Origin of the sequence: Marivirga sericea (genome assembly GCF_900177665.1) — a bacterium.
GTDB lineage: Bacteria > Bacteroidota > Bacteroidia > Cytophagales > Cyclobacteriaceae > Marivirga > Marivirga sericea.
Genome location: NZ_FXAW01000001.1, coordinates 1 through 57,671 on the forward strand (window position 1 = coordinate 1; position 57,671 = coordinate 57,671).

The following is a 57,671-nucleotide window of genomic DNA, read 5'->3' on the forward strand; positions in this document are numbered from 1 at the left end:
TTCCACTTCGTAAATCCCACTTTCATTTACATTTTTGGTAGAATTAGTGGAGCCATCAGACCAAAGATAAGTTGAGTTGGGATATTCCACATCAAGAGTGATTGATTCTTCGTTGCAGACTAGAATTTCGTTTTCAAGATTTGCTGTTGGAAGAGGACAACCAGGAAATTGGGTTAAACCAACAAAGTTCCTTTCAGAATTAATTTCTTCTGTATTAATTTCAACTACTTTTTGAATTGAATTAGTGAAAGTATAAAGGCTTTTTTCTGCTATAAAGTGCAATTGACTCTCATAAAAACAAAAGTCGGCTAGAGGGATATAGCTAGCAGAGTAAATCTTCTGGGGATAAGAAGATGTATTTAAATTATCCAAGTCTAGTTCATAAAACTCAAGGAAATTTTGATTTGGTGGGGCTCCATCAAAAATAAAAATTCCATCATCAGTTACGTTCAAAACATCAATGTCGGGATATGGCTTTTCGGTATTGATTTCAGTTAAAAATTCTAATTCACTCTCTTTGTTGATTTTTAATAAGCTTTCAGAGTAGAAATCGTTATCGTTTCTCCCTCCATTTAAACTTGCTGAAAAATATATTTCATCGTTATATAGACTAATTGCTTCAACCGTGAAAATGGTTGCAAATTCAGCTTCTAAAGGTTCTGACGCTTCAAATTCACCTGTTAGTGAAATCTTACCTAAATATGGATTGTTACTTGGGTTAGCAATTGTGTAAAACTCTTGTTTTGAATTTTGATAAACTAAATCTCTTAAATCAGTGCCATTGGGTAGGTTCCTGATTTCTAGTAAAAGTGTTGTTTTTCCTGTTTTCGGATCTATTTTTAAAATTTTATTGTCAATCAAACCCACTAATTCATAATTTTGAGAAAGAACGGAATGACAGCAAAGAGTTAAAAGTAAGAATAGAATAGATTTGGTTTTCATTGAAAAGATTATTTCGAGATATGAGTATGCAATAATAACTGATTCTTTATTTCAAACCAAAATCATTTACCTTTAAGCTAAGTGTTTTATTTGCTTATAAGTTTGTGAGGCCTTTCAATAGAAATTCATATCTTGAGAATAGTTTAAATGATATTTACAATCCTAATTTTTAATCATGAAACCACTTTTCCTAATTCCAATTTTTATTTTCAGTTTAATTTCATGTCAAGCCCAAATTCCCGATAAAGAAGGACAAATTGCTGCAGCTGTGCAGGCTGCCCCTCCGGAAAAGCAGGATGGAGCTACCGTTTACGGTTATGATGAAAATGGTAAAAAGGTTCTTCTACGGCAAGGCACTAACGAACAAATTTGCTTAGCGGATGATCCGAATAAGGAAGGCTTTAGCGTAGCTTGTTATCACAAGGATTTACAACCTTTTATGAAAAGGGGAGATGAATTGCGAGCGGAAGGAAAAAGACCAGATGCTATCTTTGAAATTAGAGAAGAAGAAGCAAAATCAGGTAAATTAAAGATGCCAGTAAATCCGACTACTTTACATGTTCTTTCAGGTCCGGAGGGGAGATATAATCCTGAAACAGGAAAGGTTGAAAAAGCCAGCTTGAGATATGTGGTTTATATTCCGTTTGCAACAGCTGAATCTACTGGTTTACCCATAAGACCTTTAGTGCCAGGTGGAGCGTGGATCATGAATCCTGGTACGCACAGAGCACATATAATGATTACGCCACCGAATGATTGATTTTTTTCATCCTCTCCTAAACCTGTCCGTTATAGCTCTTTGAATTTGAAATCTGTCAGGTTTTTGTTGGAACCTAAAAATAGATCACAAAAAAAGGTTGAGCCAATAAGCTCAACCTTTTTCCTTTATTGCATTAATAGTATTTATCCTTTGTAAGTGACCTTATAGATAAATCCTGCTAGATCATCGGAAATTAGCATTTCACCTTTATCGTTAAGTAAAACATCGACTGGTCTTCCCCAAGCATCCTGCTCTTCATCATTCAACCAACCGTCAATAAAAGTCTCGTAGGTAGGTTCTCCGTCTGTTGTATTGCTTACCATCTGGATTCTATACCCTATTTTCTTAGAACGATTCCAGCTGCCGTGCTCAGCTATGAATATTTGGTTTTTATACTGTGCAGGAAATAAATCCGCAGTATAGAATTTGATTCCTAATGGAGCTACATGAGGCCCAAGGTTTCGATACGGTTTTTTAAATTCATCACAATTTCTTAAATCACCGAATTCTGGATCTTGGATAGTTCCACCATGACAAAACGGATAGCCAAAATGCTGTCCTTTTTCAGTGGCTACGTTCAGTTCACAAGGCGGAATATTGTCACCTAGCATATCACGGCCATTATCCGTGAAATATAAATCTTGTGTTTCTGGGTGCCATGTAAAACCTACACTATTTCTTACACCGTTTGCAAAAACTTCCATTCCAGTTCCGTCCGGATTGATGCGCGTAATACTAGCATAAATGGGTTTATCAGGATTATTACAAATGTTGCAAGGTGCCCCAACTGGTACATATAATTTACCATCGGGACCAAAAGCAATATATTTCCATCCGTGGTGCTTATCGGTTGGGTATTCATCAAAAATCACGTCATATTCAGGATTTTCTAAATTATTTTCAATATCTGAAAATTTAAGAATACGACTAACTTCAGCAACATAAAGATCACCATCTTTGAAAGCTACTCCATTGGGCAAAGTTAAACCTTCAGCTAAAATATACTTTTTATCAGCAGTACCATCACCATCGGTATCTTGTACTGCATAAACCTTATCTTCACTTCTGTTGCCGACAAACAAAGTCCCGCTTTCAGATAATGCCATTGAACGGGCATTTTCTACTTCTGCATAAATAGAAATTTCAAATCCATCTGGCAGATTCAAGGTGGAAAGTAAACTGTCTCTAGCAATTTTAGTTGAATCAGAAGTTTCAGTTTTCGCTTTCGTTTCAGTTTTATTTCCCTCTGTATTACCTCCACAGGCAACGATTATTGCTATTACAATAATGGGGAAAAGGAGTTTTAGGTGTTTCATATATGTAATTTTAGTAAACTAGTTAGTGTTTGAAAAAATAATATCATTCTAAATCATCAACTTGAAATGGAATCGTTTGTTAAAGATTTTAACTAATCTCCTCATCCTCCCTCATCAACTTTTCCAATATTTGGGTAGCAGCTTTTGCTATATTCGTTCCAGGACCAAATACAGCACTTACTCCAGCTTTATACAAGAAATCATAATCTTTTGGCGGAATAACACCTCCTGCAATGACCATGATATCTTCTCTTCCGATCCTTTTCAATTCGTTGATTAATTTAGGAATTAACATTTTATGACCAGCTGCAAGGCTAGATGCCCCAACAATATGTACGTCATTTTCTGCAGCTTGCATAGCTGATTCTTCTGGGGTTTGAAAAAGCGGTCCAATGTCTACATCAAAGCCTAAATCCGCAAAGCTGGTAGCAATTACTTTAGCACCTCTATCATGTCCGTCTTGACCCATTTTTGCGATTAGAATTCTAGGTCTTCTACCTTCTAATGCAGCAAAATCATTTGCTAATTTCTGAGCTTTTTTAAAGTCATCGCTATTGCCTGCTTCTCCGGAGTATACACCTTGAATGGAGCGAATAGTGGCTTTATGTCTTCCAAATGATTTTTCCATGGCATCTGAGATTTCACCTAATGTGGCTCTTTTTCTTGCTGCTTCCACTGCCAATTCCAGTAAATTTCCTTTTCCAGTTTTGGCGCATTCAGCTAAATCGTCTAGAGCTTTTTGCGTTTCTTGGGTATTTCTATCTTTTTTAAGTCTTTCAAGTCTTTTTACTTGAGATTTTAAAACGGCCGTATTATCTACTTCCCTTAACTCAATATCGCTTTCTTCATCAGTTCTGTAGCGATTGATACCCACAATAACTTCCCTTCCAGAATCGATTCCAGCCTGCTTCCTAGCGGAAGCTTCTTCAATTCGCATTTTCGGAAGACCAGATTCTATTGCTTTGGTCATACCGCCCATTTCTTCTACTTCTTCAATCAATTCCCAAGCTTTTTCTACTAATTGGTCAGTAAGATATTCTATATAGTATGAACCTCCCCATGGGTCGACTGTCTTTGTTATGTTCGTTTCATTTTGCAGAAATAGTTGGGTGTTGCGTGCTATTCTAGCTGAAAAATCTGTTGGTAGGGCAATAGCTTCATCTAATGCATTGGTATGTAATGATTGCGTATGCCCAAGTACAGCTGCTTTAGCCTCAATATAAGTTCTTGCTACATTATTGTAAGGGTCTTGTTCTGTTAAACTATAACCTGAAGTTTGGCTGTGGGTTCTTAGGGCCAAAGATTTTGGACTCTCAGGATTAAATTGTTTAACAATTTTTGCCCAAAGTAATCTACCTGCTCTCATTTTGGCAATTTCCATAAAATGGTTCATGCCAATGGCCCAGAAAAAGGATAGACGAGGGGCAAATTCATCGATTTTCAAACCTGATTTCAAACCTGCTCTGATATACTCCAACCCATCAGCCAAGGTATAAGCCAGCTCCAAATCAGCTGTAGCTCCTGCTTCATGCATATGATACCCACTGATACTGATGGAGTTGAATTTCGGCATTTTTTTACTAGTGTACTCGAAAATATCAGAGATGATTTTCATGGAAGGCTCTGGCGGATAGATGTAAGTATTCCTCACCATGAACTCCTTTAGGATATCGTTTTGAATAGTTCCTGAGAGTTGTTCTGGTTTTACGCCCTGTTCCTCAGCTGCTACAATATAAAACGCCATGACGGGAATAACAGCACCATTCATGGTCATGGAAACCGACATTTTATCTAATGGAATTTGGTCAAATAGCACTTTCATATCCAAAATGCTGTCAATAGCCACCCCAGCTTTTCCAACATCTCCCTCAACCCTCGGATGATCAGAATCATAGCCTCTGTGAGTAGCCAAATCAAACGCAACGGAAAGCCCTTTTTGACCTGCTGCTAAATTTTTTCTGTAGAATTCATTGGATTCCTCTGCAGTGGAAAAACCGGCATATTGGCGAATAGTCCATGGTCTTTGTACATACATGGTGCTATAAGGGCCTCTTAAATAAGGAGCTTTTCCAGCGATAAATCCTATGTGCTCTGCATCTTTTATAGTGGATGCGTCAATTACGGGTGGTACCGAAATGCTCTCAGCAGTTTTCCAATCTTGTCTGCTGCTAGACTTACTTTCTGAATTATTACTCTTTAATGATTGTATTTTCGAAAAATCAGGTTTCATGCGTCTTTGATTTCTTATTAGTTGTCACAAGTTGTCCCGTATTTATCGGGATGGAATTCACTACAAATTTTAACCCTCTTAACTTGATAAACTAAGATTGATAAAATTTAAGCTCATTTCATACTAATGCTATTCGTAAGTCTTTTAATAATTGGTCTAAAAATTTCTTTGCATCAACATTTCTATTAATACAAGCATACAAACCAGATTTTTGTAAATCGGCTTCATTTGGCTCCTGTCCAGCTATTAAAACTAACCCCTCATGTTCTGTTATATACTGATCCAAATTTTCAGGAGTTTCAGCATAACATAAAACAGTCATTTTAGCATTTTTATCAGCTTCTATTTCTTCATCTAAATCTTTAATAAAATTTTCAGATGAGATACCGATACCCGCTATACCTAAAAAGCTGTAGGCAAAATCTGATTTTGCTTTGCTTATTGGATCGGTTCCCAACAAAAGAATTTGAGCCATAGGTCTTGCAGTCTCACCTTTTTCCTCCACTAGTTTTTCTATTCTATACCGCATATGTTCGATGGTAGAGGTGAGTCTTTTTGCTTCCAGACTCTTGCCGCTTTCTTCAGTATCTAAGTAAGCACTGATTTTTTCTCCAATGAGCTGGTAGGTGTTGGTGCCTATAATCAAATGCTTTCTAGCCCACAGATTTTGTTCAGCTTTGCCGGCATCAGTATCAATGATTTGATGAATGTTTCCATTCTCAAAATGATGGTTGTATGAGCCATCTTCCTCAAATTCAACAAATAGTTTCCAAGAAGAAGTTGAAATTTCTTTAATTAGATTTTCAATATAGTAGCTGCCTTTGGTTGGATCTGTTATTTTATCTAAATGAGACTCTTCTTTTAGAATGTTGGAGATGTTTAAAGCAATTCTTTTAAATGTTTTGCTTGACGGCTTCCCTGCAGATTCATCATGCGGCTGAACCCATAAACTATTGCAGCCGCCAAGTACGGAAGCCATGGCTTCATTGGTATTACGTAAGAGATTTACATTAAAATCAAGCGCTGATTTAGTTCTAAAACTTGTATTACAATGAATGAAGATATCATCTGCTTTAAGATTACTGTCATAAGCATGCGCAATTTTTAAGAGATTGTACTTAAGTGCTTTCAATTTGGCAATCTCAAAAAAGTAATTACTGCCAACCCCTACAGAAAAAAGCGTAGATTTAATGATTTGACTGAGTTCTAGCTTTAAATCCGTTAATTTATCGAAAAACTCTACCGATTTGGAAAGTAATAATCCTAGCTCATGTGTGATATTCGCCCCTGAATTATGAAATAAATTACTACTGATGCATAAAGGTTTGAAGTGCGGGTAATCATCAGCGTGTTTAATTAACTCCGCAATATTTTCGAAATCTTGCGCATTGATACCGATAATTCCGGCATCTCTGCATTCTATGATATCGCAATGATAAAAACCGCTAATTCTTTTGCTATCAATACCGCGAGCACTGATGAAATTCAAATATTGAGAAATTAGGGGATAAAAAGGTTCATTAGATTCAAATGAAACCATGCAATACTCTGGCTGGATTTCTTTTAATAATGACTCGAGATCAATCTCAGCTTTTTCAATCACAAAAATAATCCCTTCGGCCCCACCGTTTAAAGCTTCTAAAGCCAATTGGTTGGCATCTTTTTCAGATTTCACCACAATTTTCGACTGGTTTGCCCAGTAGCGCGGAGGTAAAGCTTCATTTAATTGTTGACTAGGGTTTTGTATATTAAAATCTGAGCCCTCCGAATTATCTTTATGATAGAAAGGTTTTATAGAAATACCTTCCGGAGTTTTGGTTGCCAAACTTTCAAAGGGCTTGTCTTTTAATTCCTTTAAAATTTGATTCTGCCAATCTATGGCAGAACTCTTTTCAAAATCTTCAAATAATTTAGTTTTGCTCATTTCCAATTTTGTCGTTTCAATTCTTAAAGTTAGTATATTTCCTGCTATCCTTAAACGTAAAAGTTATAAATGGTGGGTGTATTCGAAAAACTAGTCGTTTTGACTATATTTAATCGATTGATCTAAAAGACTTTAATAATTAAAATGTAATTTTTTAAAGAATTTTCAGTTGAATTGTAAACATAAATTGACTGAATTGTATTTAACGGCTTGTCAAGTAAAATTGCATTTTTTTGTTCCCTATTTTTTTATCATTTTTGTCAGCCCTGAAACAAAATCCAGGGTTCAAATATACAATCCGTCAAGTATTAGTGTGAATGGTTAAAGACTGTCAATCAGTATGGAATAATTGTCTTCACTCCATAAAGGAGGGGGTGGGAGAGCAGAGTTTTAATACTTGGTTTTCTCCAATTGAGCCGATCAGGCTTGAAAATAGAGTGCTGACTATTCAAGTACCGAGCCAATTCTTTTATGAGTGGTTAGAAGAACACTATGTCCATATTTTAAGAAAAGTTATCCATCAAGAACTTGGGCCTGAAGGAAGATTGGAATACTCCGTAATTGTAGACAAAGGAAATGAAAAGTATAAGCCGTTCACTATAAATTTACCTAATAATAATAAATCCAATAAACCACCTAAAGAACAAAATCGGGAAGAGCCTCTAAACCCATTTGCTTTAAATGGTGTTGATTTAAGTCAGCAAAATTCGCAACTTAATCCTAATTACACTTTTGACACTTTTATAGAAGGTGATTGTAATCGTCTAGCGAGATCTGCCGGCTATGCAGTAGCCAAAAAGCCAGGAATTACCTCTTTTAATCCTTTAATGATCTATGGCGGTGTAGGATTGGGAAAAACTCATTTGGTCCAAGCTATTGGAAATGAAATTAAGGATACTTTGAATGGTAAATTCGTTTTATACGTTTCCTCTGAGAAATTTACAAACCAGTTCATCGATGCTTTAAGAAATAATAAAATTCAAGATTTCTCTAACTATTACTTGCACATCGATGCTTTAATCATTGATGATGTACAGTTCTTGGGTGGTAAGGAACGAACTCAGGAAATTTTCTTCCATATTTTCAACCACTTACATCAGAATGGCAAGCAAATTATCATGACTTCTGACCGTCCGCCAAGAGATTTGAAGGGTTTAGAAGATCGATTACTTTCTCGCTTTAAATGGGGACTTACTGCTGATTTGCAACAACCAGATTTAGAGACAAGAATTGCTATTATTCAAAATAAAATGGAAAGTGATGGTATTCACATTCCTGAAGATGTAATTGAATACCTTGCTTATTCAGTTGATACTAATATTAGAGAACTAGAGGGCGTTTTGATTTCTTTGATTGCTCATGCTTCTTTAAATAGAAAGGAAATTGATCTAGAATTAGCGAAGCAAACCTTGAAAAATATTGTTCATGATATTGAATCTGAGGTTGGAATCGATTTTATCCAAAAAACGATTGCAGAACATTTTGCTGTTAAAATAGATGATTTAAAGGCCAAAACAAGAAAAAAAGAGATTGTAATTGCTCGACAAGTGTCTATGTATTTTTGCAAAGAGCACACAAACCATTCGTTAAAATCTATTGGTTATCACTTTGGTGGTAGAGATCATTCTACTGTTATCCATGCGGTACAGTCAGTAAATGACATGATGCAGGTTGACAAGCGTTTCAAAGAAGAAATGGAAGAGCTGAAGAAAAGGTTTAAAATGAAGAAGGTTTAAGCCCCCTAGCCCCCAAAGGTAGAATTATGCACTGAAACCATTTTGAAAATAATAGCAAGTGATTTTATTATTGTATCATATAGGAATTAGTCCTCAAGATTTTAATCACCACAAGACAATGAATTTCAACAATATAGTAGTAAAAGATTAAATCGACCACTTCCGAGGAACTCGAAAAAGCGGGAGTTAGGAAAGTTTAGCAAGCCAGCGAGGCATTGAGGGCAGAAGCATTAAACTTTTCTGATTTTTTGTATCTTTTTATCAAGAAAAAAGTTTGAGCGAAAATGAAAGTAAATAATAATGCATTTATTGGTATTGAATTGATATTCTATGTGTGTTTTGGTGAATTCTAAACCGACTCTTTCCTCTTCAAAAAAGCCTCTTTCTTAACTTTTCTATAGTTTTTTGTTGCATGCTCGCTACTTAAAATCTTATAAATTTCAGGATGGTCAGGATATTGGATTAGGTAATTTCTAAAGTCTTCCCATTGTTCAATTGATTCTTCTTGATTGTAAAACCCAAAGCCTCTATAAAAACCTTCTTCAACCATGATAAAGGCTTTTTCATCATGAGTTCTGCCTTCCCCCATGAGTAGATAATCACTTTTTTCAGCTTTGCAATAATCGATGAAAGCTTCGATTTTTTCATTATGTTTAGCTATTGATTCTTTACCAGCGCAAGCTCCCTCACATAAATTCAAACTATAATCAAAACATGCTCCTGGACTCGATTGAATTCCTGCAAATTTTGGGCAGATCTTAAGTTTTTTACTAACCTCATTTAGAAAGCTAAATCCTGAGGCATGGTTAGGAAACCGCATCAGACTTTGCATTCCCGCTTGCTTTCTTCCAAGCTGCAGCCTTTTGTATCCTTGTCGGTCTTCATATAAATGTATAGAATAACCGGGGTTATTGTTTTTTTGTGCTCTGTTATACTTTGGCCAGTTTTTTCTGATTTCGTGCGACTCGTGCAAGAGGGCTACCAATTCATTTCCTGTTAAATAATAGTCCACATGATAGATCTGACTTTGAAATGCCTGTTTAGCAACCTCTGATTTGCTCCCGCCAAAATGACTACTTACCCGCTTCTTAATATTCTTGGCTTTACCTACATATATGATTTGATTTTTGGCGTTAAGGAAGTAATAAACTCCGGCTGTCTCAGGTAATTTTTCATAGACTTGGCGATCAAGATTTTCAGGTACATTTGCAATGGAAGCATTTTTCTTGAGTGATTTTCCGATAACCTCATCTTCATCATGTTGAACCAATTGGGTGAAAAGCTCTGCTGTAGCAATTGCATCTCCAAAAGCTCGGTGTCTATCATTGATTTTTATACCTCTGTTTTCGCAGATATTACCCAGACTGTAACTTTTCAAACCAGGAAATATTTTTCTACTTAATCTTACCGTACAGAGCTTTTTTAATTTTAGATCGTAGCCTAAATCCTGGAAGGCTGCTTTAACGAATGAATAGTCAAAATTGACACTATGAGCAACAAATATATTTCCCTCTAATAGTTCATGAATAGTCTTAGCCTCTTCGTAGAATTTAGGAGCTTCTTCCACCATTTGGTCGTTAATGCCATGGATGGCGGATAATTGTGGTGGAATATGCTTCTCAGGATTGATTAGAGATTGATATTCCTTTACTACTTTCTCTCCATCATGTAAAATAATGGCGATTTCGCATATTCTGTTTCGGGCTGCATAGCCTCCAGTGGTTTCTATATCGACTATGGCGTACATTAAAGTTTTTCTGTAATATCGGATAGATTTGGTAATAGAACACCAAAGATAACCACTGATCACGCATTTCGGTTCCACTATAAAAATAAAAACCTTGTAGTTTTTTTAACTGCAAGGCTCAATTTTCCAAAGTGTTTCTATTTAACTATTCCGTCCAACTCATTGGATACTTCTTATCCATAAAATCTTTGCCCTCTTCAGTGACATATAACGGTCTAAATGTATCCAACATCACTGCTAGTTCTTCAGTTTCTTTTGCTCCAATACTTTTTTCAACTGTACCGGGATGCGGACCATGCGGTAAACCACCAGGGTGAAGTGTAAATGATCCTCTGTCAATTCCTTTTCTACTCATGAAGTTACCTTCCACATAATACAATACCTCATCAGAATCTATATTACTATGGTTATAAGGCGCTGGAATAGCATCAGGATGGTAATCAAATAACCTAGGCACAAAAGAGCATATTACATATCCAGCAGCTTGGAAAGTTTGATGAACGGGAGGTGGCTGATGAATTCTTCCCGTAATTGGTTCAAAATCATGTATTGATAAGGTGTATGGATATAAAAATCCATCCCAACCTACTAAATCAAAAGGACTGTGGTCGTACACGTAATGGTGAATATACCCTCCTTTCTTAATTTTCAAGTGATAATCTCCCTTAGTTTCTTCTGTAATTAACTCTTGCGGAGGGTGAATATCACGTTCACAATAGGGGGAATGCTCTAAAAGTTGGCCTAATTTATTTCTATATCGACTAACTGTCTCAACGGGGCTTGAAGATTCAATAGTCAGGTACCGAATATTACTAGTTTCCCATTCTAATTTATAAATGGTAGTTCTTGGAATTACCACATAATCACCCGCTTGAATCTTTAATTTTCCAAACTGAGAATACATATAACCACTGCCATCATGGATAAATAGTAACTCGTCAGCTTCTGCGTTTTTATAGTAATAGTCCATGCTTTGACGACTAGGCATGCAGAGTGCCATGGAAACATCATCATTCATTAACAAGACTTTTCTACTGTCCAGAAAATCACTCCCTGTATTTTTTACTCCTGAAGTATTTAAGTGTATTTGTTGTAAGCTTAAATCGTTATCAGGCTTAGTTCCATAAGCTACAGACTTTTTAATTTCCTTTACTCTAGTAGGTGGGTTTATATGATAAAGATTTGAGTAAATACCTGAGAAACCTTGTGAACTTACTAGTTCCTCTGCATATAAACTTCCGTCAGGCTGCCTAAATTGAGTATGTCTCTTGGGTGGTATGTTTCCTTTTCTTACGTAATATGCCATGTCCTATATTCTTATAAAAATTAGATGAAGATTAACTATTGATTTCTTAATCCAAATTACATTCATCTTTCTTGATTAATTAACAGCTAATTAGGCACTGTTTTAAAAAAAAATTATTTTCTAGCCAAAGTTTCTGCCCTGTCAAACAGTTTTAAAGCTTCATTGAACACTTCATTCTGCTGATTAAAGATAGGGTAGAAGCCCTCATTATTCCAAATATTTCTTGCTATGTAAGCCTTACTATACAGTTTTATTAATTCCTTTGATTTGTTAAAACCTTCTTCGTTAAACTCAACATTATTGGTTTTTGCCATGCTGGTTAATTCAAGTAGCATTTTCTCGGTTACTTGAAAGTTATTGATAAATCCCTGCATACCCATGTTTTCCAACATTTTTTGATTCTTTTCATAATAAGAAAAAGTGTATTGTCGTAAAGTATTGCTTAAAAATAATCTATTAAGATACGTAGATGTTTGAGAGGTATCGAGTGGAACAAAGTAATCAGGCATTATACCACCTCCACCGTAAACTATTCTTCCATTGGAAGTGGTATATTTTAATGAATCCTCAAACTGAATACTATCGGCAACGAAGTATTCTCCATGCTCATATCTATAATTCATTTCATCCCTATACTCATTGGGATTCTCACCAAAAGGCTTTTGAATTGATCTACCTGAAGGGGTATAATATCTTGAAATTGTCAATCTTAACTCAGAGCCATCTTGCAATGGAACTGGCATTTGAACTAATCCTTTGCCAAAAGATCTTCGACCTACTATCAACCCCCTGTCATTATCTTGTATTGCACCTGAAACGATTTCGGAAGCGGATGCACTACCCTCATTGATCAATACAATCAAAGGACTCTCTTCAAATTTCCCTTCTTTAATTGCTCTAGCCTCTGAATTATATCTTTTTTCTTTTCCTTTAGTGTATACGATCATGGCATTATCCTTCAGAAACTCGTCTGCCATACTGATAGCCTTATCCATGTAACCACCAGGATTATCCTGTAAGTCTAAGATCAATTTCTGCAACCCTTGTTCTTTCAATTTATTTAAGGCTTCCATAAATTCATTATATGTAGTAGCAGAAAAACGGCTTACTTTGATGTATCCAATTTCATCATCAACCATATAACTTACATCCACTGAAAATTGGGGGATTTTATCTCTTATGATTTTGTACTCTATGGGCTCTTTCAGGCCTGAACGCATTATTTTCAGATCCACTTCACTTCCTTTTTCGCCTCTCAAGTTTTCGTGAACCTGTCTATTGGTTAGTCCAATCCCCGCTATGTTTTTGTCATCAACAGCAATGATTTTATCTCCTGACTGCAAGCCAGCGGTCTCCGAAGGCCCACCACTTAGAGGTGCTACAACGTAAAGAGTGTCATTGAAAATGTTAAATTCTATTCCAATACCCTCGAAATTCCCTTTCAAATCAGCGGAAACCATTTCCAAATCTTTAGCGGGGATGTAGGATGTATGCGGGTCCAATTCTTTTATGATTCCTGTTATGGCGCTGTTAACCAATTTATCTGTATCCACTTCCTCTACATAGTTTTGATCAACTTGTAAAAGAATCTCTTTTATTCTTGTTATCCCTTCTAAAACAGTATCTTTATTGGAGGAAGGGTTTGCCATAGTGGCCCCAATTAATATACCTGCTGCAAGGGTGGAAAATATAATGACAGGCAGTTTGATCTGGAATGAACTATTTTTGTTATTCATATGTGAATTTATTTTTTTTATTGCCACGTGGGATGATTACAAAATATTTTTAAATGTCTTATATCGACACAGTATTTGAATTATTTGTGTTCATTTCACGTTTCAAATTTTTATTTTAACAAATAACGCAGGAAATTAGTAAATCGTTGGATTGAAAAGCCTTAAAATTAAATTATATTTGTAATATACCTAAATTAATCAAAGTGGAATACTCACAAAAAAAAATAAAGGAATTAGTTGCTGAAAATTACGTTTTTGCATCCGTCCTCTATTATTTAGGTATAGAATACTATGAATTTGAGGAAGATTCATTGGAAAAAGTATGTATTGCAAAAAAAGTTGACTTACAATATGTAGTATCTGAACTGGAGAAAATAAATCAAAACGAGGAAATTGAAAACATAAGATTATTATCATTCCCCATTGATTTAGTTATCACTTACCTCAAGCACACACATTTTATTTTTATAAAAAAAGATTTGCCTTTTTTGGTAAAATTGGTCAATAAACTAGATAGCATTACACCTAATTTGGCATCTGTTGAAAGGGAAATTAAAGATGTGTTTCCATTATTTGTCGAAGATTTTGTACACCATATTTATGAAGAAGAAGATACTCTATTTGAATATATTTCTCAATTGAAGGCAATAGAGGATAAAAAGAAAAATCCATCTGCCTTTTTTTACAAGTATCCCAATTTCAATATGCAGAAATTTGCTATTGATCATGAGGTGCATGATGATGAAATGAAAGGCATTCGTTTTTTGATGGATCAATATTCTATTAAGGAAACATCTCCCTTGAACGTGAAAGTACTTTTCTCAGAGTTAGAGAGATTCGAGGAGAAATTGAAAGTACATGCAAAAATTGAGAATGAAGTGCTTTTCCCTAAAGCCCTAATGCTAGAAAAATCAGTAAGACAGAAATTCGATTCACTTATTCGTTTGAATTAAAATGCCCAGAATTTTAGCAATAGATTACGGTACCAAAAGGGTCGGTTTGGCAGTAACAGATCCTTTAAAAATTATTGCCTCCCCATTAGAGATGGTCCATTCAAAGGATGTGATCCAGTACTTATCAGACTATATCCTAAAAGAAGATGTAGAATCTGTTGTGTGTGGGTACCCGACTAACGAAGAAGGAGAAGCAACTGATGCAACGCGGCATGTAGATGCATTTATTAACCTTTTTAGAAAGAAATTCCCAACAATGCCCTTACATTTGCAAGATGAAAGTTTTAGTTCGCAAGAAGCTATGCAAGTAATGATTCATTCTGGTTCCAAAAGGAAACAAAGAAATAAAAAATCAGGTAATATAGATAAAATAAGTGCGGCTATTATTTTAAAGCAATTTTTAGAAGAAAATTAAAGTATGATATATCCTATAGTAGCTTACGGTCATCCTGTTCTCAAAACAAGAGGAAAAGACCTAGAGGAAGGAGAAATTGATGTGAAACAATTAGTTGACGACATGTTTGAAACCATGTATAATGCCAATGGAGTAGGACTTGCTGCCCCTCAGATTGGTAAAAGTCTGAGACTGTTTGTTATTGATACTGATCCCATTGAGGACGAAGAGGATCAACCCAAAGTAAAGCAAGCTTTCATTAATCCTCAGATTTTAGAGGAGGAGGGTGAAGAGTGGGCTTTTGAAGAAGGTTGCCTTAGTATCCCTAATATTAGAGAAGACGTAAACCGAAAACCTAATATTCGGCTTAAGTACTATGATGAGAATTGGCAAGAGCATGAAAAAGAATTTGATGGTTTTGTAGCAAGGGTTATCCAGCATGAATATGATCATATAGAGGGTATACTTTTCACTGACCATGTTTCGGCTTTTAAGAAGCGTATTTTAAAAGGGAAATTAGGGAATATTAGCAAAGGAAAAGTTTCGGCTGATTACAAAATGCTCTTCCCGCTGGGTAAATAATTAGATGTAAGTTCAGTTTGAATTTAGTTAATATTCTAATTAAACTTATCTGTAAATTTGAGTAATGCAATCAGTAGAGTTGTTGTAGAATTATTGGCAAACTTATTGCACTAATTATCATCCAACATATTATTTTCATTATGAATAAATTATCAAAATTATTAGCCATCAGTCTTGCAATGGTTTTCTATATCTCCATTGCATCAGCACAACAAAAGAAAGCCTCAGAGTTTATCGAAAATGGAATAGATAAATTTGAAGAAAAAGAGTATATGGAGGCAATTGTAAGCTTTAATGAAGCGATCAAATTAGATCCTAGTGCGCACCAAGCCTATTATATGAGAGGTAATATAAAGCAAAAATTTGCAGATGTTCATGGTGCAATGAAAGACTACAATATGGCAATTGATGCAAAGCCAGATTTTTCTGAAGCTTATTTTGAAAGAGGTAATATCAAGTATTTACTCCAAGATTATTATGGAGCAATTAATGATTACACCAAAACTATTGAGCTGAATGAAAATAATTTAGATGCTTATTATAAGAGAGGGCAAGCAAAGCAGCAACTTGAGGCTTATCAAGACGCTATTAACGACTGCACAAAAATTATTGAGAAAGATAAGGATAACGTAGATGCCTACTATTTAAGAGGTGTTTTACGAATCGAATATGGACAGCTTTCTGAGGGATGCCTTGACTTAAGCAAAGCAGGTGAATTAGGTGATTTGAAAGCCTATGAAATGATCCGGGAAAGATGTAATGATATAAAATGCTATCCTTCTGAATTTGAAAATTAGCCAAAATAAAAATCAAATATAAAAGAAAGCCTGCAAGATTAAGATTGCAGGCTTTTTGTTTTTAAAGCTTTGTCTTCACTTTCTTCCATTCTTTAATTTGCCAGTAGATTTTCCCTGTGCTTAAATGATTTTGATTTTTATCATATAAATTTATTTCGCACGGAATCACAACAGAATCCTCTTTCTGTAAAGGTTTTTCTACTTGATTTTCCACCCATGTTTCATCAATGGAGAATTCTGCAAACGCATCCATTTTGGCTTGGAAATGGTAATCCATTTCTAATTTTTGCATGATGATTCGATACTTCTTTACATCCAGTTTATACAAGATCATTAAACCTGTAGTATATTCAGATATAGTGGCCATCGCACAAGCATGAATCCCCTTTATATGGTTTAAATTTCTTTTTTTGTACGGTAGCTTTGTTCTGATTTTGTCGGGCTGGATACTGGTGATTTTAAATCCATGGGGTTTATTAAAAGGGATCATTCTGTTAAGCCCCTGATTTAATAGCCATAGATAAAATTCAGAATCTTGTGCTTTATCTATTATGGAAGATAAGTTCATGAAATTGATTGTTTAATAGATTGAATTGAATTTGAAGGTGATTTTTGTAAAATACTACTCACTTTATAAAGCAATCTCGTTGAAATAGCGCTATTTTTCAACAATTGATTCAAAATTATTATGCATGCTGAGTTTTTGGGAAAGAGAAAGTTTATCAAAATATGATTATGTGATAGTGGGGGGTGGAATTGTTGGATGTTCTACAGCATACCATTTAAAAAAGAAAAACCCTAAAGCAGAAATTGCCATAATTGAAAGAGGTTTGTTTCCAAGTGGAGCAAGTTCTAAAAATGCCGGTTTTGCATGTTTTGGCAGTCTTACTGAATTGGTTGATGATCGAAAAGGGCTAGGTGAAAGTGAACAGTTGGCTTTGGTAGAGAAGAGATGGAAAGGCTTACTTGCTCTAAAAAGTATCCTCGGAGAAAAAAATATTGGTTTTGAGGGGAATGGTGGTTTTGAGGTTATTAGGAAAGCTGAGCTACCAGCACTAGAATATTTAAATCACTACAATCAGCTACTAAAAACTATATTTAAAGAGGATGTTTATAGCTTAAAGCCTGATTTAATTAAAGATTTTGGCTTCAAAACAGATTCTCTTGAGACCATTGTGGCGAATCCATTTGAAGGGCAAATTGATACTGGCAAAATGATGAAAAGCTGGTGGGATTTGTGCACTGAAATGGGGGTGAAAATCATTACAGGCTGCGAAGTAAGCAAATTTGAAGAAGAAAGCAGCTATATAAAGTTACAATGTAAATCAGATCATCATGCAATTGAGCTGCAAACTCGAAAATTGTTTATTTGTAGCAATGCGTTTGCTTCCCAATGGTTTCCTGAAGAAGATATTAATCCAGGCAGGGGGATGGTGCTAATAACTCAACCTATAAGAGATCTAAAATTCAAGGGTGTTTTTCACTATGACGAAGGCTATTTTTATTTTAGAAATGTAGGAAACAGAGTGCTGATAGGAGGAGGAAGAAATCTGGATAAATCCACTGAAGACACTACTGAATTTGGAATTAATCCAAAAATTAAATCAGCGATTCTGCGGGATTTAGAAGGATTGATTTTACCGGAGCAGGAATTTTCCATCGATATGGAATGGTCAGGTATCATGGCATTTGGGAAAGCTAAGTCACCAATTATCAAAAAAGTGTCGGCTAATACTGCCATTGGCGTACGCTTAGGTGGTATGGGGGTTGCCATTGGTACACAAGTAGGCCAGGAATTACACGAAATGCTTGCTGACTGATAACTTATTTTTATTATATTTCGAATTCATTTTGAATTAATATTTTTGATTTACCTTACATGACGGAAAAGCAGCTCAAGCCAAATTTATTTCAAGCATTAATTCCAATCGTTTTTTTAATCTTCCTCCTTAGTTTAAATGTTTATTTTTTCGGAGATGGAACATTAGATGGGTCTAATCAAATAGCTTTAATCCTTTCAGCAGGAGTTGCCGCTATTATTGCTTTAAAAGTGGGATTTAAATGGACCGCTATGCTTGATGGAATAGTGAGCAGTATAAGTTCGGCCATGTCCTCTATATTGATCTTATTATTGATTGGATCATTAGCGGGTACGTGGTTACTGAGTGGCATTGTTCCAGCAATGATTTATTATGGTTTAAATATCCTTAATCCGACCATTTTCCTGTTTGCTGCTTGTATTGTAAGTGCAATTGTTTCAGTTGCTACAGGAAGCTCATGGAGTACCATCGCTACACTAGGTTTAGCACTTTTAGGAATTGGACAAACTTTGGGTTTGAGCGAGGGAGTTGTAGCAGGAGCTATTATTTCTGGTGCTTATTTTGGCGACAAAATGTCTCCTTTGAGTGATACCACCAATCTGGCTCCAGCAATGGCTGGAACTGATTTGTTTACACATATTCGGTATATGGCGTATACAACCGTCCCTTCAATAGTCATTACTCTAATTATATTCTTAGTGCTGGGTTTTATGAATAGCTCCGAAGCAGATATAGAGCAGGTAGGACTGGTTCAAGCTGCTATTCAGGACAAATTCAACATCAATTTGTGGTTATTTTTAGTTCCAGCTGCGGTGATATTTATGATTGTAAAGAAAATTTCCGCTATTCCTGCTTTATTAATTGGATCATTATTAGGTGGAGTGTTTGCTATTATCTTTCAGCCTCAAATTATTGAAATTATATCCGGTGGAGGTGCTAACTTTTTTGAACAATCGTACAAGGCGGTTATGCTGTCTATGTATGGTGATATTAGTATTACCACTAACAATGATATGGTAAATGAACTCCTGTCAACCGGTGGAATGGCCGGCATGTTGAATACGATTTGGTTGATCGTCTGTGCTATGGTTTTTGGTGGCGTTATGGAGTCAACCAAAATGTTACAGGTCATTACAGGCTCAATCATTAAATTGGCAAATTCTACGGGCTCATTGGTCGCTTCTACTGCAGGTACTTGTGTGTTTTTTAATGTTACAGCATCTGATCAATACCTAGCTATTGTGGTGCCTGGTAGGATGTTTGCCGATACTTATAAAGAAAGAGGTTTAAAGCCTGAGGTACTGAGTAGAACTCTGGAAGACTCGGGTACCGTAACTAGTGTATTGATTCCATGGAATACCTGTGGAGCCACCCAGTCATCAGTTTTAGGAGTGTCGACTTGGACTTATGCACCCTATGCGTTTTTCAATATCATTAGTCCATTTATGACGATTTTGTTTGCATACCTTAATATTAAAATAAGAAGATTTACTGATAAATGAATTTTGTAAAGGAGATTTCAAAAGAAGAAATCAATGACTTGCCGCTTTGGAAATTTGAAGGGGAGATTACATTGGTGGAGAAAGATGAAGACTGGGAAGAGATCATCCCAAAATTATGGAGAGCGGAGATTTTAGGCTTTGATACGGAAGCTAAGCCCGTCTTCAAAAAGGGGCAATATAATCCCGTTTCACTTATTCAATTGGCTACTGAAGATGAGGTTTTTTTAATCCGTAATTTATTGAGTGGTTTTCATGGAGAATTAGTAAGGATATTTGAAGATCCTTCCATTATAAAAACCGGAGCAGCTATCCATGATGACTTAAAAGATCTGCAGAAATTAAGAAAATTTAAACCTGCCGGTTTTGAAGATATTGGTTCCATTGCAAGAGAAAATGGGATGCTGCAAAGTGGAGCCAAGAATTTAACAGCGATTTTCCTTAAAAAAAGAATTTCTAAAGCCCAGCAGACCTCCAATTGGGAAAAGACTGAATTAAGTCAGGCTCAGCTCGATTATGCAGCTACGGATGCTTATTTAGGATTGAAAGTGTACGAAGTTTTTGAGAGAATAGGTTGGGTTTGAGAATTACCACATAACAGGTTTTAAAAGTTATTAAAGTTTGTTAACCTCAGTCCAAAGTTGATTGAAGTTGGTTTATTTCTTCCTACAATAGACTCAATTGGAAGCCAGTAGGTATACATAAATTCCAATTCTATTTTTCGGGTTATAAATAATTTTGTACCAGCTCCAAGCTCATAAGGTAAGTTAATCATCACGAAAGGACCCAAACGTTTTGCTAATAAAGTACCAGCAAATACTCTGGCGTAAGGAAATATGTCGCCTGCGAGGGGGTACCAAGCACCAATATTACCAAAGACCATAAATCGATTTTGAATGATTCTTTCGTAAAACAGGTCAGAATTAATAATGTGACCTTCATTTAATTGACCTGTTGAGATATAAACGTTTTGCTGAAATGTGAAACGCTTATTTTTGAAGGGTTTTACTCTCACTTTGCCCCCAATATGGGTTAGACCATGCTGAAAATTGGTAGTGAATTCATTACCCATAGAAATGTTTCGAATGCTCTTATTCATTAACTCAAATACTGTAAACGGAGAGCTTGATCCTTCATCATTAGTGATATTTGACTTGTAGATAAAGTCTATTCCATAGTTTATGTTTTTATTGCTGCCAATGGTTACCTGAAAGAAGCTGCTATTAAAACTACTCCGCCTATCTAAGGTATTTAATTGAGGTTCAATCTGGGTGTGAAGATTATTATAAAATTTAATTTCCCCCTGACCCTTACTCATAAATAGCCCACTTGTGAATACATTGATAGAATCTTTCTTAACTATGGGAGAATTTTGTCCAAATACAGGCTTATCTAATAGCAGCAACATTATAGAAACGATAATTGTGGTTCTCATTGGTTCTTTATTTACTTTAAGCAGCATTTTAAGGAATCTTTTACTTTAAAACTGTCCGACTAATGACAAAATGAAGGATCAGTTCTGTTGATTTAAAATGAGCGCTAATCAGCGTTGGAGTTGATCGTCAAGATGAAGTGATCCGTTAATTTTTGATTATGGTGTTTTTAGGAGGGTTGTGGTATACATTTCTGCAGGTAAAATGTTCATTTAGTGGGGTTGTAAATTTCTATTTCAGCATAAGGAGGTAATTTAAACAATTAACAATAGTTGTTATACTAACAATTTGTTTACTTTGTAGTTAAATTGGTGGAAGGAATTTAAATATGGAAGTCTCAACTAAAAATTTTCAACAATATTGTAATAGTTTAGTCGCTTATAAGCGTAGAAAAACGATTCCAGTTAAGATAGGTGGTGTAACGATTGGAGGAGATAATGCTATTGTTCTTCAATCTATGACAACTGTTGATACGATGGATACAGAGGGTTCTATTGAACAATCTATTCGTATGATTGATGCAGGATGCCAGTTGGTTAGAATTACTGCACCATCCATAAAAGAAGCTGAAAATCTTAGAGCTATTAAGGAAGGTTTAGAGAAAAGAGGCTACTTTACTCCTTTAGTTGCTGATATCCATTTCACACCAAATGCTGCTGAATTAGCAGCCAAAATTGTGGAGAAAGTGAGGGTGAATCCGGGCAATTATGCTGATAAAAAGAAATTTGAAAATATAGAATATACAGATGAAAGCTACAAGGCGGAATTAGATCGAATTAAGAAGCGTTTTAAGCCCTTAATCAAAATCTGTAAAGAGCATGGAACCGCCATCAGAATTGGCACCAACCATGGTTCTCTTTCCGATCGTATCATGAGTCGATATGGAGACACACCATTCGGGATGGTTGAGTCAGCATTGGAATTTATACGAATTTGTGAAGAAATGGAATTCTATGACATCGTGGTTTCAATGAAGTCTAGTAATCCGCAGGTGATGGTGCAAGCCTATCGCCTTTTAGTACAAAAATTAGATGAAGAAGGCCTAAAGCCGTATCCTTTGCATTTGGGTGTTACAGAAGCAGGTGAAGCAGAAGACGGAAGAATCAAGAGTTCTGTTGGCATTGGTACTTTGCTTGAGGATGGTCTGGGGGATACTATTAGGGTCTCGCTCACAGAAGAACCAGAAGAGGAAATTCCGGTGGCAAAGGTTTTAGCAGATCGATACAAAGAAAGAGAAGGACATGATGAGATTCCAATAATTGACAATTGCTTATTTAATCCTTATGAATATGAAAAAAGGGCAAGTAGGAAAGTAGGCAATATTGGAGGAAAAGAAGTGCCAATAGTGATGGCCGATTTTTCTTTGAAGAAAGACATAACACCTGCCTCTTTTTTTGGAGTAGGATACAATTATTCAGTGCCTTTAGATAAATGGTCTATTTCAGACTTTGCATGTGATTATATTTTCACAAATGACAAGCCAGTTGAGTTTGAAATTCCAGGTACTTTAGGAATTGTACATGCGCATAAAACCTGGTTAAAGGAAAAAGAAAAGGAAAGAAGGTTTCCTTTTATAGATCCTAAAGATTACTTATCTGATGTTGAAATGCACCCAAAGCTTAATTTTATTTATGCGATTTTAGCGGATTTATCGGATGAGTTTATTGCAAAATTGAAAAATGATTCCACAGCCGTTTTATTGATTGATACCTACAATAATCATGGACTGGCTGAGCAGCGTAGATTGTTTATGGAATTGATGCAGAAGACTTGCGATGTCCCCGTAGTGATCGGTAGGGCTTATCAAAATCTATCTTTAGAGAAGCTGCAGTTATATTCTGCCACTGATATGGGCGGTTTGCTGATTGACGGCTTTGGAGATGGAGTATTTATTGCTGCTGAAAACTGCGGGGGAGATAAAGCCATTAATGAAACCGCATTCAATATTTTGCAGGCCAGCAGGACTAGAATTTCAAAGACTGAATATATTTCTTGCCCTTCATGCGGTAGAACTCTTTTTGATTTGCAAGAAACTACTGCTATGATTCGGAACAGAACCAATCATTTAAAAGGAGTTAAAATAGGGATTATGGGTTGTATAGTAAATGGTCCTGGTGAAATGGCAGATGCTGATTATGGCTATGTGGGTTCCGGAAAAGGCAAAATCACGTTATATAAAGGCCAAGAGGTCATGAAAAGAGGTGTTCCTTTTGAAAAAGCTGTTGACGAATTAATTGAAATAATCCGACAAGATGGAAAATGGTTAGAACCACAAGAGGCCTAGATTTGTTAGCAGGAAAATTATAAAACATAGTTATGAAAGAGCAGAGAGACTTAGAGGATTTAAATAGGGATACATCGACAGGTTGGAAAAGCTATTTTCAGCTGGGAGACGTTGTAGGGTATTTTAAAAGACTGTTTGGTACAAAAGATCCTAATGCACCAAGCAACTTTAATCTAAAAATGATGCATGGGATAAATAAAATTTCTATTGTGATGTTTCTCATTGCAGTTATTGTAATGGTTACAAGAGCAATTATGCGTTCTTAGGAATACTACCCACCACTTATATAGTTGATCTCAAAAATACTGGGAAAAGAGGTTTTAGTTTTTAGGTCTTTGGATGATAGAATGGAATATGCATAAACGTATTATTTTATTCCCTTTTCATCCTTGATACTGATAACAAAATAATAACATAGTTAAGCTGATATTTAAAATTAGAATCCTCAGTATTGCGCAAGGACTGTTTAAGTCTTAACTTCGCAATTCTAAAAAATCACTATGGATAAAAAACCAGTAATAATTTTAGGAGCGAAAGGTATAGGACCTTCAGCAGCGGAAATTTTTAAAAGTAATAAAGTTGAAATTTATTGCTTTTTGGATGATGATAAAGCTTTGCATGGCAGTGAGATTGATTTTGTTTCCGTATTGGGAGAAACTGATGATGATGGTTATTTAAAATATATTGGTAAGAAATGTGACGCTTTCGTTGCTGAAGATAATATGAAAGCGCGAAAAAAAATAACCAAAATGCTGAATGATCGCAGGAAAACTATGCCAGCAAATGCAATTCATTCCCAAGCTATCGTTTCAGATTCGGCCCACTTAGGATATGGCAATTTCATAAATGCCAGAGCAGTATTAGGTGCATTTTCGAAGGTTCCGAATCACTGTTTAATTCATTCTGGTGCTATAATAGAGTATAATGTCGAGTTGGGCGATTACGTGCAGTTAGGTGCTGGATCACAATTAAATAGTGGAGTGACAGTCGGAGAAGAAACCTTCATAGGTTCTGGGGTTACGGTAGTTTCAGGTGTTACAATTGGTAAGAAGGCTAATATTGGTGCAGGTTCTGTAGTGATAAAGGATGTAAAGGACGGAGAAACTGTATTTGGAAATCCTGCGCAAACAATTGAAAATTAATTAAGAGAATAAATATATTGAAGTTAGTACAGAATTTAGACTGATTTATAAGTAAAAGGCTGCATCGATTATCTTCTTCTTTGAAGTAGAATAAAAGATCAGGCTTATAAAATCACCTTATTTACACTAAGGAGGAAATTATGAAAAATGCAGACAATCAATACAAAGTAATACTCTATTACTGCTATGCAGAAATTAAGGATCCTGACCAATTCAGAGATGAACATCATTTGATGTGTTTGGAATTGGATTTAAGAGGAAGGATTATAGTTTCACAAGAGGGTTTGAATGGTACCGTTTCAGGTTCAACTGAAATGGTTGACGAGTACATGAATAGGGTAAAGGCGGATCCTAGGTTTGCTGATACGGATTTCAAAGAAGATTTTCATCCTGAGCACACGTTCAAGAAATTAAATGTCAGGCATAAGTCTGAAATCGTGCATTCTAGCCTTGCCCACATTAATCCTCGTCAAAAAACAGGAGCGTATGTGGAGCCCGCTAAATTCCGAGAGATGATTAAGAATGAGGAAGATATTGTAATTCTTGACGTTCGTTCAAATTATGAACACGAATTGGGTAGATTTAAGAATGCGGTTACGTTAGATATAGAGAATTTCAGAGATTTTCCAGAAAAGTTGAGCGATTTAGAACAGTACAAAGGGAAGAAGATCGTGACTTATTGCACTGGAGGTATTAAATGTGAGAAAGCTAGTGCCTATCTGCTTGAGCAAGGTTTTGAAAATGTTTATCAACTGCATGGAGGAATTATTAAGTACGGAATTGAAGCCGATGGAGAAGATTTTGAAGGTAAATGTTACGTGTTTGATAATCGGCTTTCAGTTGACGTGAATAAAGTCAATCCTAAGGTGGTTTCTAAGTGTTTCGTGTGTGAGTCACAATCTGATCGAATGGTCAATTGTGCTAATCCCGAGTGCAATGTTCATGTTGCTATATGCGAGAAATGCGGATGGGAAATGGAAGGAGCTTGTTCTAAGGAATGCATGGAACATCCTGAGAAACGGGAATACAACGGAACTGGATATTACCAAAAAAATACTAATGGGTATGATCCATATAAAGGGTTTCAAGGTAAATTAGAGAAGAATAAATTGTAGATTTTATGAATAAACAATATCCTGAGTCAGAATTAATATTAAATAAAGACGGCTCTGTCTATCATTTGAGCTTAAAGCCTCAGGATATTTCAGATGTTATTCTTACTGTAGGTGATCCTTCAAGAGTGCATAAAGTAAGCCAGTATTTTGATAAAATAACTTTTGAGATGAACAAAAGAGAGTTTATCACACATACGGGAACTTATAAAGGACGTAAACTTACAGTGATGTCAACTGGAATGGGGACAGATAATGTGGAGATTCTAATGACTGAATTGGATGCCTTAGCGAATATTAATTTGAAGAAGCGGGAAAATAAAGCCAAAAAGAAATCATTAAAGATAATTCGAATAGGTACATCAGGTGGGTTACAACAAGATCTACCGGTCGATTCTCTATCTGTTTCTCAGTTTGCAGTTGGTCTTGATACTTTGATGCATTTCTATGAGCTGGAACGAACAGAAGCAGAATCAAACGTTGAATCAGCTCTACAATTAGAAGTTAATTTGCCTTTTCGTCCATACTGCGTGGAGGGTTCATCCTCACTTCTCAAACACTTTGCTGAAGGAATGAATGTTGGGAATACCGTTACTTGCCCCGGCTTTTACGCTCCACAAGGAAGGCAATTAAGGGCACCTATTCGTTTTCCAGATATAGTCGAAAGTCTTTCCATGTTTCATTATGGAGATTTATGGCTAACTAATTTTGAAATGGAAACTGCGGGCTATTATGCTATGGGTAGGCTATTAGGACATGATGTTTTAAGTTGCAATGCCATAGTTGCTAATAGAATGAGTCATCAGTTCTCGAAAAACTCTGACAAGACAATAGATTCACTCATCAAATTGGTTTTAAATAAAGCCTCAGAATTATAATATTATAGAATAATACAATCATACCTTTAATGTACTGTATAAAGAGTTAGTCGAAAAATATTGATTTTAATTAGATAATATTCTATTTTGATATCTTATTGAATCGATTATGCGATTTTTATATCTGTTAATAGTACAATTTTTAGCCTTTCAGTTGGTTGCTCAAAACCAGCTGAAAAATACCGACTTTAGAACGTTAACTGTAAATGATGGGCTTTCTCAAAACATAGTTGAATCTATCTATCAAGGAAGTAACGGTTTTCTATGGCTTGGAACGCAGGACGGTCTTGATAGATTTGACGGTCAAAATTTTGTTTCCTACAATTATAAAATTGATGATTCAACTAGCTTAAGTAATAACTATATAAAGGATATTGTTGAGGATACTGAAGGTAATTTATGGATTGGAACCTACGGTGGTGGTCTAAATAAATTTGATAAGAAGTCTCATTTTAAATCTTTTATTCACGATAATTCATCCAATTCTATTAGCGATAATGTTATTTATTCCATTTTTCAATTGTCGGATTCAATCTATTGGATCGGTACAAAGAATGGATTGAATAGGTTCAATATTCTGCAAGAAGAATTCACAAATCGTAACACCTTATCTAAAAAATTTCCTTCTTTAAATAATGAGGTAGTATACTGCATTTCTAAAGCTAGAAGCAAAGAGGAGATTTGGGTTGGTACCCGTGAAGGATTGCACAAAGTTAATGTCAATACCTTTCAAGTAGAAAAATTTTTAAAGGGAGATTCTGGGCTTTTGGATGACGATATTAGAGATTTGCATTATGATTCGCATGGAACGCTTTGGGTTGCTACTAAGTTTGGAGGGCTATTCTACAAGAGCGCAAATGCTCAGCAATTCCTGTCAATTGATTTGAACTTCACTGAAGAAAATTCAATTTATGCTCGTAAAATTTATCCTAATAAAGAAGGAGGGATTTGGCTAGGTACTTTCGGAGCAGGCCTTTTTTACATAGATCATAATTTTAAGATAAGATATCATTTCCAAGAGGAGAAGTTTAATCTAAAAACTTTGCCTTCTAACAATATAGTCGAAATTTTTCAAGATGAATCGGCCAATTATTGGCTAGGTACCCATGGGGGTGGAATAGCGTCATTTGATTTAAATCAGAAAAAATTTGATCTATATCAACCCGATGAAAATGATCCATTTAGTATTTCAGATGATGCTGTGAATTATATATTCGAGGATAGTAAAGGGGATATTTATGTTGCTAATGATGCAGGTATTGATCTGGTGACAGAAAAGGAAGGGCAACTTAGATTTCAGCAGATAATAAGTAGCTATTCTGGTCTTCCTGATGACAGAGGATGGTTAGTTTTCGAGGATTCTGATAGTATTTTATGGTTTGGGCTATGGAATTTTGGTTTATCGAAATACAATAGAAATACAGGGGAATTATATTCTTATCGGAATGTTGAAGAAGACACTGCTTCTATCACAACAAATTTTATTGAAAGTATTGCTGAAGCGCCTGATGGAAAACTTTGGATGGGTTTATTGGGTGATGGAGGGCTTGTCGTTTTTGATAAAGAAGCAGAAGTATTTAAAAAGTATCTTCACGATTCAAACATACCAAATTCCCTTTCTAATAATAGGGTTCATAAATTATTAGTAGATAGTAAAAGTAGAATTTGGTTAGCAACAGATTTTGGATTGGATTTGTACCAACCCAAAACAGACGATTTTAGACATTTCCGATACAATAGAAATGACACTAATAGTATCAACTATAATGTCATAAGAACTATCAAAGAAGATAGAAATCATAACATTTGGATTGGTACTGGTGGGGGAGGATTTGCGAAAATGATAGAATCAGGAAAAGAGATTATTTTCAAGTCTTATACCAAAGAAAATGGATTGGTAAATAATAATATAACAGGTATAACAGAGGATTTGAATGGAAATCTTTGGATTACAACTTATAAAGGTATTTCCTTTTTTAATCCGCACACTGAAGAATTTAAAAATTACGATGTCTCTGATGGTTTACAGGGAGAGGAATTCGTTAGAAGGTCTATTGCCACACTTCAAGATGGGAGGATCTTTGCTGGTGGTTTCAATGGACTAAATGTTTTTAATCCTGATGAAATAAAGGGAAGCACTTTTGAACCGGAAATCAATATTGTGGGAATTGATATCGTAAGTGACAGAGGAAAAAAGTCGATAATAGATTTTTCAATAGATTCATTATTGCTCGATCATCAAGACTATTTGCTGTCCTTGGAAATTGCTACAACAGATTTGAGTGCTGCTGATAAAATCCAATATGCTTATTATTTGGATGGTTTCGATACAGATTGGATATATAATAAAAACAGAAGACATTTTTCCTTTACCAATTTACCAGCAGGGGAGTATACTTTGAAAATTATGGGTACTAATGCAGATGGAAAATGGTCTAGTAAAATTAAAGAAGTATATATAAAAGTGGATCCCCCATTCTGGTCTACTGTCTGGTTTAGAGTTTTGTTTGTAGCAGCCATCTTAGTGCTTATTTTGGTATACATTCAATTGCGAATTAAGTTCTTAAAAAGTCAAAAGAAAAAATTACAGTCGAAAGTAGAGGAAAGAACTTTAGAACTAGAGGATGCTAATCAGAGTTTGTTAAAGAACCAGTCTATAGTGATCCATCAAAAAGAAGAAATAACTGAGCAGAATAAAGAAATTGAGCATAAAAATGCCATTATTCAGAAGCAAAACGATGATTTGAAATTAAGTAATCTTCAGCTCGAAGAAATGGTTGATGAAAGGACCAAAGAATTAAGGGATGCTAACAACGATTTAAAAATTGCTAAACATGAATTTGATACTTTTTTTTATCGTGCAGCACATGACTTGAAAGGACCTGTTTCAACAATTTTAGGTCTTTGTTATTTAGCCATGAAAGAATCTGATGAACAAGCATCCAAATTTTATTTTTCCAAAGTAAACGAAACCGCAGAAAGGATGAATAATATTTTATTCAATCTTCAAAAAATAAATAAACTAAAGCAACAACCAGTTCAAATCCAAAGTCATAGTATCAGAGACATAATTATAGAAGCTTCTAAAGAGAACATACCGGATAATGAAGATTGGCAACAATTTATAGATATCGAATTAGACGCAGAAGACCATGAAATTTTGAGTGATTCTATTCATTTAAAAGTGATCTTTTCAAATCTGGTTAATAATTCGATCAAATTTACGAGTAGGGGTGAGAAACCTAAAGTAGAAATCCGATTTACCAAAAGTAGCAAAAACAGCTCATATCAGATTATTTTTGAAGATTTCGGATTAGGTATAAATCCCAAAGTGCGAGATAAAATATTTAATATGTTCTTTGTAGCAACGGAACACAAACGAGGCTTTGGCCTCGGTTTGTATAGTGTTAAGTTGGCAGTTGGAAAATTAGGTGGTGAAATTCATTTGGAAAAAGATAAACCAGCCAGTTTCCGAATTGATTTGCCTATTCCTCATTATCAAAAAGTATTGACGTCCTGAGTGCTTTATTTGAATTCTTTATCCCATATTTTTTCAGCTTTCTTTCCAATTAGCCAAAAGGAAATCGCTATTATCCCAAAGAATAATGCCTTATGTAATTCATCCCAAAAGTATTCAAAATATCGAGTGTATAGGTTTAAGAAAATAAAGGTGATCCCAACATTTTTAATTGAACTGTCTTCTTTTTTAATACCTATCAGAATAGCACCAAAACTTACCAGAAGCAGAATCAAGCTGTACCACCATAAATAATATTGGCGAATTTCTAGCCATTTATCATAACTACTATAATTCCCAAAAATCGTTAAAAACCAAAGGGCAAAAAAGAAAATAATGAGTCCACTCCAATAGGTGGATTCTACAAAAGGTTTTAGTTTTTCTGTTTTATTGATATAATATGTCAAGATCAAAATAGCTGCACCAAGAATTGTAAATCTCATCGGAAAATTCATTCCAACGAATTGGTAGTTTTCTTGACCAATATTATGTGTGATGGTACCATAGGCTATCAAAAGAGCAATAATTCCGAATAGCCACAGTAATTCCTTGATCCTAACTATTGCAAGACCAAAATATAAAACTGACAGTCCTAAAATGAAAATGCCTGGATTTTCTTCCATCTCAAAAATAAAACTCACGAATCCGGTACATATAGCTAAACATATAGCTCCAAAAAATGCGAAAACTTCTTTGCTGTATTTTTTTCGGGTTTTTCTCTTGTTGTATCGATAATCAAACCAAAAGAAGAGTATGCTGAGTGATAGAAAAGTAATTGACTTTGTGAAATAAGATGTTGAAAGCATGGAATCAATAAGGTCCAACAGTGCTTTATCCGCAAATATGCTAACAACCGCAATTAATAAACTAACTACCGCAAATAGAAATGAATAATAAGCCAACGATTGCCAATTGAACGACTTTACTTTTATGCTTTCTCCTAGCTCATCGGCTGTTGAATCGTCTATCAAACCTTTAGATTTCCAGTAAATAACTGCCTTTCTGAGGGTGTCTTTTTCTTTTTTGCTTACTTGCATGGCTTGAAGATAGGGTGGTGGAAACAGATTTGAAAAGAAACTTTAGCTTTTGTCTTTTTTAGTTCCAGCATATAACTCATATTCCAATAGCCTACATTCAATTTTAGCGTTCATAAAAGGTATTCTTCTTTTCGTTCGTAGGCCAATTTTTTTTGCCAGGTTCATATTTCCTGTAAAAATATAACCGGTTTTTCCCTTGCAGTCTCTTTTAAAAAAGTCGCCTATTTGGGCATAGACATTTGCCAGTTCTTGTTCTTCACCTAATCTTTCTCCGTATTCTGGATTTAGGAAAACAACACCTTCTCCTTCGGGAATTGTGCTATCCCTAAAATCTTTCTTTTCAAATGTAATGGCCTCTGCAACTCCTGCTGCTTCAGCATTCTGTTTTGCGGCCTGGATCGCCATTCGGCTATTATCTCCCGATATAATCTTGCATGCAATTGGTTTTTCATTTTGAACGGCTTCCTGTTTCAATTTTTCCCATTTATCTAAATCAAATCCTTTCAAATAATGAAATCCGAATTTTTCTCGATTTAGACCAGGGGCTTTGTTCGCTGCTATACAAGCGGCTTCTATTGCTAAAGTTCCAGACCCGCACATTGGGTTGATGAACGTCTGATCGGGCTTCCAGTTCGAAGCTAATATGCTAGCTGCTGCTAGTGATTCCATCATCGGTGCTTTTCCGGGAATTTTTCTATAGCCGTGTTTTGAGATAGTTTCGCCAGAAGTATCCAAGTAAATCGATACTTGATCTTCCATCCAATGAAGAAATACAACCATCTGGTCTCTTAATGGACCGGAATCAGGTCTTGTTCCGGTTTTATCTTTTAATCGATCTACTATAGCATCTTTTACTCTTACATTAGCAAATTGAGTGTTTAGTATGTTTTCATTATTAACATAGGAAGTTATGCAGAGATAACCATTTTCATTTAAGTAATCTTCCCATTTGACCTGATAAAGCTGTTGGTATAATTTATCAGGATTATGGGCTTTAAATGATTTTATGAGGAAAAGAACTTTATTTGCAGTACGCAAATGAAGGTTTAAGTGCATGCAATCTTCTTTAGTACCTTCCAAAGCGACATCTAGTGGTCCCTCGTGGGTTACTTTATAACCTAGATTTTCGATTTCCTGTCTCAATACAGGGGCAATATAAGGGGGGCAGGGGAGTACGATTTTGCTTTTTTCCATCGAGCAAAGTTAAAACAATTTCATGAGCCATTTCCATTCGATTTTGATTTCCTTTATATTCGCAATCCAATTTGAAAAATATAATTATGAAGCAGTGGTTTTTGTGTAAAGTGAAGTATCAAAAGGAGGATGAAAATGGTAGGTTGAAGTCTGTTACGGAGCCTTATTTAGTAGATGCGGTTTCTTTTACGGAAGCTGAAACACGTATGTATGAAGAGATGGGTGAGCGAGTAAGAGGGGAATTTATGATCACCGGTATCAGCAAAAGTAAAATCGTAGATGTTTTTCATTATGAAGATGCGGATATATGGCACAAATGCAAGGTGGTCTATTATGTAGCGGAAGAGAGTGGGAAAGAAAAGAAGATCACCAATCAAATGATAGTGACTGCTAAAAACGTAAAGGAAGCTTATGATAGAATTTATCTTAGCTTGAATAATATGCTGGTTTCCTTTCAAGTACCTGAAGTAATTGAAAGTTCAATCCTTGAGGTCTTTAATTATTCCGGAGATATATCACCAGAATCTTCTGAATTGCAAGAGGAGTTATCTGCAGATGAAAATACAAAAGAAGAAGTTTCTGAGGAAGAAAATGATTAAGTAAAAGCTTTTCCAAAGTTGTAGAACTTTGGAAAAGCTTCCTTTTCTATTGAATATTTAGGCTCCAATCATATTCGTAAAATGTAAGCTTATAATTTTCAGGAATTTTATTTTTTCTGTATTGATTGATGTACGATAGTGCACCTTCAGCTTTCATTTTGAAATCTCTATCATACCACTTGAATATCATTGAAACTTCTACTGCATTTTCGCTTGGGTTCACTTTAATAAAGTCAGAGTTATTAATAGAATTGGATGTTCTTTCATCTAATTGGGCATCTAATTTATCAGCCATGTAAGCAAAATTAGCTAGCTCAGGACAGCTTTCTGCGGCACAGGAGAAAGCAAAATGCACTCTCGGGTCTTGAAATGGAATAATGACTTTGCCTTTTTCAATCTGATCCAAGGTCAACATTTCTCCTCCTACATTATGTTTCACTTTATCAAAAAAACCGTTTTTATCAATGGCTGATTTTAACGGAAAATATTCTGTTATTTGTCTGATAACAATAATGTTGTAAGCGTTGATGTACAATGCTTTTGTTTCATTTTTGGTGAGTTCTTTAATATTGACGGTAGCTAAAGACTTATATAGTTTGTCCACCTCTTCAAAATTATTCTTTAAAGTTTTGTAGTCTACCTTACCAGATTTCACATATTTGTTCAAAAACTGATCAGCTTCCTCATTAAATTTTTTAATCTCTTGTGCAAATGCCATCAGGTTGATGCTTGATAGCAAAATAAATGCACAGGCTAATTTTAAATTTTTCATAGTTTGTAAGTTTTATTTGATAAACGCAAACTTTTTGTTTTTGGATTGCTTTTTATTGTCTTCCGCTTGACAAATGATTAGTTTTAGTGTTACTAATATTGATTTATTATTAAATAACCACCCATGAGGAACATCGTCATTATTGGAAATGGTATTGCAGGAGTAACTACGGCAAGGCACATCCGCAAACATAGTGATGACAACATCACAATCATATCAGCTGAAACAGAACATTTCTTTTCAAGAACTGCCTTAATGTACATTTATATGGGGCATATGAAATATGAAAGTACTAAGCCTTATGAGGATTTCTTTTGGAAGAAAAATAGAATTGATTTGGTTTATGATTATGTAGAACAAATCGATTTTAAAAATAAGAAGCTTAATCTGAAGAAAAGAGAAAGCCTAAATTATGATGTGCTAGTACTGGCGGTTGGTTCGAAATCCAACAAATTTGGTTGGCCAGGGCAAGATTTAGATGCTGTGCAAGGTTTGTACAACTATCAGGATTTGGAAAGCATGGAAAAATACTCACCAACAACGCAGCATGCAGTTGTTGTGGGTGGGGGACTCATAGGCATTGAAATGGGTGAAATGTTTCATACTCGTAATATAGATGTGACTTTCGTAGTACGTGAAAGCAGTTTCTGGAACAATGTATTGCCACCAGAAGAATCGGAAATGATTAATCGTCATATTAGAAAACACGGATTCAACTTGAAGTTAGAAGCTGAAATTACTGAAATTATTGATGGGGGAAATGGCAGGGCAAATGGAGTGAAATTGAAGGAAGGTGGAGAATTGGAAGCACAGTTTGTCGGGCTAACCGTAGGGGTTTCTCCTAATATTGATTTCTTGAAGAATTCTGAATTAGAAACAGATAAGGGTATTAAAGTAAATGAATATTTTGAAACCAATCAGCCGAATGTTTACGCCATAGGTGATTGTGCTGAGTTTGAAAAGGCACCTGCTGAAGACAGAAGACCCATTGAGCAGGTTTGGTATACGGGTAGAATGCACGGAGAAACATTGGCTCAAACCATTTGTGGAACCAAAACTGCCTATCAACCTGGAGTTTGGTTTAATTCAGCTAAGTTTTTGGATATTGAATATCAAACCTATGGTCAAGTGCCCAATCAACCTGATGAGGACATAGAGGAACATTTCTACTGGGAACATGAAAAAGGAGAGAAATCTATAAGATTGGTATTCAACAGAAAAGATAGTACTCTAAAAGGTGTAAACTTGATGGGAGTGAGGTATCGTCACGAGGTCTGCGATAAAATGATTCGAGACAAATGGCCAATGAAGAAAGTCTTTCAAAATTTGAAAGAAGCCAATTTTGATCCTGAATTTTTTAAGAGATATGAAGTTGATTTGGTGGGAATGTACAATGAAAGATATCCGAATGACGAAGTTAAAGTAGGTAGGAAAAAGGTGTTAGGAATATTTTAAAAAGATATATGAAGAGCTTGAAATTAATACATAAAATAGGGTTAATAGTTTTTACGATTGGTTTTCTTACTTATCTCTCTTTGTTTTTCTTGGGACAGTATCAATTAAATAAAATTGATTTGAAAGAAGCTGTAGGGGGCCAGACTTTTTCTGTAGTCGATAAATATGCTCAGCATATTTATGGAACCAAATATGATGATCAGTTTTCTTTTGTTAGTGATTTTAAAGCAATTTTAAGTCAAGCCAATGAAGAGATCAAATCAAAATTTGAAATTAGTAGTGATGTTGCTAGCAAAATTGCCAATTCAACTGAAGGCAATTCATTTCAGCAATCAGCAATAGAAAAAGTGATAGGCACTCCTACGGAAGAAGTGGCCCAATGGCAAATCAAACAGTTAACCGATTATACTGGCTGGATGGAAGGTAGAGAATATGAATCTGCGGAAGAATTGGTGACGCAGTTAGAAAAAGTTATCACTGATGTCAATAATTCGATTATTTCGCAGAAAGGCTTTAGTCAAGACAATATCAATAATAAAGCATTTACGATCACTAAGCAATCAGAAGTTGGCCCTGTAGCTCAAAATCCATGGCTGTGGTTGTTACTAGCTATTGGTATACCTATCATTGGAGCAATCATGTATTTATTACCAAGATTAAAGACACAGCATGCCGGAATCAAAAATGATGGTATATTTCATAGTGCTTTAAAAAACAGAGGCTGGATCGGTATTTTATTGGGTACATTCCTTATCAGCTTTTATGTGTTTCTTTACTGGTTTCCAGAATATATGACCTCCTGGATCGTAATGGTGGACCCAATCAGTAATATACTGAGTGGGAATCCTGCCAGTCAATGGTTTATGTATGGGTTTCTCTACACACTTGCCATTTTGGTGATGGGAATTAGGATGATCATTAAGTATAGACATAGCCCTTATCAAATGGTTCGGACTGTATCAGTTATGTTCTTTCAGTTAGCATTTGCCTTTGTTATTCCTGAAATACTCGTTCGATTGAATCAACCTTATATGGATTTGAAAAATATGTGGCCTTTAGACTACAGCTTCTTTTTTGATTATCGATTAAACGAAATGGTTGAAGCAGGTACGATTGGCTTGTTTATGTTGGGTTGGGGAATAGCCTTATTTACATTGGGAGTTCCAATCTTCACCTATTTGTATGGTAAGCGATGGTACTGCAGTTGGGTATGTGGTTGTGGAGGCCTGGCCGAAACTTTGGGAGATCCTTACAGACAATTGTCAGATAAGTCATTAGGGGCTTGGAAAATAGAAAGATGGTTAATTCATGGTGTTTTAGTTTTTGCAGTAGTGATGACAGCTGCTGTTTTATATACTTATTTCACGGGTAGCTCTCAGCTTTTAGGAATGAACACTTATAATATCAGGGCGGTTTACGGTTTTGGAATTGGATCTATTTTTTCTGGTGTAATTGGTACGGGCTTTTATCCATTTATGGGAAACAGAGTATGGTGTAGATTTGGCTGTCCTTTAGCAGCTTATTTAGGCTTGGTTCAGCGATTCAAGTCCCGTTTTAGAATTACCACAAACGGTGGCCAATGCATTTCTTGTGGTAATTGCTCTACCTATTGTGAAATGGGTATTGATGTTAGATGGTATGCGCAAAGAGGTCAAAATATTATCCGTTCTTCTTGCGTTGGTTGTGGAGTTTGCTCTTCCGTTTGTCCAAGAGGTGTTTTAAATCTTGAAAATAGAGATGAAAACGGAAGGTTTAATCAACCTTCTTTAGTTGGTAATGATAGTTTTGGGGTGCAGAGTTAAAGGAAGAAGAGTTTTCAGGAATTTTTAATTCTGTAATTTTGTATTATATTTGTGATTTACAAATATAAAATAGACATGAATATAACAACAACACTTCCCAAACATGTCGTTGATTTATTGGCCAAAAAGGCTAATGAACTCAATATGCCTAAGAATAAATTGATAGAAAAAGCTTTAACTGTCTATTTAGAAAACATAGAAAAGGCAGAGTATGCCAAATCCTACAAAATGGCAGGAGATGATCTTGATGTCATGATGGTTGCTGAAGAAGGTATGAATGACTACTGGAAACAGCTCAAAGATACTGACGAAGCATGAAGCAGGCTGAAATTTGGAATGTGAACCTAAATCCTGTGAAAGGAAGTGAGCAAGCAGGATTTCGGCCTGTTGTCATTTTGAGTGGAAATTTGGCTAATGAATTTTTACGAACCATAATAGTTTGTCCACTCACAACAAAAGTGAAAGGCTATAAAGGTAATCCTGTTTTAGAACCTGATATTAGAAACGGATTGAAGGAAAAGTCAGAGATTTTGGTTTTTCATATTCGCTCCATCTCAAAAGACCGATTTATTAATAAATTAGGGGAGGTTTCGACAGATTGCATGGAGCAAATGAAGAAGACATTGGGAGATATTTTGAAGTACTAATCCACTTTTCTATCTCTCCAAAACCCCTTTAACAAAATCGCTCACCAAATAAGATAGTAGTTTCCCAGTACTATTATTTTTTAGACCCGTTTCCAATTCTAATGCTGCTTCACAGAGATGGAAATAAGATGGATGCAAACTATGACCAGTTTTGTAGGCATAGTATCTGGCCTCGGTTGTAGAGAATCCTGAGGGAGTCATAGCTGAACTTAAGACTCCTTCTATGCTGTCCATATCCAATTCAATTCCACAAGCCTTATTTTGGTTGAGTTGAATGAAATCATTTAGCGCATCTTCAAAAGTGATTTTCTTTCCTAAATAAATATCTTCCCAGAAATAGTAACGAATGCCTTTATGCATTGCCATTTCATTCAGCATGTTTTGGCTATTGTAATTTTCATGAAGACCCAAAACGCTGTAATCTGCCATATATCTTTCAGCTTTTGCCGTGCTAAATGGATTGCCGCTATGTCTGCCTTCCAAAGCTCTGAAATCCGCATGTGCGTCTAAATTCATCACGTTTATGGCCTTATTCTTTGCTAAGCTAACGCCTTTAATAATTGGGAAAGCATTGGCATGGCTACCTCCAATGACGATTGGTATTTTTCCTGCTTCTGTAATCCTCTGATTAAGCGGAAACACGGCATCATCAATCTGTGGCACTAATGCTCTGTAGTCTTCGGTAGATTGAGCTGTTTTAGCTAAATCTTGAAAATTGAAATGGCCTAATAAGTGAATAGTTTCTCCGCTCAACTTTTCAGTGTGTTGTATATTGAGGAAAGCATTCAGAAAAGAATCCCAAGCGGTATGAGTGCCGCTTATTCCTAAATTTCCTTTTACACCAATCGATTCTTCAATTCCTAATAGAACAAATTTCGCAGTAGAATTTTTAAAATCATTTCCATAGCTGATTGTCTCACCAATTTTAGTTTCCCCTTCTCTTGGCTTTAGGTAGCTATTTAAATCTTGTTCGTCAAAAAAATGAAAGTGATCTATATCCATTCCCCTTTTATCATAACCTTTTCAATATTCTGAGAGCCAAATGCATAAGGCATATAGGCTAAAGAAGGAATATCCTTTGTCAGTATCACGTTAGCTCTTTTTCCTTTGGTAATGGAACCGACCTCATTTTCAACTTCCATCGCAAAGGCTCCATTTAAAGTAGCTGCATTAAAAGCTTCCTCAGGTGTTATTTTCATTTGAATACAAGCAAGAGAAATCAATAATGGAATATTTCCGCTTGGTGAAGAGCCTGGATTATAATCTGTAGCCAAAGCAATAGCAGCACCAGCATCAATTAATTCACGAGCTGGCGGATATCCCATTCTTAAAAAGAAGGCAGCAGACGGTAATAAAGTTGAAATAATATCATGCGTACCTAGTAATTCAATTTCTTCCTTCCCTAATGTTTCTAAATGGTCAACTGATAAAGCATTGGTTTTAATTCCTAATTGCACTCCACCACTGTTATTCAATTGGTTGGCATGTATTTTTGCTTTTAAGCCGTATTTTGCTCCCGCATTCAGCACTTGTTCACTTAATTTCTCATCAAAGAAGCCAGTCTCACAGAATACATCAATATAATCTGCTAATTTTTCTTCTGCAATAGCAGGCAACATTTCATCAATGATAAGCTTTATATAAGCTTCTTTATTTTCTTTGTAAGGCTCAGGAAATGCATGAGCACCCAAAAAAGTGGATTTTACGGGGATATTAACAGACTCTTTTATTCTTCTAATAACCCGAAGCATTTTAAGCTCTGCTTCAAGACTCAAACCATAACCACTTTTGATTTCCAAAGCCCCAGTTCCTAATTGCATTACTTCATTTACACGAACCATGGCTTGTTCAAATAGCTCGTCCTCGGAAGTCTTAGCCAATCTCTTCGCTGAATTCAAAATACCGCCACCTTTAGCCGCAATTTCAGCATAGCTTAATCCTTTGATTTTATGAACAAATTCATCTTCTCGGCTACCTGCAAAAACAATATGCGTATGAGAATCGCAGAAAGCTGGCAAAACAGATTTTCCCTTGGCATCGAATAGTTCCTGATTTGGCTCAATATTCAATTCTTCCATTTTACCGTAATTCAAGATCTTACCGTTTGTTATTTCTAGGAAAGCATTGTCTATGAACGGTAATTCGCCTAGTGCATTTCCTCTTAATAGTTCAGTTTTTTCTCTGGTTCCAAAAAGTGTTTTGATGTTTGTTATGAGCATGGTTAAAAAGTAGGAAGTTAGAAGATGGAAGTCAGAAGTTGAGCCTATTTGATCTTACTTCGAAAACTTACCATCATATTCATTAAATTATATGCTTGATTGTATTGAGTTTGAAATTGATTCCCGTCAATATACTTTCTTCTTTTCGCTTTATGTAAACAAGTTACAACTTCTGCAAGAGATCGAATACTGTAGCTTAAAAATCTTTTATATTCTGGAGCAGATTGTAAAATTGAACCCTCAGAAATATTTAAAGCGATTGAGTCAGCTGCTCTTCGTACTTGGGAAGTGAGGTTGAATACTTCATCTTTTGGGAAGTTTTTTGACAAATTATGTAAGTCTTCACCAAAATCCATAGCGATATGCCATATCCTAAGGTTCTCAAATTTAAAGCTCATGGTTGAAATTTAATGTAAAATACTAAAGTATTAAATCATATTAATCCAACCAACTAAAAATGTAACTTCAATCCCTTCATATTATATGCAGATATTTCCAAAAATTAGCGTCTAAACCGGTCTGACCTTCGGTAATGTCCTAACTTCCAACTTCGAGCTCCCAACTTCTAACTCTTAGAACTCTGCGTTATCAGGTGTTCTCGGAAACGGAATCACATCCCTGATATTACCCATTCCCGTCACAAAAAGCATCAAGCGTTCGAAACCTAAGCCGAAGCCGCTGTGTGGAGCAGTACCGAATTTACGGGTGTCTAAATACCACCATAATTCATCCTCAGGAATGTCCATTTCTTTCATTCTTTGGGTCAACTTATCCAATCTTTCTTCTCTTTGAGAACCGCCTACAATCTCTCCAATCCCAGGAAATAAAATATCCATAGCACCTACCGTTTTGTCATCATCATTCTGACGCATGTAAAAAGCTTTGATGTCTTTCGGGTAGTCAAACAAGATAACTGGTTTCTTAAAATGCTTTTCAACTAAAAATCTTTCGTGTTCTGATTGTAAATCTGCTCCCCAACCTTCGATTATGTAGTTGAATTTCTTCTTCTTATTGGGTTTGCTGTTTCTCAGGATTTCGATTGCATCCGTATAGCTTACTTTTTCAAAGTCATTTTCCAAAATAAACTTTAATCTTTCCATTAAGCCCATTTCCTGACGCTCATTCTGAGGTTTTTGCTTGTCCTCATCATCGGCTCTTTTGGCTAAGAAATCTAAATCGTCTTGACAGTTTTCTAAGGCATATTTTACCACATACTTCAGCATTTCTTCTGCTAAGGCCATGTTGTCATTCAAATCGTAGAATGCCATTTCGGGCTCTACCATCCAGAATTCAGCTAAGTGACGGGTAGTATTCGAATTTTCCGCCCGGAAGGTTGGACCGAACGTATATATTTCACCCAATGCCATAGCGCTCAATTCGCCTTCCAGCTGACCTGATACGGTGAGATTGGTTTCTTTCCCAAAGAAATCTTTTTTATAGTCCACTTTACCATCATCCGTCATTGGTATTTTATCTAAATCGAAATTGGTCACATGGAAAGTTTCTCCAGCGCCTTCTGCATCATTTGCAGTGATGATTGGCGTATGTAAATTATAGAATCCTTTTTCATGGAAAAACTGATGGATCGCAAAAGCCAAAGAATGTCGGATTCTGAAAATAGCGCTAAAAGTGCTGCTTCGCATTCTGAGGTGTGCTTTTTCCCTCATAAACTCCATTGAGTGTTTTTTAGGCTGCAATGGATATTTTTCAGCATCTGCTTTTCCTATAACCTCTATATTTTCTGCCAGAATTTCTACAGACTGACCAGCTCCTTTTGAGGCTACCACTTTTCCAATCACACTTAGTGCAGCACCAGTGGTAATATCTTTAATGATATTTTCTGAAATAATTTCTGGATCAGCTACGATTTGGATGTTATTGATAGTAGAACCGTCATTAAGCGCAATAAAAAAAACAGGTTTTCCACCTCTTTTTGTTCTTACCCACCCTTTTACATTTGCCTGTTGTTCAGAAGCTTCACTAGCCAATAGTTTTTTGATTTTAACTCTTGCCGGAACAGTCATAAAATTATTGCGTTTATTTATATTAAAATTTAATTCGCCAAAATTCGATATTATTGGCTTTTTATCAAAGATTTTATGTGGTTATAATCAATTTTTTAATGCTTAATTCGATAATTTAAAATAAATTTGAGTTAAGATATCTGGCACAGTTTTTAGTGAAATAGAATTATGCAAAAATTAGTACTTTCTCAATCTTTAGGACAGCGATTGTCACCTCAGCAAATTCAGTTTATAAAACTGTTGCAAGTACCTACTGCTGAGTTGGATACAAGAATTGAAGAAGAATTGGAAATCAATCCTGCATTAGAAGAAGGTAAGGAAGAGTCTGAAGAAGATAATTACGAAGAGGACTACGAAGAGGAAGCTACCGATGATTTTGATATAGAAGATTATCTTCATGATGATGAAGCGGGCTATAAAATGCAGGGTGACGGTAATGGTAAAGAAGAAGAGAATGAGATGCCCATTGCCATGGGAACTACTTTGAATGATCAATTAATGACTCAATTAGGCTATCTTGGCTTGGATGAACAACAATATAAAATTGGGAAACAGCTGATAGGAAGTATAGAAAGTGATGGATATATTCGAAGAGAAATCAATGCAATTGTCAATGATTTAGCCTTTTCTCAAAATGTAAATACTGATGAAGATGAGGTTGAAAGTGTTTTAACAAAAATTCAGGATTTTGACCCTGCAGGTATTGCGGCTCGAAACCTAGAAGAATGTCTTTTACTTCAGTTGGAGCGAAAATTTGATCAGTCAGAGGTTGTGAAATTGGCTTACCAAATCATCAGTGACTGCTTCGAGGAGTTTTCTAAGAAGCATTATGAAAAGATTGTCAAGAAACTCAATATTGATGATGAGTCGCTATTTAAAGATGCAATTGATACTATAAAACGTTTGAATCCTAAGCCGGGAGGTTCTGGCTCAGGAGCCGTGAAAACTCAGTTCTTGATGCCTGATTTTATTCTAACTAATCAGAATGGAGAACAATTGATCACCTTAAATTCCAGAAATGCACCAGACTTAAGGGTTAGTCCATCTTATTCTGAAATGCTTAAAGCTTATGATAAGGGTGATAAAAAGGATAAGAAATTAAAAGAAACGGTTGGTTTCGTAAAGCAAAAGCTGGATGCTGCAAAGTGGTTCATTGATGCAATCAAACAAAGGCAATTTACTTTGTTAAATACAATGCAGGCTATTTTAGAATACCAATTTGAGTTTTTTAGAGAAGGCGATGAAAGTAAATTACGCCCGATGATCTTAAAGGACATAGCAGAGAAAATAGATATGGATATTTCAACTGTATCAAGGGTGGCGAATAGTAAATCTGTGCAAACCGAATTTGGTATTTACCCATTAAAGTATTTTTTCTCGGAAGGAATTGCTACAGAGTCGGGAGAAGATGTAAGTTCAAGAGAAGTGAAAAATACTTTAAGAAGTTTTATCGACAAGGAGGATAAAAGTAAACCTCTTTCAGATGACAAACTGGAAAAATTATTAAAGGAAAAAGGCTATATGATTGCCCGTAGAACTGTTGCAAAATATAGAGAACAACTGAATATTCCTGTTGCACGATTAAGAAAAGAGTTATAGTGAGTAAATTCTGGGCACAATTCATATCTGTTGTTTTTCAACCTCTCCTGATTCCTAGTTATATATTTCTAGGGATCTTATTTTTTCTTCCCTATAGTTTAAATATGACCGGAGATTTAGCTTGGCGTTTTATGTCGATGATTTTCATGACAACATTCCTTATTCCATTGATGGGGATATTGCTGCTGAAATTTACCAGAAATATTACGAATTTGAACATGGAAGATAGAAAGGAGCGCGTTTTCCCATTTCTATTCAATGCTATATTTTACGGAGCAACGACCTATCTTTTTTGGGAGAAATTCCGCTTTCCAAATTTAGTAACTGTAATTCTCCTGACTGTAACCATAAGTATAGTCATCTTAACTATCATCACAATTTGGTGGAAAATTAGTGCTCATTCCATAGCAATCGCTGGTGCAACAGGTATTTATCTTGCACTCCTTTTAAAAACTGAGCCTTCTGATTTTTACTATGCTGTAGCTTTATGTTTTTTGTTTTGCGGTTTGGTCGGAAGCGCACGCTTGAAATTATCTGCTCATAATAGTGCACAAGTTTGGGTTGGTTTCTTGATTGGGTTTTTCGTAAATTTCATCACAATTGCAGTATTCAATTATTAAAAGATTGATTAGTAAATAAAAGAGTGTAATCACTATTTGATATTTAGTGTCAATTATTAAATATTTGTTGAATTAATGAGATTTCATATAAAGAATAACAAATAATGTACGAGTTTTTAAAATATAACCTTCAAGAAGGTGTCTGCACCATTACTTTTAATCGTCCTGATTTCTATAATGCTTTTAATGATGGAATCAGTTACGAATTTCAAAAAGCGTTGAAAGAAGCTGGAAAGGACTCTAATGTGAGGGTAGTAGTCATCACAGGAGAGGGAAAAGCATTCAGTTCAGGACAAGATTTAAAATCTGCCCGTGATGAAGATGATAGAATGTTCTATAACTCCCTAGAAAAGAGATATAATCCCATAATTAGAGCAATGCGAAAACTTCCAAAGCCGATTATTGCTAGATTAAATGGTGTTGCAGCAGGTGCGGGTTGTTCTTTAGCTTTAGCTGCTGATATGATTATTGCAGCTGAATCATCTAAAATGATTGAGGTATTTATTAATATTGGCCTTGTACCTGATTCTGGTTCTTCTTTCTTCTTACCCAATTTGGTAGGTTATCAAAAAGCATTTGAATTATGTGCAATGGGTACCAAAATAACTGCTAAAGAAGCTTATGAATTGGGAATTGTAAATAAAGTCGTAAAGGATGAAGATCTAGATGCTGCGGTAAAATCTTACACAGATTATTTTGCCAAAGCTCCAACTAAATCGATCGGTATGATTAAGAAGATGTTGAATAAAGCAGCTACTTCAACATTAGATGATATGCTGGAATATGAAAAATATTCTCAACAAATAGCAGGAACTTCTGCTGATTATAAAGAAGGAAAACAAGCCTTTCTTGAGAAGCGAAAGCCTATTTTTAAGGGGGAGTAAGATTTACTTGAGGAGATATTCGGCAAGCGGTTACAAAAAAAACCGCTTAGATAACAATCTAAGCGGTTTTTTGTGACCTCGGCAGGATTCAAACCTGCAACCTCCACAGCCGTAATGTGGTGCACTATTCAGTTATGCTACGAGGCCATTTTTTCTATTTTGACACTGCTTCCTTACTCCCAAGCAATATCTTTTCATTAACTACGTTTGCTAATGAGTTTGCAAAGGTAGAAAATAATTTCTTATAAGAAAAAGGAATTATTTATTTATCCTCTGCATAAAACGCTATCTTTGTCATTCGAAAGTAAAATTCAAAACATTACCAATGAAAAAATTATTCGTATTTACTTTAACGATTTTAACTGTTGTAGCTACCGTAAATGCTCAAAATTTACAGGAGAAAAATACATTCGGTCCTAGACCAAATCTAAAAGGAGATTTAACATTGTCTTTTGGTTTAAATATGTTGTATGGAAATGATGTAGACGATTTAAACCTGAGAACTTTCGGTAATAATTCCTTTAAAATTGGTTATATGTACCCAGTGCAGATTTCTGATTCCAAATTTACTTTTAATGCTGGATTTAATTTTTCATTCGATAAATACGCATTTGACGGTGATTCAACTACCTTAGGGGTTGTATCTGGAACAGATGAATTAAGAAATGTTAGATTGCAAACAATAGGAGAGGATTTGTTCGGAGAAAACGGCTTTGTTGAGAAGTCTAAATTTGAAACTAATTATGTTAATATTCCATTAGAGTTACGCTACTATTTTAATAGAAATAAAATAGATGATGGCGGTTTGTTTCTTGCAGCAGGAGGGAGCATTGGGTATTTGATTAATGGGAAAACTAAAATCAAGTATGTAGAAAATGAACAGACCAAGAAAATCAAAAGGAAGGAAAGTTTCGAATTGAATCAATTCAGATATGGAGCTCACTTTAGAATTGGCATTGCTGGGTTTGGTGCTCATTTCGAGTATGATTTTTCTGAATTATTTAACCCTGGAAGAGGGCCTTTAAATAATGCTGAGGTTCCAGTTGCAACTCAAACAACTCCATTTAGATTCGGACTGAGTTTTAATTTGTTTTAGATTATATAAAATTTTTATTTCGATATGAAGAGCATCTACCTAAAATTAGATGCTTTTTTTATTTGTTACATTTTTTGTGAAGAAGCACAAATATCTTTTTGCAGTGCTCACTATTTCCTTGTTCTTTCTAGTTGCTTCGGATATGTAGGCGAGTATTCCAATGAATTAAACGCAAATTGCTATCGATTTCAAAAAACTTATCATGCCATAAATTAAGTACCTTAATTGACTGTATTATGAGTTTAAAAGTGAGGGAATTAGCTGTTGAAGATTATGATGGTGATAAAATTAAGTTGCTATCTGATGATAATCTGGGTTTTAGTATAATGAGTTTCTTCTTGATTTGGAGCCCCAGCAGCAGCTATATACTTGCATTGGATAAGCTTTAAAATGATTACTCGCGCTTAAAATGTGTGCTGTTAGCACTTGATATGTCTGACAAATTTCAAAAGTATTCCAATCAAATTTACTTCGAAATTGATTTCTCAGTACAACAGACTATTTCCACTCAATTTCCATCTGGTATTTATTCTGAGCTACAATAGTAGAGTACATTGCTTTATCTATCTTCTCAATTTTAAAAGTAGATTGTCCGTTCTCAATCTTGATAGATTTTTGTTCCAAGACATTTCTTGAATTCTCTTTGTGAAATATAACCACTGTCTCAATACCTGCAGGAAGATCTACAGTCAGATAATCTTGATCTGAAATTACAGTATTGAAATTCGTTTTCAGTTTTTCTTCTTTTAAAAGTGCAATTACTTTCTTACTGTCTGGAACACCAAAGCCTACATAATTATTAGGGATTTCTGCTAGATGGCTGCTTGATTTGATAAGGTCAATTACTTCCAAATTTGTAAGGGTGCTGTCATATTCCCAAATACATGCAGCTAGTCCAGTAATTACGGGAGCTGCAAAAGAAGTCCCATTTGCGGCAAAACAAGCTACATCTGGTTTTACGTAATCTAATTTTTCAGGACCAATAGACGAGTAATACAACTTGGACCAGTCATCAAAACGAACGGCTCCTACCGTCAAAATATCTTGAGCATCTGAAGGCAATGATAAAATGCTCCATTTTTGGTGACCGTCATTTCCAGCTGCACTTACAATTAACATTCCTTTTTCTGCAGCTATTTGAGCTGTTCTGGTGATCATACTACTTTTTCCATCCACTTCCTTTTTGCTATGATTTTCCTTTCTTTTATCAAAACCATCGGTATATCCTAGGGATGAATTCACTAATCGGATACCCATTTCGTGAAATAATTCTATAGCTTCTACCCAATAATCTTCTTCAATTCTTTTTTCTCTGATGCCGTGGTCTGTTCTTGTTAAATATAAATCTGCATTTTCAGCCATTCCATATTTTATTGAGTTCCCATTATCTGAGCCTACTATCATTCTTAACACTTGAGTTCCGTGGTCATCTTGTGAAATTCTTTTGCCATAAAAAGGGTCATTATTGCCGTTTAGTAAATAATCTTTGAAAAATTTAATCTGTTTGTTTGCAATCAAATGTTGTAATGAAGGTTCTGCATCTGCATCCATAAAACCACCATCGATCACACCGATTTTCACACCTTTACCAGTTAATTTCATACTATCGGTGATGTAATGTGCCTCGATTTGTTCTAAGGCGTATGAATATTCAAGTTCGGTTGGGTTTTCAACGGATAGGACTTCAAGTCCCTTTTGCGGGTCAATTTTTTTCACAAAACCATATTTTGCTAATGAATTTGCATGGTGTTTCTTGGTAGAGATGCTTACTACAGGATTCCATTTTGACTGGTAATGAAATGATAAATTTTCAGGATACTGCTTTTTTAAGCTGTCTTTAAAGAGTTCTATTTGCTGACTTTGTTCCTTCAAATGATCAACATTGAATTCCAGCCAGTACTTCTCTTGTGCTAAAACTGCAATCGAAAGCAGGTAAATAGGGACTAAGAAGAAGATTGTCTTGAAAAAAGCCTGTTTTAACATGTTGAATGAGATAATAAAATGTAAATTTGAAATTTACGAAGCTTAAACGATTAATTTGATATAAAAAGTAATTTTATGAGATACAAAACTTTAGACTCGTCCTTATATGTAAAGAACCGCAAAAACTTCATGAAGCAAATGCCAGCTCGATCTTTGGCCGTCTTTAATTCTAATGATGTAATGCCACTAAATGCGGATGGGACTATGACCTTTTGGCAAAACAGTGATTTGTTTTATCTGACGGGTATAGATCAAGAAGAGAGTATATTGGTTTTATTTCCTGATTTTGATAATGACAGTTGGAGGGAGATTTTATTTGTAACTGAAACGAATGAGCATATTGCCGTTTGGGAAGGACATAAATATACTAAAGAAGAAGCTACTGCAGCTTCAGGTATTCCAACAGTGATGTGGTTATCTCAATTTGAAACTGTTTTCAATACCTTGATGGCAGAAGCTGAGCAGGTTTTCATCAACACCAATGAGCATATCAGAAACGCAACACCTGTGGAAACGCGTGATATGCGTTTTATTAAGTGGTTGCAAGATAGATATCCAGCACATCAATACAGAAAAGCAGCGCCTATTTTGTATGATTTAAGAGCGATTAAAGATCCTCAGGAGATCACGCAAATGGAAAGAGCTTGTAAAATTACAGAAGATGCCTTCAGAAGAACCTTGAAATTTGTAAAACCTGGCGTTAAGGAATACGAAGTTGAAGCAGAAGTTTTGCATGAATTTGTGAGACAAGGTTCAAAAGGGTTCGCTTATACTCCAATTGTTGCTTCAGGCGGAAATGCTTGTGTACTTCATTATATTGAAAATAAAGACGTTTGCAAGGATGGGGATTTGTTGTTGATGGATGTCGGTGCTGAGTATGGGAATTACAATGCTGATATGACGCGTGCAATTCCTGTTAACGGAAGATATACCCAGCGACAGAAAGATGTTTATAATGCAGTTTTAAGAGTGATGAAAGAATGTTATAATATCTTAACACCAGGCAACAGAATTCCTGAATACCATAAAGAAGTGGGGAAGTTGATGGAAAGTGAATTGCTCGGTTTGGGCTTATTGGATAAAACGGATATCAAAAACCAAGACCCATCAAATCCTGCTTATAAAAAATATTTTATGCACGGAACGTCTCACCACATTGGATTGGATGTTCATGATGTGGGAAATATTTACAGGAAGTTTGAGCCAAACATGGTTTTCACTATTGAGCCCGGTATCTATATTCAAAATGAAGGGATAGGAGTACGTTTAGAAAATGATGTAGTCATCACTAAAGATGGTCACCATGATATGATGGGCAATATCCCGATTGAAATTGATGAGATCGAAGATATAATGAATAGCTAAAAATGGAGAAGCGATGATCGGAAGGTCATCGCTTTTTTATTGTCATTTCCATTGAATTGTTGCTATAAATTGGTTCCATCCCTCTAGTTATTGATGCATATTTTTCTAACAATTCTTCCTCCTTAATTAAACCAGAAAAATCAATTGTGTTCATGTTATGATTGATACTAGAGAAAATAAAGGGCAGCTTTGTGTTTTTCAGGAAGAGTAGTTTTTCTTTTCTGGCAGTTAAATTGGTTGCGTACCATTTTTCTCGAAATGCATTATGCGCTTCAAGTTCTTCTGGACTTCCAGGATCTCTCATAATTTTGGTTTTAAGATTATCAGGTAAAGAATCATGCGTATAAACCCAATATTGACTTAATGGAAGGAAATAAGCACTATCACTCATATCCTTTTGATAGTATAGATAGGTTAATGCTGCTTCAGGATCCAATCTCCCCGCTTCCACTGCACTTCTCATCATATTTTTAAGGTTCATTACACTCTTGTCTTCAGCTCTTCGTCTAGCAACATGAAGTAAAACAATATGGTGACCTTGAGAAACCAAATCCGCAGGATAGCCGAGTTTGACCTGTGAAGGGAAACCGTAGGTCTTAGAGTAACCGATTATTTGTTGCAAATTAGATCTTTCGTTTACTTCAATAATTGAATCAAACTCGTCATAATGGGGTCTGTGTAACTGGTCTTTTATAAATATCCCCTCGAATTCAGCTCTTTTTACAGGATCATAGTCTATGACTTTTTGATCGATAAGACTATTCCACTCTTTCTCATCTAAATAAGAGCTTACAAAGACAGACTTAGTTTTTTCGGCATTTTCAGAATTATTGATAATGACTTGCAAGAACTGATTCCTACTTTCGATCAGACCAGCATATTGACTTGCCAGTGCTGCATTAAAAACGTCTTTTCCGAATGGCTTTTCGATTAGTCGGAACGCTTCTTGGTACAGATTGACTGCGTCTTTGTATTTTTCATCCACAATCTGCATTTCTGCATCTTTTACCAATTCATAATATCGAGGGACATTAGTTTCTACAGCTTGTTTGCATGATGACAAAGAGAATAGAAATATGATTATCAATTGTGGTAAATAATAGTCTTTCATTTATTTTGGATTGATTTATTCTTTGTTTAAAAGGTATTAAATTAAGATGTATTTGTACTAAGTCTTTAAGGTAAAATTTTGTTAATGTAGGAAAAAGGGAGTGCTTATTTATTTTAGGAAATACTAAATTATATAATCAACTATTCAAAAACAGCCACAGCTCTAACAGGAGAGCCCGTTCCTCCTCTAATTTTCAAAGGAAATGCTATAAACCGAAATCTTCCTCTTTCAATCAATTGATGTAGGTTGATCATGTTTTCATAATGAGTAAAGCATAGCTCTCCACAAATGTGATGGACCTCTTTATTGGATACTTTTCGAACCCCAGGTGACATAGTTTCTACGCCAAAAGCAGATATTTTTTGCTCTCCCAGCCAACGAGCTGTTTTGGCAGAAACACCTGGTCCGTTTTCCCAATTTTCTGAATTGAAGTGTTTTCTGTAATGATCAGTATAAAATAGGACAGTATCTCCTTTTTTGATTTCTACATTAGCGTTCTTACAAGCCAATTCGACTTCGTGAGGTTCTATCAACTCTGCTAGATTTTTATTCGAGAAGTCTAAGCAAATACCTTCAGTATAAAACATTGATAAGGGCATTTTATCGATGGATTTCCCTTCATATTCTTTAGCCATGTGGTTAATGGCATCAACATGAGTTCCTGTATGCTCCCCAAGCTCTAATTTATGGACAGCAGGGGTTCTCTTTGTAGGGTTTTTAATGCCTTCCCACTCCTCATGCGAATTGTGGATTTCCATTTTCACCTGAGGAAGGTCTTTAAAAACTGGCATTCCTTCATAAATATCTTGACTTAAGTCGATGATTTCGGGCATTAATGTATAGATTAATTATTTTGCAAAATATTTGAAAAAATTTAGAATAAGTTTCAAATTGAAGTGTTTATTTCCAAATGAAGATTGATTTTCAATTTGACTTAATTAAAACATGAATAAATTCCTCTTCCTATTTTTTCTTCCACTAAATATTTTAGCAATTGATCCTGACAGAGAATATATTTTAACGCCTGATTCCATTAATTGGGACTATAAAGAATTATTAGTCACCACCGCAGACGGATTTGATTTGAATACTTGGATTTATGCTACTAATCCTGATAAAGAGCAAGATAAGGTTCTTATTATAGCTTATCCAGATGCTGGTAATATGTCTTATTTTGTCTATCATGCGTCTATTTTGGCTAATTTAGGTTTTACGGTCGTTACTTTTGATTACCGGGGATTTGGCAAAAGCGATGATTTTGAAATTAAGCCAAATAATCTATTTCATATTGAGTTTTCAAATGACTTAAAATCAATTGTAGATTTTACTGACAAAAGATTTAAAGATAAAAGTATAGGGATTTGGGGCTCTTCAATGGGGACGATGGTAACAACTTACGCTTTTGAAGATATAAAGGATAAAATAGACTTTCTGATTTATGATGCATTTGTCTATGATCCAATTGAGCATATTCAACGAATAAAATCGCTAAAGGGAAAGGAAACGTTTTCGCCAATTGATGCTAATGAATATATCCAAAAATGGAAAGTAATCGATATTCCGATTTTGATTTTTGCAGGGAAGGAAGACAATATTACCACAGCTCAAGATGCTAGAGCAAATAAAGATAAATTTAGTATCAAGCCAGAAGTACAAATTTATGATGGGGGACATTTAATGGGTTTTCAGCACAAAGGAGATAGTATGGGTTTTGGTGGCTGGTACTCTTTTCAAATGAAAAGGTTTATTGAGGAGATACGCTGAAGTAAACTACTGCTATATTTCCCCAACCTTTTCCCACTCAATTCCGATTACAAAATATGATTTGGCTAAAAGATGTTATCAAAGATTTACAGGAAATTGAAGAAACCACGAGAAATGAGTTTCAGAATTTAGGTGAAGAGGAGTTAGTGTGGAAACCTGCCCCAGAGAAATGGTCTGTAGCAGAATGTTTGCAGCACATCATTATAGCCAATTCTATCTACATAAAAGACATTGAACAGCGGTTGCAAAAAGCAGAAGTGAAGACTATTGAGTACCCTATCACTTTTTCGATTACAGGAAAATTATTTCTTTACGCTGTGGATCCAAAATACAAATGGAAAGTACCCGCTCCGAAGATTTTTAAGCCCACTAACGGAAATAAGGTTGAGAATGGAGAGAAAACTGTTGAGTATTTTTTAAAATTGCAGCAAGAAATTATAGCAACGGCTCGAAAAGCCTGTGCTTATGACCATCAACATGTTCACACCTACAGCCCTTTGAGTAAATTATTGAAATTTAATGTAGGAGAGCAGTTGTACATTATGATGCGACATACTAAAAGGCATATCAATCAGGCCAAGCGCGTTAAAAATCAATTACCAAAAACTGTAGCTTAATGGAAGAAAAAATCAGAAATTCAAATCGTGCGCCCTTACCTGTTGGTTTATATCCCCATGCGCGAAAGGTAGGTAACCTATTGTTTTTATCCGGGGTAGGTCCACGTAAAAAAGACAGCAAAACGATCCCTGGAGTAGAATTAGATGAAAATGGGGAGATTAAGGACTACGACATTGAAATACAATGCAAGGCTGTTTTTGATAATGTCAAGATGATTTTAGAAGACTGTGGGAGCAGCTGGGATAAACTAGTTGATGTACAAGTCTTCTTAACCAATATGAAAGATGATTTTTCGACTTTCAATAAGGTTTATGCTGAATATTTCAAAGATATTCAACCATGTAGAACTACTGTAGAGGTAAATGCCTTACCAACACCAATTGCAATTGAACTAAAGTGTGTGGCTGAGTTGTGATTATGTATCACTGGGGACTTCAATTTTTTCATATAAATTGTGAATCCAGAGGATGACAACTCCAAACGTGATCGCTGAAACCACCAAAATATCATTTAATATTCCATCTGTACTAAAGGATATTTTGATCAAAATGGTTGAAATCACAAAGCCTGAATTTCTAATCACGGATCTAAAACTCGATGTATGCGTGTAGGAAATCAGCAATAGCAGTACATCGCTTAAAATCAGAATCGTAAAAAACTCATCAAAGAAAATATTATTCGTGTTTTTAATAGAATCAATCCTATGCGAAGCGGAGAAAAATACTTCATAGAAATAATCTCCAAAGCTGTAAACTGCTAATCCCAATAAGACAGGAATTAAAAGGACTGAAAATCTTTTCTTGGTTTCAATGAATCTTTGAGTTTGCTCTCTTTTTGAGAGCTCTCCTTTTTGGGCGGAAGTTCTTTTACTGTTTAGATAATAGAAAATGAATATTAATCCAAAAATTATTAGAGAAGCCCCAATGTCGTAGGTAAACTGTAAATCATCTTTACTGCTAAACCAACTACTTTCTAAATCTAATTGTGCTAAATCCTTAAATAGTCTTCGAATTAAAACCAGCAAAATTATTTCATATTGTTTACCAATATAAATCGTAATTGATTTAGGGAGGAAATAGACTAACAGATAAACCTCATAAACAAGAATAAAAGAGAAAGGCGTATAGATAGCTGCTATCGGATTATCTAAAAGACTGGTTGAATAGGATGATTCAAATATCTCTAATTTATTCAAAATGATTAAAGTGAGATGAATGAAAAATCCAGCTATAGCAATAACTATGATTACTTTTTCGCTTCTCTCTTTCATTTTTTCTGAAAGCAAACGCTGATAGAGCTGCTCCCAAAATTTAGATATTGCTTTAGCCATTTCCAGTTCTTTTATAGCTTAACCATCAGCAAGTCAAAACGTTTAAAATGAATGAGTTGGTAGCGATTAGTTTTGTCCTTTTCATGTTGATCTAGATTAACGTTTTGAAGGAAAAGTGGCTTCTATTTAAACTTTTACACTTCTATGCAGTTCAATTTTATGTACCGACATAGAAAAATCTAATGAAGTATATCTTAATTTTAGTATTATCCTTATTATCAATAAATTCAGTTTTTTGTCAAAATGCAATAGTAGAAGGAGTGGTGTCAGATCCAGATTCCGGCAAAGTCATTCCATTTGCTCAGGTTGCTTTTTATCAAGAAAATTCAAATGCTCCTATTACAGGTGCTACTACGGCAGAAGATGGGAGTTTCAGTATTCCAATAGAGCCAGGGGATTATAAATTGGTTGTCTCTTTTGTGGGTTATCAAGATTTCGAAAAGCAAGTCACCATCGCTGACAGCGGTTTGGATGTTGGTGAAATAAGTCTTAATGTGGAGGAAGAAATAATGGAAGAGGTTGTGGTGAAAGGAAATGAAAGAAAAACTCCAGTCCTAGCTACTATGGAAGGCATGACGATAAAACCCGATCAAACGATTGCCAATGTAGGAGGAAGTTTATTAGATATTTTACGAAATACGCCCTCTGTGAATGTATCTGATGATGGAAGTGTCTCTTTAAGGGGTAGTGGGAGTACTAATATACTTATTGACGGTCGCAATTCGGCTTTGGCTACTGATTTAGAACAGATACCTGCCAGTGCGATTGAGGAAGTCGAAATTATCAACAACCCAAATGCAAAATATGATGCTTCTTCTGATGGGGGAGTCATTAATATTAAGCTTAAAAGAGGAGAAGATTTAGGAACCACCGCAAGGGCAGAACTCACTGTGGGTACTAGAATGCGTACCAATGCCAATGTGAATTTATCCAGACGGACCACAAAATTTGCTGTCTATGGGGGATATAGTTTTAGACAATGGCCTAGAGTAGGCAGTAGAGAAACAGAGCGAAGAAGTACATTTAATGATGAAAATGAATTGTTTCGACAGGAGCAGAGCAGTAGAAATGAAGATAGAGAACACACCATCAATTACGGTGGGGATTACTTCTGGGGACAAAATAAGTTGAGTTTTGAAGGTGTTTTTAATACGGAAGATGAGAATGATTTTCAATCGAGCAGTGCCTTTATACAAAACTTAGATACAGATGAGTTTTTGACTAGGTATGTTAGAAACAATACTGAAACTGAGAAAAATTATACTTATGATAATGCCATCATCTATGAAAGAGATTTTGATGATAAAGAGAAATTCTTCAGGGCTTTAGCAAGTGTTTCCATTAGAGATCAGGTAGAAGATCAGAATATAGCCATCTATAATAATAGATTAATTGCAGAAGGCAATCCCAATAGAACAGAAGGAAGTACTACTGATGAGTTTAGGAATACTTCGGTAATTCAAATTGATTATGCGACTCCTGTCTTAGGTGGATTATTAGAGACAGGTTATAAGTCAATTTTCCGAAAGTTTGATAATGATTATATTTACGGATTGGTCGAAAATACAGGTGAAATCAGTCCTTACGACAGTATTAGCAATCGATTTGTTTATCAGGATCAAATTCATGCTTTGTATGGTATTTATTCTGACAGCCTTCCAAATTTCAATTATGCAGTGGGTTTAAGAGCTGAGCAAACCATTTTAGAAAACGAGTTATCTAATGTTAATACATCTTTAGTAGATGAAGAAGATATTTCTAATAGTCAGCAATATTTAAATTTCTTTCCTAGTGTACAACTAGCCTATCATTTAAATACCAATAACACTCTAAAAGCTACTTATTCCCGAAGAATTGATCGTCCTAGGGCTTGGCGTTTGAACCCCTTTCCAGATTTTGCTGATTCTCTGAATGTAAGGGTAGGGGAACCTAATTTGCAGCCAGAATATATCAATTCCTTTGAAATAGGTCATATGTATCAAAATGGAGGTTTCACTTTAACAACTAATGCATTTTATAGAAGAATTAATAATCAAGTAGATTGGATTGTCCGGGTAGAAGATGGGATTTCATATCGAGGTCCTCAAAACTTGAATACTGGCCAGTTTTACGGACTAGAATTCATAAATACTACTGATATTACCAATTGGTGGAATTTAAACGCAAGTTATTCAATTTTTCAATCTGTAATAGACGGTACTAATATTGGAGCCGAAGAGCCGAATAGAGGAGTTTCTTGGTATGCAAAGGTAACGACAGATTTTAGTTTGCCATTTGGCATCAATCTACAATTTACCGGTAATTATTTTGCTCCTGAGATTGAAGCTCAAGGGCGAGACTTAGCTCGCTATTACATTGATGGAAGTTTGCAGAGATACTTCTTTAATAAGCAATTAACATTAAGTGCAAGTTTTAGGGATTTGTTCGATACTCGTAATTTCAGAGGACAGAACTTTGGTCCTGGTTTTGAGCAAACTTTTACAAGAAAAAGAGAAACCCAAATAATGTTATTCACGGCTTCTTATAATTTCAAGGCTGATTAAGTAGCATCAATTTAAGGAAGATAAAAAAATCCCAACTTAAATATAAGTTGGGATTTTTTTATAATTGACTATTTGAGAGTATTTAAACTTTATCCCAAACGTTACCTAAATATTTCTCAAAAGGGACGTGTTTCAAATTATATGCATCTGCTACAGCATCATAAACTACATCACCTTTTATCACATTTAACCCTAAAGCTAAATCTCTGTTTTCTTGACAAGCTTTTACCCAACCCTTATCAGCTAATTGAATTGCGTAAGGAAGCGTTGCGTTGGTTAAGGCCAAAGTCGAAGTGTAAGGCACAGCTCCTGGCATATTGGCAACACAATAATGAACTACATCATCAATAATATAAGTTGGATCTTGGTGTGTTGTTGGTTTACAAGTTTCAATACATCCGCCTTGATCTACTGCAACGTCAACAAGAACAGTTCCTGGTCTCATTTCTTTTAACATATCACGCGTAATCAAGTGTGGTGCTTTTCCACCTGGAATTAAAACTGCTCCAATGATTAAATCAACTCTATGCAACATCTCACGAATGTTGTATTCGTTTGACATAAAAGTGTTAACATTAGCAGGCATTACATCATCCAAATAACGTAAACGCTGTAGGTTTACATCCATGATCGTAACATCAGCGCCCATACCGGCAGCCATTTTAGCAGCATTTGTTCCCACAACACCACCGCCCATAATCATAACTTTCGCTGGACGAACACCAGGTACACCACCTAATAGGATACCTCTACCTTTCAATGGCTTTTCTAAGTATTTAGCGCCTTCTTGAATGGACATTCTTCCTGCTACTTCTGACATTGGCACCAAAAGGGGTAAACTTCTATCTGGCTTTTCTACAGTTTCATAAGCTAAACAGATAGACTTATTTTTGATCATTGC

51 protein-coding genes and 1 tRNA gene (1 of these 52 running past the window's edge) are annotated in these 57,671 nt (G+C 35.4%); 30 read left to right on the plus strand and 22 right to left on the minus strand.

Annotated features, from left to right (window positions below):
• Positions 1-942 (minus strand): hypothetical protein (locus tag B9Y84_RS00005; RefSeq protein WP_139827895.1); only part of this gene is annotated, 942 nt, incomplete at its 3' end.
• Between the two features lie 175 nt (positions 943-1,117).
• Here B9Y84_RS00005 and B9Y84_RS00010 point away from each other — a divergent pair.
• The gene (locus B9Y84_RS00010; protein ID WP_085515039.1) at positions 1,118-1,702 is read left to right on the plus strand and encodes a hypothetical protein; all 585 of its coding nucleotides are present in this window, start codon (positions 1,118-1,120) and stop codon (positions 1,700-1,702) included.
• Between the two features lie 143 nt (positions 1,703-1,845).
• Here B9Y84_RS00010 and B9Y84_RS00015 read toward each other — a convergent pair whose 3' ends face one another.
• From B9Y84_RS00015 to B9Y84_RS00025, 3 genes are all read right to left on the minus strand, one after another.
• On the minus strand, positions 1,846-3,018 hold the full coding sequence (locus B9Y84_RS00015; RefSeq protein ID WP_085515040.1) for a PQQ-dependent sugar dehydrogenase: 1,173 nt from the start codon (positions 3,016-3,018) through the stop codon (positions 1,846-1,848).
• 88 nt (positions 3,019-3,106) lie between these two features.
• The gene (gene scpA, locus B9Y84_RS00020) at positions 3,107-5,248 is read right to left on the minus strand and encodes a methylmalonyl-CoA mutase (RefSeq protein WP_085515041.1); all 2,142 of its coding nucleotides are present in this window, start codon (positions 5,246-5,248) and stop codon (positions 3,107-3,109) included.
• Positions 5,249-5,366: 118 nt separating this feature from the next.
• On the minus strand, positions 5,367-7,172 hold the full coding sequence (locus B9Y84_RS00025) for a methylmalonyl-CoA mutase family protein (RefSeq protein ID WP_085515042.1): 1,806 nt from the start codon (positions 7,170-7,172) through the stop codon (positions 5,367-5,369).
• A 317-nt stretch (positions 7,173-7,489) separates the two neighbouring features.
• On the opposite strand from B9Y84_RS00025, the gene dnaA reads away from it, so the two are divergent.
• A complete protein-coding gene (dnaA, locus tag B9Y84_RS00030; protein WP_085515043.1) occupies positions 7,490-8,908 on the plus strand; it encodes a chromosomal replication initiator protein DnaA in 1,419 nt (472 codons plus the stop codon).
• A 349-nt stretch (positions 8,909-9,257) separates the two neighbouring features.
• On the opposite strand, the gene B9Y84_RS00035 is transcribed toward dnaA, so the two are convergent.
• From B9Y84_RS00035 to B9Y84_RS00045, 3 genes are all read right to left on the minus strand, one after another.
• Positions 9,258-10,655 (minus strand): exonuclease domain-containing protein, encoded by a 1,398-nt coding sequence (locus B9Y84_RS00035; protein ID WP_085515044.1) that lies wholly within the window; start codon positions 10,653-10,655, stop codon positions 9,258-9,260.
• A 145-nt stretch (positions 10,656-10,800) separates the two neighbouring features.
• Entirely contained in the window at positions 10,801-11,961 is a 1,161-nt protein-coding gene (locus tag B9Y84_RS00040) for a homogentisate 1,2-dioxygenase (RefSeq protein ID WP_085515045.1), read from the minus strand.
• Positions 11,962-12,074: 113 nt separating this feature from the next.
• The gene (locus B9Y84_RS00045) at positions 12,075-13,697 is read right to left on the minus strand and encodes a S41 family peptidase (protein ID WP_085516005.1); all 1,623 of its coding nucleotides are present in this window, start codon (positions 13,695-13,697) and stop codon (positions 12,075-12,077) included.
• Positions 13,698-13,900: 203 nt separating this feature from the next.
• Between B9Y84_RS00045 and B9Y84_RS00050 the strand changes: the two genes are divergently transcribed.
• The 4 genes from B9Y84_RS00050 to B9Y84_RS00065 all read left to right on the plus strand — a co-directional run bounded on the left by B9Y84_RS00050 (position 13,901) and on the right by B9Y84_RS00065 (position 16,423).
• On the plus strand, positions 13,901-14,650 hold the full coding sequence (locus B9Y84_RS00050) for an iron-sulfur cluster repair di-iron protein (RefSeq protein ID WP_085515046.1): 750 nt from the start codon (positions 13,901-13,903) through the stop codon (positions 14,648-14,650).
• A gap of 1 nt (position 14,651) precedes the next feature.
• A complete protein-coding gene (ruvX, locus tag B9Y84_RS00055; RefSeq protein ID WP_085515047.1) occupies positions 14,652-15,065 on the plus strand; it encodes a Holliday junction resolvase RuvX in 414 nt (137 codons plus the stop codon).
• Positions 15,066-15,068: 3 nt separating this feature from the next.
• Complete coding sequence (def, locus tag B9Y84_RS00060; protein WP_085515048.1) at positions 15,069-15,626, plus strand: peptide deformylase; 558 nt, start codon at positions 15,069-15,071, stop codon at positions 15,624-15,626.
• 140 nt (positions 15,627-15,766) lie between these two features.
• A complete protein-coding gene (locus tag B9Y84_RS00065) occupies positions 15,767-16,423 on the plus strand; it encodes a tetratricopeptide repeat protein (protein ID WP_085515049.1) in 657 nt (218 codons plus the stop codon).
• A 61-nt stretch (positions 16,424-16,484) separates the two neighbouring features.
• Here the strand turns inward: B9Y84_RS00065 and B9Y84_RS00070 are convergent, their stop codons facing one another.
• Positions 16,485-16,991 carry a DUF4442 domain-containing protein gene (locus B9Y84_RS00070; protein ID WP_085515050.1) on the minus strand — a complete coding sequence of 169 codons (507 nt, stop codon included), beginning with the start codon at positions 16,989-16,991 and terminating at the stop codon, positions 16,485-16,487.
• 124 nt (positions 16,992-17,115) lie between these two features.
• On the opposite strand from B9Y84_RS00070, the gene B9Y84_RS00075 reads away from it, so the two are divergent.
• From B9Y84_RS00075 to B9Y84_RS00085, 3 genes are read left to right on the plus strand one after another with little or no spacing between them, the layout of a single operon-like run.
• A complete protein-coding gene (locus B9Y84_RS00075) occupies positions 17,116-18,243 on the plus strand; it encodes an NAD(P)/FAD-dependent oxidoreductase (RefSeq protein ID WP_085515051.1) in 1,128 nt (375 codons plus the stop codon).
• Positions 18,244-18,302: 59 nt separating this feature from the next.
• A complete protein-coding gene (gene nhaC, locus B9Y84_RS00080) occupies positions 18,303-19,745 on the plus strand; it encodes a Na+/H+ antiporter NhaC (protein WP_085515052.1) in 1,443 nt (480 codons plus the stop codon).
• A complete protein-coding gene (locus B9Y84_RS00085; RefSeq protein ID WP_085515053.1) occupies positions 19,742-20,326 on the plus strand; it encodes a 3'-5' exonuclease in 585 nt (194 codons plus the stop codon). Before nhaC ends, B9Y84_RS00085 begins: the two co-directional genes overlap by 4 nt.
• 20 nt (positions 20,327-20,346) lie before the next feature.
• On the opposite strand, the gene B9Y84_RS00090 is transcribed toward B9Y84_RS00085, so the two are convergent.
• Positions 20,347-21,177: a hypothetical protein gene (locus B9Y84_RS00090; protein ID WP_139827896.1), complete on the minus strand. Its 831-nt coding sequence runs from the start codon at positions 21,175-21,177 to the stop codon at positions 20,347-20,349.
• 326 nt (positions 21,178-21,503) lie between these two features.
• On the opposite strand from B9Y84_RS00090, the gene ispG reads away from it, so the two are divergent.
• The 6 genes from ispG (at position 21,504) to B9Y84_RS00120 (ending at position 30,111) form a co-directional block, all read left to right on the plus strand.
• Positions 21,504-23,459, plus strand: coding sequence for a (E)-4-hydroxy-3-methylbut-2-enyl-diphosphate synthase (gene ispG / locus B9Y84_RS00095; RefSeq protein ID WP_085515055.1), 1,956 nt, complete (start codon positions 21,504-21,506; stop codon positions 23,457-23,459).
• A gap of 32 nt (positions 23,460-23,491) precedes the next feature.
• Positions 23,492-23,725 (plus strand): DUF6728 family protein, encoded by a 234-nt coding sequence (locus B9Y84_RS00100; protein WP_085515056.1) that lies wholly within the window; start codon positions 23,492-23,494, stop codon positions 23,723-23,725.
• A gap of 234 nt (positions 23,726-23,959) precedes the next feature.
• Positions 23,960-24,601 (plus strand): acetyltransferase, encoded by a 642-nt coding sequence (locus tag B9Y84_RS00105; RefSeq protein ID WP_085515057.1) that lies wholly within the window; start codon positions 23,960-23,962, stop codon positions 24,599-24,601.
• Between the two features lie 140 nt (positions 24,602-24,741).
• Positions 24,742-25,716 (plus strand): oxygen-dependent tRNA uridine(34) hydroxylase TrhO, encoded by a 975-nt coding sequence (gene trhO, locus B9Y84_RS00110; RefSeq protein ID WP_085515058.1) that lies wholly within the window; start codon positions 24,742-24,744, stop codon positions 25,714-25,716.
• 5 nt (positions 25,717-25,721) lie between these two features.
• The gene (locus tag B9Y84_RS00115) at positions 25,722-26,591 is read left to right on the plus strand and encodes a nucleoside phosphorylase (protein WP_085515059.1); all 870 of its coding nucleotides are present in this window, start codon (positions 25,722-25,724) and stop codon (positions 26,589-26,591) included.
• Positions 26,592-26,700: 109 nt separating this feature from the next.
• Positions 26,701-30,111, plus strand: coding sequence for a two-component regulator propeller domain-containing protein (locus tag B9Y84_RS00120; RefSeq protein WP_085515060.1), 3,411 nt, complete (start codon positions 26,701-26,703; stop codon positions 30,109-30,111).
• Between the two features lie 5 nt (positions 30,112-30,116).
• Here B9Y84_RS00120 and B9Y84_RS00125 read toward each other — a convergent pair whose 3' ends face one another.
• The gene (locus B9Y84_RS00125; protein WP_085515061.1) at positions 30,117-31,145 is read right to left on the minus strand and encodes a DUF2254 domain-containing protein; all 1,029 of its coding nucleotides are present in this window, start codon (positions 31,143-31,145) and stop codon (positions 30,117-30,119) included.
• Between the two features lie 42 nt (positions 31,146-31,187).
• Positions 31,188-32,339: a THUMP domain-containing class I SAM-dependent RNA methyltransferase gene (locus B9Y84_RS00130; RefSeq protein ID WP_085515062.1), complete on the minus strand. Its 1,152-nt coding sequence runs from the start codon at positions 32,337-32,339 to the stop codon at positions 31,188-31,190.
• Positions 32,340-32,425: 86 nt separating this feature from the next.
• Here B9Y84_RS00130 and B9Y84_RS00135 point away from each other — a divergent pair, with 86 nt between their 5' ends.
• Positions 32,426-32,938, plus strand: a complete 513-nt coding sequence (locus B9Y84_RS00135; RefSeq protein WP_085515063.1) for a DUF4494 domain-containing protein — start codon at positions 32,426-32,428, stop codon at positions 32,936-32,938.
• 46 nt (positions 32,939-32,984) lie between these two features.
• Here B9Y84_RS00135 and B9Y84_RS00140 read toward each other — a convergent pair whose 3' ends face one another.
• Positions 32,985-33,710 (minus strand): DUF547 domain-containing protein, encoded by a 726-nt coding sequence (locus tag B9Y84_RS00140; RefSeq protein ID WP_085515064.1) that lies wholly within the window; start codon positions 33,708-33,710, stop codon positions 32,985-32,987.
• 123 nt (positions 33,711-33,833) lie between these two features.
• On the opposite strand from B9Y84_RS00140, the gene B9Y84_RS00145 reads away from it, so the two are divergent.
• The 4 genes from B9Y84_RS00145 to B9Y84_RS00160 all read left to right on the plus strand — a co-directional run bounded on the left by B9Y84_RS00145 (position 33,834) and on the right by B9Y84_RS00160 (position 37,614).
• Positions 33,834-35,165: an NAD(P)/FAD-dependent oxidoreductase gene (locus B9Y84_RS00145; RefSeq protein ID WP_085515065.1), complete on the plus strand. Its 1,332-nt coding sequence runs from the start codon at positions 33,834-33,836 to the stop codon at positions 35,163-35,165.
• An 8-nt stretch (positions 35,166-35,173) separates the two neighbouring features.
• Complete coding sequence (locus B9Y84_RS00150; protein WP_085515066.1) at positions 35,174-36,967, plus strand: 4Fe-4S binding protein; 1,794 nt, start codon at positions 35,174-35,176, stop codon at positions 36,965-36,967.
• A gap of 75 nt (positions 36,968-37,042) precedes the next feature.
• A complete protein-coding gene (locus B9Y84_RS00155; RefSeq protein WP_085515067.1) occupies positions 37,043-37,285 on the plus strand; it encodes a CopG family transcriptional regulator in 243 nt (80 codons plus the stop codon).
• Entirely contained in the window at positions 37,282-37,614 is a 333-nt protein-coding gene (locus B9Y84_RS00160) for a type II toxin-antitoxin system PemK/MazF family toxin (protein WP_085515068.1), read from the plus strand. The genes B9Y84_RS00155 and B9Y84_RS00160 overlap by 4 nt, the downstream gene beginning before the upstream one ends.
• Before the next feature lie 9 nt (positions 37,615-37,623).
• Here B9Y84_RS00160 and B9Y84_RS00165 read toward each other — a convergent pair whose 3' ends face one another.
• The 4 genes from B9Y84_RS00165 to asnS all read right to left on the minus strand — a co-directional run bounded on the left by B9Y84_RS00165 (position 37,624) and on the right by asnS (position 41,857).
• Complete coding sequence (locus tag B9Y84_RS00165; RefSeq protein WP_085515069.1) at positions 37,624-38,616, minus strand: formimidoylglutamase; 993 nt, start codon at positions 38,614-38,616, stop codon at positions 37,624-37,626.
• Positions 38,607-39,833 (minus strand): imidazolonepropionase, encoded by a 1,227-nt coding sequence (gene hutI / locus B9Y84_RS00170; protein WP_085515070.1) that lies wholly within the window; start codon positions 39,831-39,833, stop codon positions 38,607-38,609. The genes B9Y84_RS00165 and hutI overlap by 10 nt, the downstream gene beginning before the upstream one ends.
• Before the next feature lie 44 nt (positions 39,834-39,877).
• A complete protein-coding gene (locus B9Y84_RS00175) occupies positions 39,878-40,231 on the minus strand; it encodes a four helix bundle protein (protein WP_085515071.1) in 354 nt (117 codons plus the stop codon).
• Between the two features lie 174 nt (positions 40,232-40,405).
• Entirely contained in the window at positions 40,406-41,857 is a 1,452-nt protein-coding gene (asnS, locus tag B9Y84_RS00180) for an asparagine--tRNA ligase (protein WP_085515072.1), read from the minus strand.
• A 168-nt stretch (positions 41,858-42,025) separates the two neighbouring features.
• On the opposite strand from asnS, the gene rpoN reads away from it, so the two are divergent.
• From rpoN to B9Y84_RS00195, 3 genes are all read left to right on the plus strand, one after another.
• On the plus strand, positions 42,026-43,456 hold the full coding sequence (rpoN, locus tag B9Y84_RS00185; RefSeq protein WP_085515073.1) for an RNA polymerase factor sigma-54: 1,431 nt from the start codon (positions 42,026-42,028) through the stop codon (positions 43,454-43,456).
• A gap of 104 nt (positions 43,457-43,560) precedes the next feature.
• Entirely contained in the window at positions 43,561-44,076 is a 516-nt protein-coding gene (locus B9Y84_RS00190) for a hypothetical protein (RefSeq protein ID WP_085515074.1), read from the plus strand.
• A gap of 104 nt (positions 44,077-44,180) precedes the next feature.
• A complete protein-coding gene (locus B9Y84_RS00195; protein ID WP_085515075.1) occupies positions 44,181-44,960 on the plus strand; it encodes an enoyl-CoA hydratase/isomerase family protein in 780 nt (259 codons plus the stop codon).
• Positions 44,961-45,033: 73 nt separating this feature from the next.
• On the opposite strand, the gene B9Y84_RS00200 is transcribed toward B9Y84_RS00195, so the two are convergent.
• Positions 45,034-45,107 (minus strand) — tRNA-Arg (locus B9Y84_RS00200).
• 178 nt (positions 45,108-45,285) lie between these two features.
• Between B9Y84_RS00200 and B9Y84_RS00205 the strand changes: the two genes are divergently transcribed.
• Together B9Y84_RS00205 and B9Y84_RS20480 are read left to right on the plus strand one after the other, a co-directional pair.
• Positions 45,286-46,056 (plus strand): outer membrane beta-barrel protein, encoded by a 771-nt coding sequence (locus B9Y84_RS00205; RefSeq protein WP_085515076.1) that lies wholly within the window; start codon positions 45,286-45,288, stop codon positions 46,054-46,056.
• Between the two features lie 236 nt (positions 46,057-46,292).
• Positions 46,293-46,445: a hypothetical protein gene (locus B9Y84_RS20480; RefSeq protein WP_176223668.1), complete on the plus strand. Its 153-nt coding sequence runs from the start codon at positions 46,293-46,295 to the stop codon at positions 46,443-46,445.
• 109 nt (positions 46,446-46,554) lie between these two features.
• On the opposite strand, the gene B9Y84_RS00210 is transcribed toward B9Y84_RS20480, so the two are convergent.
• Positions 46,555-48,039 (minus strand): S8 family serine peptidase, encoded by a 1,485-nt coding sequence (locus B9Y84_RS00210; RefSeq protein ID WP_085515077.1) that lies wholly within the window; start codon positions 48,037-48,039, stop codon positions 46,555-46,557.
• Between the two features lie 75 nt (positions 48,040-48,114).
• Between B9Y84_RS00210 and B9Y84_RS00215 the strand changes: the two genes are divergently transcribed.
• A complete protein-coding gene (locus B9Y84_RS00215) occupies positions 48,115-49,404 on the plus strand; it encodes an aminopeptidase P family protein (protein ID WP_085515078.1) in 1,290 nt (429 codons plus the stop codon).
• Positions 49,405-49,429: 25 nt separating this feature from the next.
• Here B9Y84_RS00215 and B9Y84_RS00220 read toward each other — a convergent pair whose 3' ends face one another.
• Together B9Y84_RS00220 and B9Y84_RS00225 are read right to left on the minus strand one after the other, a co-directional pair.
• Positions 49,430-50,515, minus strand: coding sequence for a hypothetical protein (locus B9Y84_RS00220; protein WP_085515079.1), 1,086 nt, complete (start codon positions 50,513-50,515; stop codon positions 49,430-49,432).
• 140 nt (positions 50,516-50,655) lie between these two features.
• The gene (locus tag B9Y84_RS00225) at positions 50,656-51,348 is read right to left on the minus strand and encodes a cyclase family protein (RefSeq protein ID WP_085515080.1); all 693 of its coding nucleotides are present in this window, start codon (positions 51,346-51,348) and stop codon (positions 50,656-50,658) included.
• 112 nt (positions 51,349-51,460) lie between these two features.
• On the opposite strand from B9Y84_RS00225, the gene B9Y84_RS00230 reads away from it, so the two are divergent.
• From B9Y84_RS00230 to B9Y84_RS00240, 3 genes are read left to right on the plus strand one after another with little or no spacing between them, the layout of a single operon-like run.
• On the plus strand, positions 51,461-52,279 hold the full coding sequence (locus B9Y84_RS00230; RefSeq protein ID WP_085515081.1) for an alpha/beta hydrolase: 819 nt from the start codon (positions 51,461-51,463) through the stop codon (positions 52,277-52,279).
• 56 nt (positions 52,280-52,335) lie between these two features.
• Positions 52,336-52,896, plus strand: coding sequence for a DinB family protein (locus B9Y84_RS00235; RefSeq protein ID WP_085515082.1), 561 nt, complete (start codon positions 52,336-52,338; stop codon positions 52,894-52,896).
• On the plus strand, positions 52,896-53,312 hold the full coding sequence (locus B9Y84_RS00240) for a RidA family protein (RefSeq protein ID WP_085515083.1): 417 nt from the start codon (positions 52,896-52,898) through the stop codon (positions 53,310-53,312). Before B9Y84_RS00235 ends, B9Y84_RS00240 begins: the two co-directional genes overlap by 1 nt.
• Here B9Y84_RS00240 and B9Y84_RS00245 read toward each other — a convergent pair whose 3' ends face one another.
• Entirely contained in the window at positions 53,313-54,227 is a 915-nt protein-coding gene (locus B9Y84_RS00245; protein WP_085515084.1) for a hypothetical protein, read from the minus strand.
• A gap of 182 nt (positions 54,228-54,409) precedes the next feature.
• On the opposite strand from B9Y84_RS00245, the gene B9Y84_RS00250 reads away from it, so the two are divergent.
• On the plus strand, positions 54,410-56,770 hold the full coding sequence (locus tag B9Y84_RS00250; RefSeq protein WP_085515085.1) for a TonB-dependent receptor: 2,361 nt from the start codon (positions 54,410-54,412) through the stop codon (positions 56,768-56,770).
• An 82-nt stretch (positions 56,771-56,852) separates the two neighbouring features.
• Here B9Y84_RS00250 and ald read toward each other — a convergent pair whose 3' ends face one another.
• Positions 56,853-57,671, minus strand: the 3' portion of a protein-coding gene (ald, locus tag B9Y84_RS00255; RefSeq protein ID WP_085515086.1) for an alanine dehydrogenase. 315 nt of this gene lie beyond the right edge of the window; the window shows 819 of its 1,134 coding nt (coding positions 316-1,134); its start codon lies beyond the right edge, outside the window; the stop codon is at positions 56,853-56,855.

Bases quoted from the DNA above. Each gene is read 5' to 3' on its own strand.
- B9Y84_RS00245 (WP_085515084.1), bottom strand. From the start codon at position 54,227: ATGGCTAAAGCAATATCTAAATTTTGGGAGCAGCTCTATCAGCGTTTG.
- B9Y84_RS00220 (WP_085515079.1), bottom strand. From the start codon at position 50,515: ATGAAAGACTATTATTTACCACAATTGATAATCATATTTCTATTCTCT.
- B9Y84_RS00160 (WP_085515068.1), top strand. From the start codon at position 37,282: ATGAAGCAGGCTGAAATTTGGAATGTGAACCTAAATCCTGTGAAAGGA.
- ruvX (WP_085515047.1), top strand. From the start codon at position 14,652: ATGCCCAGAATTTTAGCAATAGATTACGGTACCAAAAGGGTCGGTTTG.
- asnS (WP_085515072.1), bottom strand. From the start codon at position 41,857: ATGACTGTTCCGGCAAGAGTTAAAATCAAAAAACTATTGGCTAGTGAA.
- dnaA (WP_085515043.1), top strand. From the start codon at position 7,490: ATGGTTAAAGACTGTCAATCAGTATGGAATAATTGTCTTCACTCCATA.
- B9Y84_RS00225 (WP_085515080.1), bottom strand. From the start codon at position 51,348: ATGCCCGAAATCATCGACTTAAGTCAAGATATTTATGAAGGAATGCCA.
- B9Y84_RS20480 (WP_176223668.1), top strand. From the start codon at position 46,293: ATGAGTTTAAAAGTGAGGGAATTAGCTGTTGAAGATTATGATGGTGAT.
- B9Y84_RS00025 (WP_085515042.1), bottom strand. From the start codon at position 7,172: ATGAGCAAAACTAAATTATTTGAAGATTTTGAAAAGAGTTCTGCCATA.
- B9Y84_RS00205 (WP_085515076.1), top strand. From the start codon at position 45,286: ATGAAAAAATTATTCGTATTTACTTTAACGATTTTAACTGTTGTAGCT.
- B9Y84_RS00175 (WP_085515071.1), bottom strand. From the start codon at position 40,231: ATGAGCTTTAAATTTGAGAACCTTAGGATATGGCATATCGCTATGGAT.
- B9Y84_RS00115 (WP_085515059.1), top strand. From the start codon at position 25,722: ATGAATAAACAATATCCTGAGTCAGAATTAATATTAAATAAAGACGGC.
- B9Y84_RS00235 (WP_085515082.1), top strand. From the start codon at position 52,336: ATGATTTGGCTAAAAGATGTTATCAAAGATTTACAGGAAATTGAAGAA.
- B9Y84_RS00130 (WP_085515062.1), bottom strand. From the start codon at position 32,339: ATGGAAAAAAGCAAAATCGTACTCCCCTGCCCCCCTTATATTGCCCCT.
- B9Y84_RS00195 (WP_085515075.1), top strand. From the start codon at position 44,181: ATGTACGAGTTTTTAAAATATAACCTTCAAGAAGGTGTCTGCACCATT.
- B9Y84_RS00120 (WP_085515060.1), top strand. From the start codon at position 26,701: ATGCGATTTTTATATCTGTTAATAGTACAATTTTTAGCCTTTCAGTTG.
- B9Y84_RS00140 (WP_085515064.1), bottom strand. From the start codon at position 33,710: ATGAAAAATTTAAAATTAGCCTGTGCATTTATTTTGCTATCAAGCATC.
- ispG (WP_085515055.1), top strand. From the start codon at position 21,504: ATGGAAGTCTCAACTAAAAATTTTCAACAATATTGTAATAGTTTAGTC.
- B9Y84_RS00085 (WP_085515053.1), top strand. From the start codon at position 19,742: ATGAATTTTGTAAAGGAGATTTCAAAAGAAGAAATCAATGACTTGCCG.
- B9Y84_RS00145 (WP_085515065.1), top strand. From the start codon at position 33,834: ATGAGGAACATCGTCATTATTGGAAATGGTATTGCAGGAGTAACTACG.
- B9Y84_RS00155 (WP_085515067.1), top strand. From the start codon at position 37,043: ATGAATATAACAACAACACTTCCCAAACATGTCGTTGATTTATTGGCC.
- B9Y84_RS00090 (WP_139827896.1), bottom strand. From the start codon at position 21,177: ATGAGAACCACAATTATCGTTTCTATAATGTTGCTGCTATTAGATAAG.
- scpA (WP_085515041.1), bottom strand. From the start codon at position 5,248: ATGAAACCTGATTTTTCGAAAATACAATCATTAAAGAGTAATAATTCA.
- B9Y84_RS00015 (WP_085515040.1), bottom strand. From the start codon at position 3,018: ATGAAACACCTAAAACTCCTTTTCCCCATTATTGTAATAGCAATAATC.
- B9Y84_RS00135 (WP_085515063.1), top strand. From the start codon at position 32,426: ATGAAGCAGTGGTTTTTGTGTAAAGTGAAGTATCAAAAGGAGGATGAA.
- B9Y84_RS00190 (WP_085515074.1), top strand. From the start codon at position 43,561: ATGACCGGAGATTTAGCTTGGCGTTTTATGTCGATGATTTTCATGACA.
- B9Y84_RS00125 (WP_085515061.1), bottom strand. From the start codon at position 31,145: ATGCAAGTAAGCAAAAAAGAAAAAGACACCCTCAGAAAGGCAGTTATT.
- B9Y84_RS00065 (WP_085515049.1), top strand. From the start codon at position 15,767: ATGAATAAATTATCAAAATTATTAGCCATCAGTCTTGCAATGGTTTTC.
- B9Y84_RS00070 (WP_085515050.1), bottom strand. From the start codon at position 16,991: ATGAACTTATCTTCCATAATAGATAAAGCACAAGATTCTGAATTTTAT.
- def (WP_085515048.1), top strand. From the start codon at position 15,069: ATGATATATCCTATAGTAGCTTACGGTCATCCTGTTCTCAAAACAAGA.
- B9Y84_RS00240 (WP_085515083.1), top strand. From the start codon at position 52,896: ATGGAAGAAAAAATCAGAAATTCAAATCGTGCGCCCTTACCTGTTGGT.
- B9Y84_RS00045 (WP_085516005.1), bottom strand. From the start codon at position 13,697: ATGAATAACAAAAATAGTTCATTCCAGATCAAACTGCCTGTCATTATA.
- B9Y84_RS00210 (WP_085515077.1), bottom strand. From the start codon at position 48,039: ATGTTAAAACAGGCTTTTTTCAAGACAATCTTCTTCTTAGTCCCTATT.
- B9Y84_RS00215 (WP_085515078.1), top strand. From the start codon at position 48,115: ATGAGATACAAAACTTTAGACTCGTCCTTATATGTAAAGAACCGCAAA.
- B9Y84_RS00100 (WP_085515056.1), top strand. From the start codon at position 23,492: ATGAAAGAGCAGAGAGACTTAGAGGATTTAAATAGGGATACATCGACA.
- B9Y84_RS00250 (WP_085515085.1), top strand. From the start codon at position 54,410: ATGAAGTATATCTTAATTTTAGTATTATCCTTATTATCAATAAATTCA.
- B9Y84_RS00035 (WP_085515044.1), bottom strand. From the start codon at position 10,655: ATGTACGCCATAGTCGATATAGAAACCACTGGAGGCTATGCAGCCCGA.
- hutI (WP_085515070.1), bottom strand. From the start codon at position 39,833: ATGCTCATAACAAACATCAAAACACTTTTTGGAACCAGAGAAAAAACT.
- B9Y84_RS00230 (WP_085515081.1), top strand. From the start codon at position 51,461: ATGAATAAATTCCTCTTCCTATTTTTTCTTCCACTAAATATTTTAGCA.
- B9Y84_RS00040 (WP_085515045.1), bottom strand. From the start codon at position 11,961: ATGGCATATTACGTAAGAAAAGGAAACATACCACCCAAGAGACATACT.
- trhO (WP_085515058.1), top strand. From the start codon at position 24,742: ATGAAAAATGCAGACAATCAATACAAAGTAATACTCTATTACTGCTAT.
- B9Y84_RS00010 (WP_085515039.1), top strand. From the start codon at position 1,118: ATGAAACCACTTTTCCTAATTCCAATTTTTATTTTCAGTTTAATTTCA.
- B9Y84_RS00150 (WP_085515066.1), top strand. From the start codon at position 35,174: ATGAAGAGCTTGAAATTAATACATAAAATAGGGTTAATAGTTTTTACG.
- rpoN (WP_085515073.1), top strand. From the start codon at position 42,026: ATGCAAAAATTAGTACTTTCTCAATCTTTAGGACAGCGATTGTCACCT.
- B9Y84_RS00075 (WP_085515051.1), top strand. From the start codon at position 17,116: ATGCTGAGTTTTTGGGAAAGAGAAAGTTTATCAAAATATGATTATGTG.
- B9Y84_RS00105 (WP_085515057.1), top strand. From the start codon at position 23,960: ATGGATAAAAAACCAGTAATAATTTTAGGAGCGAAAGGTATAGGACCT.
- B9Y84_RS00165 (WP_085515069.1), bottom strand. From the start codon at position 38,616: ATGGATATAGATCACTTTCATTTTTTTGACGAACAAGATTTAAATAGC.
- nhaC (WP_085515052.1), top strand. From the start codon at position 18,303: ATGACGGAAAAGCAGCTCAAGCCAAATTTATTTCAAGCATTAATTCCA.